Annotated in this window: 68 protein-coding genes and 1 pseudogene (2 of these 69 cut by a window edge); 54 read left to right on the top strand and 15 right to left on the bottom strand. The window is 36.6% G+C overall.

The window, feature by feature from the left end; all coding sequences use genetic code 11:
* The 5 genes from ACOZIR_RS07205 to ACOZIR_RS07225 form a co-directional block, all read left to right on the top strand.
* Positions 1-561, top strand: partial view of a LacI family DNA-binding transcriptional regulator gene (locus ACOZIR_RS07205; RefSeq protein WP_045290891.1) — the 3' portion only. 489 nt of this gene lie to the left of the window's left edge; only the last 561 of its 1,050 coding nucleotides appear in the window; its start codon lies beyond the left edge, outside the window; the stop codon is at positions 559-561.
* Positions 562-688: 127 nt separating this feature from the next.
* Positions 689-994, top strand: coding sequence for a hypothetical protein (locus ACOZIR_RS07210; RefSeq protein ID WP_045290888.1), 306 nt, complete (start codon positions 689-691; stop codon positions 992-994).
* A 119-nt stretch (positions 995-1,113) separates the two neighbouring features.
* A complete protein-coding gene (locus tag ACOZIR_RS07215) occupies positions 1,114-2,013 on the top strand; it encodes an AraC family transcriptional regulator (protein WP_045290887.1) in 900 nt (299 codons plus the stop codon).
* A gap of 244 nt (positions 2,014-2,257) precedes the next feature.
* Positions 2,258-3,199, top strand: coding sequence for a sugar phosphate isomerase/epimerase family protein (locus ACOZIR_RS07220; protein ID WP_421535541.1), 942 nt, complete (start codon positions 2,258-2,260; stop codon positions 3,197-3,199).
* 62 nt (positions 3,200-3,261) lie between these two features.
* Complete coding sequence (locus ACOZIR_RS07225) at positions 3,262-3,978, top strand: nucleotidyltransferase domain-containing protein (RefSeq protein WP_045290884.1); 717 nt, start codon at positions 3,262-3,264, stop codon at positions 3,976-3,978.
* A gap of 84 nt (positions 3,979-4,062) precedes the next feature.
* On the opposite strand, the gene ACOZIR_RS07230 is transcribed toward ACOZIR_RS07225, so the two are convergent.
* Positions 4,063-4,806 (bottom strand): SDR family NAD(P)-dependent oxidoreductase, encoded by a 744-nt coding sequence (locus ACOZIR_RS07230; protein WP_045290882.1) that lies wholly within the window; start codon positions 4,804-4,806, stop codon positions 4,063-4,065.
* Between the two features lie 117 nt (positions 4,807-4,923).
* Here ACOZIR_RS07230 and ACOZIR_RS07235 point away from each other — a divergent pair, with 117 nt between their 5' ends.
* Positions 4,924-5,766, top strand: coding sequence for a LysR family transcriptional regulator (locus ACOZIR_RS07235; RefSeq protein WP_045290879.1), 843 nt, complete (start codon positions 4,924-4,926; stop codon positions 5,764-5,766).
* Between the two features lie 107 nt (positions 5,767-5,873).
* Here ACOZIR_RS07235 and ACOZIR_RS07240 read toward each other — a convergent pair whose 3' ends face one another.
* On the bottom strand, positions 5,874-6,203 hold the full coding sequence (locus ACOZIR_RS07240) for a four-helix bundle copper-binding protein (protein WP_045290877.1): 330 nt from the start codon (positions 6,201-6,203) through the stop codon (positions 5,874-5,876).
* 182 nt (positions 6,204-6,385) lie between these two features.
* Between ACOZIR_RS07240 and ACOZIR_RS07245 the strand changes: the two genes are divergently transcribed.
* The 3 genes from ACOZIR_RS07245 to ACOZIR_RS07255 all read left to right on the top strand — a co-directional run bounded on the left by ACOZIR_RS07245 (position 6,386) and on the right by ACOZIR_RS07255 (position 8,397).
* Complete coding sequence (locus ACOZIR_RS07245) at positions 6,386-7,102, top strand: DUF4396 domain-containing protein (RefSeq protein ID WP_045290875.1); 717 nt, start codon at positions 6,386-6,388, stop codon at positions 7,100-7,102.
* Positions 7,103-7,226: 124 nt separating this feature from the next.
* Positions 7,227-7,610: a DUF302 domain-containing protein gene (locus ACOZIR_RS07250; RefSeq protein WP_028414671.1), complete on the top strand. Its 384-nt coding sequence runs from the start codon at positions 7,227-7,229 to the stop codon at positions 7,608-7,610.
* 175 nt (positions 7,611-7,785) lie between these two features.
* The gene (locus ACOZIR_RS07255) at positions 7,786-8,397 is read left to right on the top strand and encodes a DUF421 domain-containing protein (RefSeq protein WP_045290871.1); all 612 of its coding nucleotides are present in this window, start codon (positions 7,786-7,788) and stop codon (positions 8,395-8,397) included.
* 62 nt (positions 8,398-8,459) lie between these two features.
* On the opposite strand, the gene ACOZIR_RS07260 is transcribed toward ACOZIR_RS07255, so the two are convergent.
* Positions 8,460-9,002 (bottom strand): recombinase family protein, encoded by a 543-nt coding sequence (locus tag ACOZIR_RS07260; protein WP_045290869.1) that lies wholly within the window; start codon positions 9,000-9,002, stop codon positions 8,460-8,462.
* A 666-nt stretch (positions 9,003-9,668) separates the two neighbouring features.
* Here ACOZIR_RS07260 and ACOZIR_RS07265 point away from each other — a divergent pair.
* The 16 genes from ACOZIR_RS07265 (at position 9,669) to ACOZIR_RS07340 (ending at position 21,945) form a co-directional block, all read left to right on the top strand.
* Positions 9,669-11,135, top strand: coding sequence for a SulP family inorganic anion transporter (locus tag ACOZIR_RS07265; protein WP_045290867.1), 1,467 nt, complete (start codon positions 9,669-9,671; stop codon positions 11,133-11,135).
* Between the two features lie 14 nt (positions 11,136-11,149).
* On the top strand, positions 11,150-11,557 hold the full coding sequence (locus ACOZIR_RS07270) for a universal stress protein (RefSeq protein WP_028409472.1): 408 nt from the start codon (positions 11,150-11,152) through the stop codon (positions 11,555-11,557).
* A gap of 197 nt (positions 11,558-11,754) precedes the next feature.
* Positions 11,755-12,174, top strand: a complete 420-nt coding sequence (locus ACOZIR_RS07275; protein ID WP_045290865.1) for a GNAT family N-acetyltransferase — start codon at positions 11,755-11,757, stop codon at positions 12,172-12,174.
* Positions 12,175-12,364: 190 nt separating this feature from the next.
* Positions 12,365-12,922, top strand: coding sequence for a DUF2975 domain-containing protein (locus ACOZIR_RS07280; RefSeq protein WP_301862259.1), 558 nt, complete (start codon positions 12,365-12,367; stop codon positions 12,920-12,922).
* Positions 12,923-12,932: 10 nt separating this feature from the next.
* On the top strand, positions 12,933-13,139 hold the full coding sequence (locus tag ACOZIR_RS07285) for a helix-turn-helix domain-containing protein (RefSeq protein ID WP_045290861.1): 207 nt from the start codon (positions 12,933-12,935) through the stop codon (positions 13,137-13,139).
* 119 nt (positions 13,140-13,258) lie between these two features.
* Positions 13,259-13,570: a hypothetical protein gene (locus ACOZIR_RS07290; protein WP_045290859.1), complete on the top strand. Its 312-nt coding sequence runs from the start codon at positions 13,259-13,261 to the stop codon at positions 13,568-13,570.
* A gap of 149 nt (positions 13,571-13,719) precedes the next feature.
* Positions 13,720-14,247 (top strand): RNA polymerase sigma factor, encoded by a 528-nt coding sequence (locus ACOZIR_RS07295; protein WP_052942373.1) that lies wholly within the window; start codon positions 13,720-13,722, stop codon positions 14,245-14,247.
* Positions 14,231-15,310 (top strand): DUF4030 domain-containing protein, encoded by a 1,080-nt coding sequence (locus tag ACOZIR_RS07300; RefSeq protein ID WP_045290855.1) that lies wholly within the window; start codon positions 14,231-14,233, stop codon positions 15,308-15,310. The genes ACOZIR_RS07295 and ACOZIR_RS07300 overlap by 17 nt, the downstream gene beginning before the upstream one ends.
* A gap of 67 nt (positions 15,311-15,377) precedes the next feature.
* A complete protein-coding gene (locus ACOZIR_RS07305; RefSeq protein ID WP_340141897.1) occupies positions 15,378-15,641 on the top strand; it encodes a hypothetical protein in 264 nt (87 codons plus the stop codon).
* Between the two features lie 63 nt (positions 15,642-15,704).
* Positions 15,705-16,430 (top strand): ATP-binding cassette domain-containing protein, encoded by a 726-nt coding sequence (locus ACOZIR_RS07310; RefSeq protein WP_340141898.1) that lies wholly within the window; start codon positions 15,705-15,707, stop codon positions 16,428-16,430.
* On the top strand, positions 16,427-17,254 hold the full coding sequence (locus ACOZIR_RS07315; RefSeq protein ID WP_221777978.1) for an ABC transporter permease: 828 nt from the start codon (positions 16,427-16,429) through the stop codon (positions 17,252-17,254). The genes ACOZIR_RS07310 and ACOZIR_RS07315 overlap by 4 nt, the downstream gene beginning before the upstream one ends.
* Positions 17,255-17,267: 13 nt before the next feature.
* Positions 17,268-18,041: an ABC transporter permease gene (locus ACOZIR_RS07320; protein WP_045290847.1), complete on the top strand. Its 774-nt coding sequence runs from the start codon at positions 17,268-17,270 to the stop codon at positions 18,039-18,041.
* Positions 18,042-18,048: 7 nt separating this feature from the next.
* Complete coding sequence (locus ACOZIR_RS07325; protein ID WP_340141899.1) at positions 18,049-18,726, top strand: response regulator transcription factor; 678 nt, start codon at positions 18,049-18,051, stop codon at positions 18,724-18,726.
* Positions 18,714-20,177 (top strand): HAMP domain-containing sensor histidine kinase, encoded by a 1,464-nt coding sequence (locus ACOZIR_RS07330; protein ID WP_340141900.1) that lies wholly within the window; start codon positions 18,714-18,716, stop codon positions 20,175-20,177. Before ACOZIR_RS07325 ends, ACOZIR_RS07330 begins: the two co-directional genes overlap by 13 nt.
* A 655-nt stretch (positions 20,178-20,832) precedes the next feature.
* A complete protein-coding gene (locus ACOZIR_RS07335; protein ID WP_045290842.1) occupies positions 20,833-21,555 on the top strand; it encodes an FxLYD domain-containing protein in 723 nt (240 codons plus the stop codon).
* 63 nt (positions 21,556-21,618) lie between these two features.
* A complete protein-coding gene (locus ACOZIR_RS07340) occupies positions 21,619-21,945 on the top strand; it encodes an antibiotic biosynthesis monooxygenase (RefSeq protein WP_310877936.1) in 327 nt (108 codons plus the stop codon).
* 428 nt (positions 21,946-22,373) lie between these two features.
* Here the strand turns inward: ACOZIR_RS07340 and ACOZIR_RS07345 are convergent, their stop codons facing one another.
* Entirely contained in the window at positions 22,374-22,676 is a 303-nt protein-coding gene (locus ACOZIR_RS07345; RefSeq protein ID WP_340141901.1) for a hypothetical protein, read from the bottom strand.
* Between the two features lie 233 nt (positions 22,677-22,909).
* Between ACOZIR_RS07345 and ACOZIR_RS07350 the strand changes: the two genes are divergently transcribed.
* Complete coding sequence (locus tag ACOZIR_RS07350) at positions 22,910-23,968, top strand: hypothetical protein (RefSeq protein ID WP_045290836.1); 1,059 nt, start codon at positions 22,910-22,912, stop codon at positions 23,966-23,968.
* 47 nt (positions 23,969-24,015) lie between these two features.
* Positions 24,016-24,381 (top strand): cupin domain-containing protein, encoded by a 366-nt coding sequence (locus ACOZIR_RS07355; protein ID WP_045290834.1) that lies wholly within the window; start codon positions 24,016-24,018, stop codon positions 24,379-24,381.
* A 25-nt stretch (positions 24,382-24,406) separates the two neighbouring features.
* Here ACOZIR_RS07355 and ACOZIR_RS07360 read toward each other — a convergent pair whose 3' ends face one another.
* Positions 24,407-25,180 carry a Cof-type HAD-IIB family hydrolase gene (locus ACOZIR_RS07360; RefSeq protein ID WP_045290832.1) on the bottom strand — a complete coding sequence of 258 codons (774 nt, stop codon included), beginning with the start codon at positions 25,178-25,180 and terminating at the stop codon, positions 24,407-24,409.
* A gap of 14 nt (positions 25,181-25,194) precedes the next feature.
* A complete protein-coding gene (locus tag ACOZIR_RS07365) occupies positions 25,195-25,365 on the bottom strand; it encodes a hypothetical protein (protein WP_421535542.1) in 171 nt (56 codons plus the stop codon).
* 106 nt (positions 25,366-25,471) lie between these two features.
* Between ACOZIR_RS07365 and ACOZIR_RS07370 the strand changes: the two genes are divergently transcribed.
* On the top strand, positions 25,472-25,969 hold the full coding sequence (locus ACOZIR_RS07370) for a hypothetical protein (protein WP_045291061.1): 498 nt from the start codon (positions 25,472-25,474) through the stop codon (positions 25,967-25,969).
* 62 nt (positions 25,970-26,031) lie between these two features.
* Here ACOZIR_RS07370 and ACOZIR_RS07375 read toward each other — a convergent pair whose 3' ends face one another.
* Positions 26,032-26,232, bottom strand: coding sequence for a hypothetical protein (locus ACOZIR_RS07375; protein WP_045290830.1), 201 nt, complete (start codon positions 26,230-26,232; stop codon positions 26,032-26,034).
* Positions 26,233-26,401: 169 nt separating this feature from the next.
* Between ACOZIR_RS07375 and ACOZIR_RS07380 the strand changes: the two genes are divergently transcribed.
* Both ACOZIR_RS07380 and ACOZIR_RS07385 read left to right on the top strand, forming a co-directional pair.
* Entirely contained in the window at positions 26,402-26,809 is a 408-nt protein-coding gene (locus tag ACOZIR_RS07380; protein WP_045290828.1) for a DUF1878 family protein, read from the top strand.
* 57 nt (positions 26,810-26,866) lie between these two features.
* Positions 26,867-27,124, top strand: a complete 258-nt coding sequence (locus tag ACOZIR_RS07385) for a hypothetical protein (protein ID WP_045290826.1) — start codon at positions 26,867-26,869, stop codon at positions 27,122-27,124.
* Positions 27,125-27,217: 93 nt separating this feature from the next.
* Here the strand turns inward: ACOZIR_RS07385 and ACOZIR_RS07390 are convergent, their stop codons facing one another.
* Positions 27,218-27,403: a hypothetical protein gene (locus ACOZIR_RS07390; RefSeq protein ID WP_045290825.1), complete on the bottom strand. Its 186-nt coding sequence runs from the start codon at positions 27,401-27,403 to the stop codon at positions 27,218-27,220.
* A 507-nt stretch (positions 27,404-27,910) separates the two neighbouring features.
* On the bottom strand, positions 27,911-28,192 hold the full coding sequence (locus ACOZIR_RS07395) for a DUF4190 domain-containing protein (protein ID WP_071272542.1): 282 nt from the start codon (positions 28,190-28,192) through the stop codon (positions 27,911-27,913).
* Positions 28,193-28,484: 292 nt separating this feature from the next.
* On the opposite strand from ACOZIR_RS07395, the gene ACOZIR_RS07400 reads away from it, so the two are divergent.
* The 7 genes and pseudogenes from ACOZIR_RS07400 (at position 28,485) to ACOZIR_RS07430 (ending at position 32,858) form a co-directional block, all read left to right on the top strand.
* On the top strand, positions 28,485-28,775 hold the full coding sequence (locus tag ACOZIR_RS07400) for a hypothetical protein (protein ID WP_340141903.1): 291 nt from the start codon (positions 28,485-28,487) through the stop codon (positions 28,773-28,775).
* Between the two features lie 21 nt (positions 28,776-28,796).
* Positions 28,797-29,561, top strand: coding sequence for a membrane protein insertase YidC (gene yidC / locus ACOZIR_RS07405; RefSeq protein WP_340141904.1), 765 nt, complete (start codon positions 28,797-28,799; stop codon positions 29,559-29,561).
* Between the two features lie 56 nt (positions 29,562-29,617).
* Positions 29,618-29,857 (top strand): hypothetical protein, encoded by a 240-nt coding sequence (locus tag ACOZIR_RS07410; RefSeq protein WP_340141905.1) that lies wholly within the window; start codon positions 29,618-29,620, stop codon positions 29,855-29,857.
* Positions 29,858-30,149: 292 nt separating this feature from the next.
* Entirely contained in the window at positions 30,150-31,001 is an 852-nt protein-coding gene (locus ACOZIR_RS07415; RefSeq protein WP_415382204.1) for an ABC transporter ATP-binding protein, read from the top strand.
* Positions 31,002-31,654: pseudogene (locus ACOZIR_RS07420) on the top strand (ABC-2 transporter permease).
* A gap of 239 nt (positions 31,655-31,893) precedes the next feature.
* The gene (locus ACOZIR_RS07425; protein WP_045290813.1) at positions 31,894-32,199 is read left to right on the top strand and encodes a hypothetical protein; all 306 of its coding nucleotides are present in this window, start codon (positions 31,894-31,896) and stop codon (positions 32,197-32,199) included.
* Between the two features lie 449 nt (positions 32,200-32,648).
* Positions 32,649-32,858 carry a hypothetical protein gene (locus tag ACOZIR_RS07430; RefSeq protein ID WP_045290810.1) on the top strand — a complete coding sequence of 70 codons (210 nt, stop codon included), beginning with the start codon at positions 32,649-32,651 and terminating at the stop codon, positions 32,856-32,858.
* Positions 32,859-33,410: 552 nt separating this feature from the next.
* Here the strand turns inward: ACOZIR_RS07430 and ACOZIR_RS07435 are convergent.
* The gene (locus ACOZIR_RS07435; RefSeq protein WP_045290808.1) at positions 33,411-34,457 is read right to left on the bottom strand and encodes a 2,3-butanediol dehydrogenase; all 1,047 of its coding nucleotides are present in this window, start codon (positions 34,455-34,457) and stop codon (positions 33,411-33,413) included.
* Between the two features lie 127 nt (positions 34,458-34,584).
* On the opposite strand from ACOZIR_RS07435, the gene ACOZIR_RS07440 reads away from it, so the two are divergent.
* The 4 genes from ACOZIR_RS07440 to ACOZIR_RS07455 all read left to right on the top strand — a co-directional run bounded on the left by ACOZIR_RS07440 (position 34,585) and on the right by ACOZIR_RS07455 (position 38,180).
* Positions 34,585-35,484: a LysR family transcriptional regulator gene (locus ACOZIR_RS07440; protein WP_328120564.1), complete on the top strand. Its 900-nt coding sequence runs from the start codon at positions 34,585-34,587 to the stop codon at positions 35,482-35,484.
* A 212-nt stretch (positions 35,485-35,696) separates the two neighbouring features.
* Positions 35,697-35,843, top strand: coding sequence for a hypothetical protein (locus ACOZIR_RS07445; protein ID WP_237758403.1), 147 nt, complete (start codon positions 35,697-35,699; stop codon positions 35,841-35,843).
* A 429-nt stretch (positions 35,844-36,272) separates the two neighbouring features.
* Positions 36,273-36,410 (top strand): hypothetical protein, encoded by a 138-nt coding sequence (locus ACOZIR_RS07450; RefSeq protein ID WP_169746653.1) that lies wholly within the window; start codon positions 36,273-36,275, stop codon positions 36,408-36,410.
* Positions 36,411-36,917: 507 nt separating this feature from the next.
* The gene (locus ACOZIR_RS07455) at positions 36,918-38,180 is read left to right on the top strand and encodes a SulP family inorganic anion transporter (RefSeq protein ID WP_045290806.1); all 1,263 of its coding nucleotides are present in this window, start codon (positions 36,918-36,920) and stop codon (positions 38,178-38,180) included.
* An 89-nt stretch (positions 38,181-38,269) separates the two neighbouring features.
* On the opposite strand, the gene ACOZIR_RS07460 is transcribed toward ACOZIR_RS07455, so the two are convergent.
* A complete protein-coding gene (locus tag ACOZIR_RS07460; protein ID WP_045290803.1) occupies positions 38,270-39,214 on the bottom strand; it encodes a phosphotriesterase family protein in 945 nt (314 codons plus the stop codon).
* A 215-nt stretch (positions 39,215-39,429) separates the two neighbouring features.
* Complete coding sequence (locus ACOZIR_RS07465) at positions 39,430-39,936, bottom strand: CcdC protein domain-containing protein (RefSeq protein WP_045290801.1); 507 nt, start codon at positions 39,934-39,936, stop codon at positions 39,430-39,432.
* Between the two features lie 255 nt (positions 39,937-40,191).
* Between ACOZIR_RS07465 and ACOZIR_RS07470 the strand changes: the two genes are divergently transcribed.
* The 7 genes from ACOZIR_RS07470 to ACOZIR_RS07500 all read left to right on the top strand — a co-directional run bounded on the left by ACOZIR_RS07470 (position 40,192) and on the right by ACOZIR_RS07500 (position 44,476).
* Complete coding sequence (locus tag ACOZIR_RS07470) at positions 40,192-40,638, top strand: helix-turn-helix domain-containing protein (RefSeq protein WP_272946316.1); 447 nt, start codon at positions 40,192-40,194, stop codon at positions 40,636-40,638.
* A 44-nt stretch (positions 40,639-40,682) separates the two neighbouring features.
* Positions 40,683-40,910: a hypothetical protein gene (locus ACOZIR_RS07475; RefSeq protein WP_310877923.1), complete on the top strand. Its 228-nt coding sequence runs from the start codon at positions 40,683-40,685 to the stop codon at positions 40,908-40,910.
* A gap of 158 nt (positions 40,911-41,068) precedes the next feature.
* Positions 41,069-41,809 carry a CPBP family intramembrane glutamic endopeptidase gene (locus tag ACOZIR_RS07480; RefSeq protein ID WP_045290796.1) on the top strand — a complete coding sequence of 247 codons (741 nt, stop codon included), beginning with the start codon at positions 41,069-41,071 and terminating at the stop codon, positions 41,807-41,809.
* A gap of 418 nt (positions 41,810-42,227) precedes the next feature.
* The gene (locus ACOZIR_RS07485; protein ID WP_045290794.1) at positions 42,228-43,004 is read left to right on the top strand and encodes an SDR family NAD(P)-dependent oxidoreductase; all 777 of its coding nucleotides are present in this window, start codon (positions 42,228-42,230) and stop codon (positions 43,002-43,004) included.
* A 172-nt stretch (positions 43,005-43,176) separates the two neighbouring features.
* A complete protein-coding gene (locus ACOZIR_RS07490) occupies positions 43,177-43,806 on the top strand; it encodes an NAD(P)-dependent oxidoreductase (protein WP_152640834.1) in 630 nt (209 codons plus the stop codon).
* A gap of 61 nt (positions 43,807-43,867) precedes the next feature.
* Positions 43,868-44,149, top strand: coding sequence for a hypothetical protein (locus tag ACOZIR_RS07495; RefSeq protein WP_045290792.1), 282 nt, complete (start codon positions 43,868-43,870; stop codon positions 44,147-44,149).
* Positions 44,150-44,185: 36 nt separating this feature from the next.
* Positions 44,186-44,476, top strand: coding sequence for a hypothetical protein (locus ACOZIR_RS07500; RefSeq protein WP_310877920.1), 291 nt, complete (start codon positions 44,186-44,188; stop codon positions 44,474-44,476).
* Between the two features lie 177 nt (positions 44,477-44,653).
* On the opposite strand, the gene ACOZIR_RS07505 is transcribed toward ACOZIR_RS07500, so the two are convergent.
* Together ACOZIR_RS07505 and ACOZIR_RS07510 are read right to left on the bottom strand one after the other, a co-directional pair.
* Positions 44,654-46,183 (bottom strand): MDR family MFS transporter, encoded by a 1,530-nt coding sequence (locus tag ACOZIR_RS07505; protein ID WP_045290788.1) that lies wholly within the window; start codon positions 46,181-46,183, stop codon positions 44,654-44,656.
* 60 nt (positions 46,184-46,243) lie between these two features.
* Entirely contained in the window at positions 46,244-46,915 is a 672-nt protein-coding gene (locus ACOZIR_RS07510; RefSeq protein ID WP_045290786.1) for a MarR family winged helix-turn-helix transcriptional regulator, read from the bottom strand.
* A gap of 539 nt (positions 46,916-47,454) precedes the next feature.
* Between ACOZIR_RS07510 and ACOZIR_RS07515 the strand changes: the two genes are divergently transcribed.
* The 4 genes from ACOZIR_RS07515 (at position 47,455) to ACOZIR_RS07530 (ending at position 51,946) form a co-directional block, all read left to right on the top strand.
* Positions 47,455-48,669: a threonine synthase gene (locus ACOZIR_RS07515; protein WP_045290785.1), complete on the top strand. Its 1,215-nt coding sequence runs from the start codon at positions 47,455-47,457 to the stop codon at positions 48,667-48,669.
* 908 nt (positions 48,670-49,577) lie between these two features.
* Positions 49,578-50,981, top strand: a complete 1,404-nt coding sequence (locus ACOZIR_RS07520) for an MFS transporter (RefSeq protein WP_033580232.1) — start codon at positions 49,578-49,580, stop codon at positions 50,979-50,981.
* Between the two features lie 290 nt (positions 50,982-51,271).
* Complete coding sequence (locus tag ACOZIR_RS07525) at positions 51,272-51,475, top strand: cold-shock protein (RefSeq protein WP_014459099.1); 204 nt, start codon at positions 51,272-51,274, stop codon at positions 51,473-51,475.
* A 297-nt stretch (positions 51,476-51,772) separates the two neighbouring features.
* On the top strand, positions 51,773-51,946 hold the full coding sequence (locus tag ACOZIR_RS07530; protein WP_169746652.1) for a hypothetical protein: 174 nt from the start codon (positions 51,773-51,775) through the stop codon (positions 51,944-51,946).
* A 197-nt stretch (positions 51,947-52,143) separates the two neighbouring features.
* Here the strand turns inward: ACOZIR_RS07530 and ACOZIR_RS07535 are convergent, their stop codons facing one another.
* A complete protein-coding gene (locus tag ACOZIR_RS07535; RefSeq protein WP_025908891.1) occupies positions 52,144-52,344 on the bottom strand; it encodes a cold-shock protein in 201 nt (66 codons plus the stop codon).
* Between the two features lie 290 nt (positions 52,345-52,634).
* On the opposite strand from ACOZIR_RS07535, the gene ACOZIR_RS07540 reads away from it, so the two are divergent.
* Positions 52,635-53,510, top strand: coding sequence for a YitT family protein (locus tag ACOZIR_RS07540; protein WP_013058095.1), 876 nt, complete (start codon positions 52,635-52,637; stop codon positions 53,508-53,510).
* Between the two features lie 916 nt (positions 53,511-54,426).
* Positions 54,427-56,029, top strand: partial view of a fructose-1,6-bisphosphatase gene (gene fbp, locus ACOZIR_RS07545; RefSeq protein ID WP_045290780.1) — the 5' portion only. Its footprint extends 326 nt past the window's final position; only the first 1,603 of its 1,929 coding nucleotides appear in the window; its start codon is at positions 54,427-54,429; its stop codon lies beyond the right edge, outside the window.

Raw genomic sequence — 56,029 nt, forward strand, 5'->3', positions numbered from 1 at the left:
GCGCGAAAAATAACGGAGCATTTAATCAGCCTTGGGCATACCAAAATTGCGCATATCACTGGTCCTATGAATGTTATCTTAAGCCGTGATCGATTAAAAGGGTACCGCCAAGCGATGATTAGTCACGATCTACCCGTGGATTCCGCTTTTATTCAAGAAGGAGATTTTAGCTTAGAGTCCGGTTATCATCAAATGATTCGACTATTATCGTTAGAACAACGCCCAACTTCCGTATTTGTCTTTAACGATGAAATGGCGATTGGAGCGATAAAAGCCGCAAAAGACAGCGGTTTAAAAGTGCCTGAAGATATAGCTGTAGTAGGGTTTGATAACTCAAAAATGTCGGATATCATTGAACCTCATATTACAACGATTGAGCAGCCTAAATATGAAATTGGGAAAAAAGCGATGGAATTATTGCTTGGGTTAATGAGCGGAAAAGCGTTAGAACAAAAAAAGTTTGTATTAAAAGATGAACTAATCGTAAGAGAGTCTTGCGGAAGTAAATCTACAGTGAAAAATTTTATACAACTTGAAGGCCCAGCTAAGAAAATTAACTAGTGCTGTTTAAACGCTTTGCTATGAGGTTTTTTGCTGAGAAGTAAACAAGAGAGACCATCATCTTTGTCTTCTCTTGTTTACAGCAAAGCGGAAGGAATACTCTGATAAAAAAGAGAAGGTGACTTTAGTGAGGATTAAGGGAACAGTATTCAAAAAAAGAACATATCCAAAGCATCACTATAAAAGAATGGATCACCTGTCTTTTTTAGAGGTGAAAGATAACATCTCCTTTGATGGCGATGTGCTGAAAATCATTCCTGTTCTTAGTCAAAAATCAATGGAATGCTGGAATATCGGAGATGAAATTGATGTGGAAGGTGAAATGAAGTACATTCGCATCATTACTTCATTAGGAAAACTCAGCCTTCTGCCCGTCCCTGTGTTTATCGTAAAAACAATTAAAGAAATAAAACCTTCTCCGATAACTAGTTAAGCTGTCAGACATAAAAAGGCTGGTCATCGTCATCAATCATGATCATATTTTAATGGGATTTAAATTCTGAAATTTCTTATAAATTATAGGTTCCTTCAGATAAGAAGGAGGTGGAGCGTGTGGCAGCTAATCTTATCGCGGGGAAAATTTCTTTAAATGAACGTGTCCATCGTACACAAGGAAACGGAATGTCTTTTCATGTTCATTATTGGGGAGTTATGCCCAAGCACTATGATAATGTCCCTCATAAACATTCTTTCTTTGAGGTGTGTTACGTGCTTGAAGGACAAGGAACTTACATAGACAACGGGCGTCCCTATCCGGTAAAAGAAAATACAATATTCCTTTCAAGGCCCGGGATATTACACCACATAAAAAGCGATACGGGTCTTTTTCTTTTGTATGTAGGCTTTGAACTGATTGAATCAGAATCAACTGAAAAATGGATCACACTAATAGAAGAAGCTAAACGATGTTCTGAAGTAGTAGCAGATGTAAAAGAAGATGGAACTGCTCCGTTCATTTGGAAGTCTCTTTTGAATCATGCCGCAAAAGGAGAAGATGCTTTTTTTGAAGAAATACTGATAAATTTAGCTCATTCTCTTCTTCTTTCGCTCATAAATACGTTTGTTTTGCCTTTAAATTATCATCAGAAAGCTGTTCAAAAGACATCTTCTTTAACCCTTAATCTTGCAAAATTATATATTAAAGATAATCTAGCCAATTCTATTAAACTTACGGATACAGCGACTCATTTACATCTATCTAGCCGTCATCTGTCTCGTCTCTTTAAAACTGAATTAGGTGTCAGCTACTCGGAATATGTACAAAATGAAAGAATTCAAAGAGCTGCGATACTGCTCAAAACAACTGATTTGTCGATTAGAGATATTGCTCAAGAAACAGGGTTTCCCGACGTTCACTACTTTACACGTGTTTTTACTGCTTCGATGCGCAGCTCACCAGGACGTTTTCGTTCTCTATATACAAAATTAAAAACAACTGCATATAAAGATTAGTCAACTCTTCTTTGCTTACATGTGTCCCGAGCAGAGGAGAGCTATTTTTATGAAATAAAATTAATGAGGATTCAAACATGTCCTCAAAAGATAAAAAGTAGTCTTTTTAAAACAAAGACGATTAAGATTCAAGATTATATAATAACAGCTATACTTTATTAAAATTAAATAAAAGCGTTTACAATCTCTGTTTTTAGCTTGTTGAGATTAAAAGCTGCAGACGGTATTTTAGGAGGAGAAGACGATGAAATTATCTTATGTAACAGACAGTTTAGGACATTTGCCTTTTGAAGAAATGTTAGATGTAATAAAAGAGATGGGGATTGATACGATCGAAATGACCACAGGGGGTTGGTCGCCAGCACCTCATTTGAGACTAGATGAATTAATAGAAAGTAATGATAAAAGAAGTGAATTTTTACATGCATTAGAAAAGCGTAACGTCAAACTTTGTGCGTTAAACTGTTCTGGGAATCCTTTAGATCCAGGTGAACTGGGAAGAGAACATCGGGAAGTAACGGATAAAACATTTGAACTGGCAAAATTATTAGGTGTAAAGAAAGTGATTATGATGAGCGGATTACCAGCTGGAAGTCCTGAAGACAAGATTCCAAACTGGATTACGTATACAGTAAGCTGGCCACCAGTGTTAAAAGAGATTTTAGATTATCAATGGAATGAAGTAGCCATCCCCTACTGGAAAGAGCTCGTTAAGAAAGCTGAAGCCTGCGGTATCGAAAAAATCGCTCTTGAGAACTTCAGCTCTCAACTAGTCTATAACCCTGAAACGTTATTTAAACTTCGTAATGCGGTAGGACCTATTGTAGGATTAAATTTAGATCCAAGTCACTTAATCTGGATGGGAGCGGATCCTATTTTGTCAGCTAGAGAACTAGGAGCAGCCATTCATCATGTTCATGGAAAAGACGTGCGCCTTGAGAGACATCTATCAGGAGTGAACGGAGTGATGGAAACAAAAGAAGTGACGGATGTAGCAAATAGAGCCTGGAATTACGTGGCCGTAGGCTGTGGTCAAGATTTACAGTGGTGGAAAGAGTTTTTCTCTGTTGTTAAGATGATGGGCTATGATGAAGAAGTTTCTTTAGAAATGGAAGATTTAACAATGTCAGTTGAAGCAGGGGTTCGAACTTCTATTGAGGCATTAAAACAAACGCTTAGCTTTTAATTTAAAGGAATTTCCACGCTCTAACCAGAAAAATAATATATATTGTTTTCTGGAGGAATATGATGAAAGAGCTAAAAAGGTTAGAACCGCTGCAAGCAGCTACACAATTCATTTTTAAACATTACCCTAACTGTCAAGGCGCATTGCTCGCTGGAAGCGTGGTGAGAGGAGAAGCTACGCGCACGTCCGACCTCGATCTTGTTATTTTTGATGAGAGTTTTATTTCTTCTTTTAGGGAGTCCCTCATTGAATTTGGATGGGCAATTGAAGTTTTTGCTCATAATCTGACTTCATACCAAGCCTTTTTTAAAAGCGACTGTAAGAGGGCTAGACCTTCACTGCCAAGAATGATTTCCGAGGGAATTATTTTAGCGGATAAAGGAGTAGTGCAGTCTATAAAAAAAGAAGCTGCACAATTACTTGAAAAAGGCCCTGAAAAATGGTCGGAAGAGACGATTAGATTAAAAAGGTATTTTATAAGCGATGCCTTAGATGATTTAATTGGTTCTTCAAATAAAGGTGAATCACTTTTTATTGCTAACACGATCGCTTACATAACGCACGAATTTGTTTTAAGAACAAACGGTCATTGGATCGGGGATTCTAAATGGATTGTTAGGTCTTTGAATGACTATAATGAACGCTTTAGTAAAGAGTTTGTAGAGGCATTTGATACCTTTTATAAAACAGGAAATAAAGATAAAGTAATTCAACTGGTGGATAAAGTGTTAGAACCACATGGGGGCCGGCTGTTTGAAGGATTTTCACTGGGGAAATAGAGGTTGAATCAGTAGCCTTGTTAGAACCCCGCTACTATTGCTTGCTAGTAGCGGGGTTTGTTTTTTATGAATATTCACGTATGCTTAAAGAGTTTGCCCGTTATCAATCGTAAACACTTGGCCCGTCACAGACTCTTGCTTTAACTGAAACAAAATAGCATCTGCGATATCTTCAGGAGAAGAAATGCGCTGAAGATGTAGATTGCCTGCAAGCTGATACATTTTATCTTCGTTGCCAGCCCACCACCTTGTGTCGACTGCACCAGGAGAGATGCAGTTTACTCGAATATGGGGTGCGAGTGCAATTGCTAACGATTTTGTCATCGTATGAATTGCTGCTTTTGTTGCGGCATAGGGAATAGATGAGCCGATTCCAGTTGTACCGGCGACACTTCCTACATTAACAATCGCCCCTGACTTTTGCTTTTTTATATGTGGAACGGCTGCTTTTACACAGTGAAACATGCCTTTTACGTTTACATCATATAAAGAGTCCCATACGTCATCAGTTGCAGACTCTAAGTCATTCATCGGGATTTGAGCTGTAATACTAGCATTATTCACTAATCCATCTAACCGTCCGAATCGTGTAATGGTTTGATGAATCATTTTATTCACTTCGTGCTCGTTGGCTACGTTCGCTTTAAAAGCAAACGCGATGCCTCCTTTTTCAGTAATCTCTTCCACAACTTTTTTCGCTTCTGTTTCTGAGTTGCTGTAGTTTATTACAAGTTTTGCGCCTTTATCGCCCAGCTTTAAAGCTGTTGCTTTGCCTACACCAGTGCCGCCGCCGGTAATAATAAATACTTTATTTTTAAAATCGTTCATTTCTCTTAACCTTCCTTTCTCTCAACATCTTTTATTATATCTTCGATAGAAAAAAGGATATAATAGGTAATACTAAGAGAGGTATCATTTAAAATGATATCAGCGGAGGAATTGAAATTGGAAAGCCAAGACTTACGAATTTTTAAATGTGTGGCAGAAGAAAAATCATTATCAAAAGCTGCGGAAGTATTAGGGTATGTTCAACCGCATATCAGCCAGCGAATAAAAAATTTAGAGGAAGAGTTAGGTACTAAATTACTGACACGTACAAATAGAGGAGTTGCGTTAACGGATGAAGGAGAAGCTTTGTTTAACTATGCCCAGCGTATTTTACTGTTAATGGAGGAAGCTAAAGCAGAAGTTAATCCGAATAAGTTTAAAAGATCCTTAATCATTGGCGCCTCGCAGACCGTCTCTGCTATTAAAATTCCTTCTTTATTCTCATCTTTTCTGAAAGAGCACCAAAATATTGAAGTTAAAATAAAAACAGACAGAAAGCAAGTCTTACAAGAAATGCTTTCGTACGGGGAAATTGACGGACTTTTTCTTAGCGGTACCTATAACGAGGCTCAGTTTGAAACGGTTTATCACTATGCAGAAAAAATGGTGCTTATCTTACCTAAGGATGAAGATATAGAAGAAAAAGCCCCACCAACGCTACTCCTCAATAGTGATGTAAACTGCATTTATAGAAACAGACTATTAGCGTTTTCAAAAGAATATCATACACATAAAGCCAACATGATGGAATTTGATTCATTAGAAGCTATTTTACAAGGCGTCCGCGATAGACTTGGAATGAGTGTAGTCCCGGCTAGCGTAGTAAATTCTCGTGGCGATATAAAAAGCATTCAATATCAAGAGCTTCCAGAAGACGTTCATATTGATTTTGTAGTAAAGAAAGGGAAGCAGCGCTCACAAAGTCTTAAAAAGTTTAGTCGTTTTTTAGAAAGCCTATAGATTCTGTCTTTAGGAAACGTGATGTCTTCTTTTTTCCAGTACATTAAAAAGAACCCTTAATGCCTGAAATGCGCTTCAAGGGTTCTAGCTTTCTTATATTCCAAAGATTATGCAGCTAATTTTCTACATTCATCCGCGCATTTCAAGCAGGCCTCTGCACATTTTTGACAGTGGTCATGATCGTGTTTCTTACACTCGTTACCGCATTTTTCGCAAATTTCAGCGCAAACTCCCGCTAGTTCAGCAACGAAAGGCGTTCCTCTTTCTAAAGCTTGTTCCAAATATCCGCAGATATCTGCACATTCTCGGTCAAAACGGATACAGTCCACCATCATCCCTACATTTTCTTCCTTTAGGCAAGCATCAAAACATTGGTTGCAGGCACTCATACATTCATGCAGCGTTTGAATAACAGTTTGATAATTTTCGTTAGACATTGTAAAATTCCTCCTTATTTTTTCTTCTCTCTATTACATTAGACTATAGTTTAGTTTAGTAAACATAATAAACATAAGAGTGCTGTAAAACTTATTAAGTAATGAGCAGTCTCTCTTTTTACGTTTAAATATAGGGGTGGAGGGTATGTGGTTGATAGATAAATCTTAAAGGAGTGTAGCACATGAGCTGGCTAGAAATACTTTCTTATATCGCTATTGCAATCGGAATTATTCAATTTTTAGTTATTACAATCGACGTGATTAGGCATCCGCAGATGATGTTTGTGATGAACATTGTGTGGCCTATTACGGGCCTATATTTTCCTGTGGCCGGGATATGGTTTTACTTCAAATTAGGCCGTAAAGATAGAAAAAAACACGATCATGCTCATCATTCCTCTGATCATATGCATGATAACCATGAGGGGCATCATCACGAGCACCATCATAGTAAGAAGCCTTTTTGGCAAAGTGTTTTTGTATCTACGACCCACTGCAGCAGCGGGTGCTCGGTCGGAGATTTAATTGGCGCACCAATCGTATTTTTAACAGGATGGACGATTGCCGGAAGCGTACTTTTTGCAGATTACGTAGTGGAATTTATTCTTGCTTATATAGCGGGAATTGCTTTTCAATACTACGGCATGAGTATGAAAGATAATAGCTCAAAAGAGGAGCTGAAAAACGCGGTAAAAGCAGATACGTGGTCGCTTATTGCCTTTGAAATCGGCATGTTTGGCTGGATGGCTTTATCACATTATGTCTTTTTTACACAGGCACCCAAACCAGACAGCGCGGTCTTTTGGTTTATGATGCAAATCGCCATGATTATTGGCTTTTGTACGAGCTATCCTGCTAACTGGGTACTTGTTAAAAAAGGGGTAAAACATGCGATGTAATTTCACTTGGAGCTGCTGCCATTGATATTCTATAGATTTAAACTTTAAGGATGGGGCAGAATAACATGAACTTCAAGTTTCGTAGAAGAAAGGAATTCATTCTAACTTAACAGGAGGAGATTGGATGTTTGATTACACGGTAAAAACCTCGAAAAGCCTAGAAGAAGCGATTAGTTCTCTAGAAGAAAACTTAAAAAGCGAAGGGTTCGGTGTTTTGTGGAATTTCGATTTAACTGCAAAGCTACAGGAAAAAGGGCAGGACTTTCATACACCGTTTACAGTATTAGAAGTGTGTAATCCGAAAGAAGCTCAGCGTGTTCTTTCGCAAAATCTTTTAGTAGGATACTTTCTCCCTTGTAAAATGGTTGTATATCAAGATGAAAGTGAAACAAAGATTGGCATGCCTAGGCCTACGGCTATGATTAATATGCTTCATAATGAAGAGCTCCAAACACTAGCAGAAGACATCGAAACAAGATTAATACGCTGCATTGATCAATCTGTATAAGTCCTGTGATTCCGAGAAAGAAAATAACAAAACAAAAAGATACCTTTACGTAAGGTATCTTTTTGTTTTCTAACTTTATTAGGGTATGAGGAGTGGAAACGAAATTTTTGATACATGAATAATTTGCTTTCAGATGCCTAATCTAAAAGCAGACTGTAATAAAAAGGATGATATTATGAATTTTATCTGGCAATCTGTAATCTTGATTTTAACGGGAATCTTATTGTTGAGAATAGCGGGAAGAAAATCGATTGCTCAAATGACGCTCGCTCAAACGGTCGTTATGATTTCCTTAGGTACCATCATTGTACAACCTATTGTTGAGAAAAGTATGCTAAAAGCCATTGGCGGGGCAGCAATTTTTGTTCTTGCTATTTTAGTTTTAGAGTACTTACAATTAAAGTTTAATGGGTTTGAAAAATTTCTGACAGGTAAATCTAAAATCGTTATAAATAATGGTCAATTAGATACTAAGCAGCTTAAAAAATTACGTTTAACCGCCGATCAATTAGAAATGAGATTACGAAATGCAGGCATATCAAACATAAAAGATGTTAAAACCGCCACAATTGAACCAAATGGACAGTTAGGATACGAACTTCAAGAAGATGCAAAACCTTTGACTGTAGGTGACTTTAAACAGTTGATGGAATTATATATGTCATCTTTTTCTCAAACCAGCGCGCCTGCGCAAGATTTACATAACAAAGTGTCTTCTAAACCTTCTTCAGATATATTTGAAGAAATTAATCACCATTCTAAACCGAATCCTAAATATCTTCAGTGATATAGCCACTAAAAAAAGACGGCCTTTTTACCGAATGAAAGGACGTCTTTTTCACATGTGCTTTAGTTATCTAAGTAACGGTACAAAGTCGTTTTGCTTATACCTGTAGCTTCTGTGATTTGAGCAATCGTATAGTTTTTACTCCAGTACATATCAAGCGCTCGGTGGACGTTATAGTCAGGTTTTTTTGGCCGGCCGCCGCTTTTTCCTTTTGATTTTGCTTCTTGAAGACCGGCTTTTGTGCGTTCACTGATGACGTCATGTTGAAATTCACCAATACGTTTAATGGTACTGAAAAAGGCTTTTCCTTGTTCGGTGGATGTATCAACGTCATCCAAGATCGATACAAAGTGAACATGATTATCTGAAAGATACTCAATTAATTCAATGAGGTGCCGAGTGGAGTCTGCGATACAGTAAAATTTATACACAACGACTGTATCGCTTGGCTGGAGTGAAGCTACCATCTCATCGAATTCTACTCTTTTTTTTATGGAATTTGTTTTTTCATGATAAATTTTATCGCAATTAAAAGGCTGCAACGCCTGTAACTGTTTGTCCAAGTTTTCATCTTCGCTATATGGACGGGTATAACCAATAATCACTACACCATCTCCTGCATGGATTGTTTATTTATATTTACCTATTGTACCAAATTCCTTCCGCTCATAACATTTCTTTTCAGTATAGAAAGAAGTATAGTTCCAAAAAAGATCGTTTTTGGAACAAAAAATGATAGACATTTTGGTTTAGGTCTGCTAGAGTTTTAGTTGTTCACAACGTCTCGGCTTCTATGAGAGTTGGAAGCCACTTATAAAAGAAAAGCGAGGTGTAATATGGATAAAGAGACTATTAAACAGATTCGAAAAAGCTACAATTTGAATCAGCGGAATTTCGCTGAAAGAGTAAACTGAAGTTTTTCACTCATTGCATTAGTGGAAGTTGGAAAAAGAAGAGTCACACAGGACTTGGAGAATAAAGTGAAAAAAGCGTTTGGGTTAAATGAGGAAAAAATAAAGGAGCTGATTGCTTCAATTTAATAAGAGCGTAGTTAAAAAATGTAACGAAACGTTTCATGTACGTGAATATAATTTTTGAGGAAGATAGGATATGTTGGGCTGTTTTCACTCATTTTTTTATATATTAAAAGTACCATAAACGTTCCATTTAGGTTCTGTTTATTTTCTATTTTACTACTTTTATTGTTCAAAATCTAGAAAAGCGTACAGTAAACGTTTATGACTATAGAGAGAAAGGTGTTTTTTGTTATCATGTTCAATAAATTAAAAGTGGAGTGGTTTGGCAACGTGAAAGGAGATATCCTTTCAGGTATTGTCGTAGCGCTTGCGCTCATTCCTGAAGCCATTGCTTTTTCCATTATTGCCGGGGTAGATCCGATGGTAGGATTACACGCATCTTTTTGTATCGCCGTTGTGATGGCCTTTGTAGGAGGGCGTCCTGCGATGATTTCAGCAGCTACCGGCGCGATGGCCCTGCTGATGGTAACACTAGTAAAAGAACATGGAATGGAGTATTTATGGGCAACGACTATTTTAACGGGTGTGATTCAACTTCTGTTTGGCATTTTTAAGATTGCTCGCTTTATGAAATTTATTCCGAGGTCCGTGATGGTCGGGTTTGTGAATGCACTAGCTATTTTAATTTTTATGGCACAAGTTCCGCACTTCGTAGGAATTTCAACGATGACGTATGTGTTTGTGGCGTTAACTCTTGTCATTATCTACGTGTTACCGCGCTTTACAAAAGCAGTGCCATCTCCATTAGTAGCCATTGTCGTCATGACAATTGTAGCTATTTTCGGAGGATTTAATTTGCGTACAGTAGGAGACTTAGGAGAAATCACAAAGTCACTGCCGATCTTTTCTATTCCTAACGTTCCATGGAATATGGAAACATTGTCCATCATCTTTCCAACAGCGCTAGGGCTGTCTATTGTTGGATTAACGGAATCGCTGCTGACGGCATCGATTGTGGACGATATGACAGATACGTCTAGTAATAAAAACCAGGAAAGCAGAGGGCAAGGAATTGCGAATATCGTCGTTGGTTTCTTTGGCGGCATGGCTGGCTGTGCGATGATCGGTCAAACCGTTATTAATGTAAAATCAGGCGGACGCGGTCGTTTATCAACGTTTGTAGCAGGGATATTTCTTATGTTTCTCATTTTGGTGCTAGGGGACTGGGTTGTCAAAATTCCAATGGCTGCACTAGCAGGCGTCATGATTATGGTATCGATCGGAACATTTGACTGGTCTTCACTTCGTACGCTCACGAAAGTCCCTTTAACAGATACCCTCGTGATGCTTGTGACGGTAATTACGGTTGTAGCAACACATGATTTATCAAAAGGAGTTATTGCGGGTGTTATTTTAAGCGCAGTTTTCTTTGCTGCAAAAATTTCAAAGCTAGACGTATCAGCAAAGAAATCGGAAAATCGAACGGTCTATAAGGTAAAAGGTCAGCTGTTCTTTGCCTCTGTAGAAGACTTTGTTCATTCTTTTACGTTTACAGAAAAACAAGATCAAATTTTGATTGATTTTTCAGAAGCGCATATTTGGGATGACTCAGCCGTAGCGGCTATCGATAAAATTGTACTGAAGCTAAAAGAACAAACGTCTGCTGAGGTGAAGCTGACAGGTTTAAATGATGTAAGTGAAGAATTACTTCAAAGATTAGCGACTTACAACAAGTCAAATGCAAGAGCATCAGCTCATTGATAGGGGGACAATGAATGTATCAAAAAATCTTGTTAGCTGTAGATGGATCAGAACATTCAAAAAGAGCCGCGGAGCATGCGATACAAGTTGCTTCTTTCATACCGCAATCAAAAGTAGAAATTATTTCGGTTATTGACTTATCAAAGGCGAAAACCGAAATTTTACACGGAGAGCTGAAACAAAAAAGACAGCAAGCGCTCGAAGAAATAAAGAGCTGCTTTGAAAAGAAGCAGATAGCGCATCAGCTTAAAATAGAACGCGGCGACCCGGGGCCAACCATTGTAGCCTACGCCAATAAAAACAACTTTGATCTGGTTGTAATAGGAAGCCGAGGCTTAAATTCTCTTCAAGAAATGGTGCTAGGCAGCGTCAGTCATAAAGTAGCTAAACGAGTACACTGTCCGGTTATGATTATTAAGTAAACGAACGTAGTTATTGTAGGTGCAAATCGCAGATAATTTGTACCTTTTTTGCGATGAAATATAGAAGTTAACGTTTATACATCATTACTGACATGCATGATACTTTTTATCGTATACACATACTCGTAATGATCTGCCAAGGACTTTTGCTTTTGAAAAAAGAAATAGTTTATAAAAAAACAAAAGGAGTAGATTCTATGAAAATTTCCTTTTCACATTCTATAGAAAACGTTGAGTGGTCGAGGATGAAAGAAATTTACCGTTCTGTCGGGTGGAAGAACCATGATGAAGAAAAAATCAAAAAAATATTTCAAACAAGCAGCGTAGTAGCGATTGCTTATGATGAAAATAAAATAACAGGGTTTGGCAGAGCTCTTTCAGACGGTGTGTTTAATGCTGCGATTTATGATGTTGTGATTGATAAGGACTATCAAAACAAAGGAATTGGACAGCAAATTACAGAAAACCTGCTGGCTCAGCTTAAGGATATTTCCTGCGTTCATCTTGTTTCCACATCAGGAAATGAAGAGTTTTATAAAAAAGCAGGGTTTCGTAAAATGAAAACCGGTATGGCTCGTTATTTAAATCCTTCTTTAGCGGAAGAATATTTAGAATAAGCTATGGCTAAGACTGCTGTTTATATAAATTAAGTCTATATGTCATTACAATAGCATCTTTCTTTTTATCTAAAACGACTATTATTTATCAAAAAAAACATAAAATTTATTGTTTTTCGATAAAAAATCATTGATTTCCTTATATATACATGGTAAATTAATCCTAACAATAGTTATGGAGGATGTTTACATGAAACGAACAAATGGTTATCGAATTCTTTTTTATCTGGTCAACACTTTATTTTGGTTTAATATTTTTGTAGCAGGTATTATGGGAATAATGGTTATTTACCTTCAGTTTGACGACTCAATCTTACAGAACTCATCTTTTAATTTATCATTAGGAAAAGGATTGTTTGATGTTAAGCTGAACGAAATTCCGGATACAAAATTAGTCCAAATTTGGATTGTAGCCTTATTGATTTCTTGTTTTTTATCGATTGCAATGCTTTGGAATTTTAAAGTATTATTTAAAAATGCAGCTAAAGGAATTATCTTTGTTTCAAGTAACACAAAAGCCATTTTTGCAACAGGTATTATCTTTTTAATAGGATCATTCGCTGCTGGAATTCCTAAATTTTTTATAGCAGCTAAATTAGCTCCTTTGTTAAACCTTAAACATGGAACTATTACTATTTCATACTCAATAGATGGTATTCTGTTTATAGCAGCCGTTTTTATTCTTCTTTTAGGAGCATTCTTCAAAAAAGCAGTTGCAATTGCTCAGGAAAGTGAACTTACTATATAGGAGGTCAGAGATGATTAGAGTCAACTTAGATGTCATGATGGCCAAAAGGAAAATATCTTTAAATGAGCTAGCAGATCGAGTAGGGATTACCAAAAGCAATCTTTCTATCTTAAAAACTGAAAAAGCAAAGGCCATACGCTTCACTACGCTGGAAGCCATTTGTGAAGTGCTAGACTGTCAGCCAGGTGACATTTTAGAGTATGTGCCAGATGAATAAAAAAGAGGGCATAGAGAAAATCTATGTCCTTTTTTCTTTTTGGTGTTGAGACTATGGAATCTGTATATTTCTATTTAATAATATATGGTAGTATTTTCTTTAGTTAGGAGGTATTTGAAATGAGTATATCAAAAGAAAATAAACCGATTTTATTAACTCTTATTTTGCTGGCAGCTGCGTTTGTAGTGTTTTTTGCGAATCGGATATTCCCATCAAATTCAATTTTTCCAAGTAGAAGCGGCGATTTGACTATTCCCCTATGGCTGTTTTTTGCGATAGACGTTGGTTTTATTGTGGCACTAGTTTTAGGAATCCGAACGAAAAAGCCGAGCGTTGTGTGGTTCAGCATTATCGCAAACAGCATCTTTTTTGTTTTGCTTTCTGGCTTAATTTTTTTACTAGCAATTGCAAATGGCATTTCTGAACCGTAAGCCTTTGATTAACTAAAAATTTTATAGATTGCAATAGTAAAAGCTTTCTTAATTAGGAGAGCTTTTTTATTTTTGTAAATAAAAACCACAACTTTTTTTAAAAAATTACGTCTAAGTAACGAATACTAGTTAAAAGGATGGTCAGGACATTGGAAAATACGAAAAAAGAAGAGATTGAGCGTTGGTATGACGAACATAGTGACGCCTTATTAAAATTTATTTTGATGCTTGTAAAAGATTATCAGCAAGCTGAAGATTTGACCCATGAAACATTCGTAAAAGCTTATCTTTCCTATGATTTATTTCAGCAAAACGCCAGTGAAAAGACGTGGTTATTTCGTATTGCCCATAATGTAACGATTGATTATTTTCGAAAACAAAAGCCTACTAGTCTTTTAAAAGATTTTCTTCTTTCGAAAAAGGATCATGCTCGTTTACCTCAAGAAATGATTGAGCTTAAGGAAACTTCTCTAGAACTTTATCAAGCGTTAGGAAAACTCAAAGATTCACATCGTAAAGTTATTTTACTGCGCAAAGTTCAAGGTTTTTCCGTTAAAGATACAGCCACCATTTTAGGCTGGTCTGAAAGCAAAGTAAAATCAGCGCAGTTCAGGACAATTCCTGCTTTAAGAAAGCAGTTAGTAAAGGATGGATACGTATATGAAGAAACCGTTTAATTCTTATATAGATGACAATTCTCTAGAAAAATTGAACGAGGAGTTGATTTGGAAATCAACGAGGAAACAAAAGCATAAACAAAGGCTCTTAGAAACAATTGATCAATTAGAATCTTCACCACCTGTAAAGTCTAAAAGAAATCTATTTTCTATCAAACAAAATCACTTTGTAAGAAATATTGTATATTGTGGTATAGCCCTTTTTCTTTTGAGCGGTGCATTCATTAGTTCAGCATTTGTTTCTCCAGCAATGGCGCAAGTGGCTGCTAAAATCCCTTATTTAGGACAGATTTTTAAGCAAAAGCCTGTAGCCGATGTATTGTATCAAGAGCTTGAGAAAAAGGGATATAAAACGGCTAGTGTCGGACAGACCTATTATGGAGGAAAAAAAGAATTAGTTGTATCGGTAGAAGGGTCGGAGAAGTATTTTAATAAGGTACGAGAAGACATAACTGATATTGCAACCAATATTTTGTCCAAAAGGCAATATGATGCCTATACGTTTAAAATCGAAAGAATGGAGCCGTATGTCTATCCGGAACCGAATGCACAAGAGAAAAAAATTGAAAAGATTCAAACTGATATTTCTACAGAATTGGAGAAGCATCATTATGACTTTTTAATAGCTAACGTTAGTTTTAGCTCTCCGCCAACAGTAGAGCTGGAAATTCCTAATACAGAAAAGAGAGTGGAAGAAATAAAAACCATTATTCGTGCTGTTCTGGCTGAAAATAAAGCAGAGAATGCTTCTATAAAAATAAAGAAAATAAACCTTAAGAAACGTGACCAAGACAATCGATGGGGAACTATTGTTACGGATGTGGGTGAAGACTTATTAGGGAAAGAGAAATATCATGTCAAGATGGTAGGCTATTCTGTTCATCCCGAACCACAATTATTTATCTACACTTCATTAAGCGTTTCCGAAGATAATAAGAAATTTGCCGATGAACTTAAAGGAATTATCGATGAATTTCTTGAAACAAAAGAAATGAAAAATAAAGTGAAAGGTGATTCTTACACAGTTGTGATTTACGGAAAAGGGAATAAAAAACTAAACTAAACACAGCACTTAAATATTTCTCTATACATGCTCCTTAATAACAGATATCTTGAAAGGTTGATAGACGATGATGATAGGCGGTTCTTTACTTATTGCACTGCTGCCAGGTGTACTTATACTCGTGTTAACTTGGCTATTCAGAAAAATGAAATGGAACAAGGTCATTAGAATGAACCCTTCAATACTAACCCTTATGGCTGCGGCTGTTCTTTTTTATATTGGTTATGTAGAAGTAAGAGGCTTTAAAGGTGCGGGCTATTTGTTTTTATCCGTATGCTTACTTTTGTTTGCAACTGCAGCATTTATCATTGCCAAAAAACCTGTACGATAATTTTTATAAACTTTATAAATTCTTTATAAATCCCTCCTATACTACGTGTAGGGGGGATTTAAGATGAAAAATATTATTTTAGAGGTAAAGAGCGTTTCAAAAAAAGTAAGACGACGTCACTTAGTAAAAGAAGTATCGTTTCAAATTAACGAAGGGGAAATATGTGGACTGCTAGGGCCAAACGGAGCAGGTAAAACGACGTTAATTCGTTTATTGACGGGGTTGATTAAACCAACCGGAGGAGAAGTTTTTATTAATAATAAACATATTGTTTCGCAAAGAAAAGAAGCGTTGCAAAACGTTGGTGCAATTGTGGAGTCGCCCATCTTTTTTCCTTATATGACGGGAAAAGAAAACCTGACAAATTTAGCTCGACTGCATTCATTTCATACAAAGCAAGAAAGGCAGCAAAAAGTAAAAGAAGTGCTTGATATTGTGGGATTAACCGGCAGAGAAAACGATAAAGTTCGAACGTATTCTCTTGGGATGAAGCAAAGGCTCGGCATTGCTCAAGCGCTTTTAGGCGACCCGGACTTATTAATACTAGATGAGCCGGCCAACGGCTTAGATCCGATGGGCGTACGTGAACTGCGCGAGCTGATTTTTACGTTAAAACGCGACTATAACAAAACGATTCTGATTTCTAGTCATTTGCTGGATGAATTACAGCGAGTATGTGATCAAATTGTGGTAATGAGAGAAGGAGAGTTAATGTGGGACGGAGCTCTGGACCAGCTAGCATCCGGTAAAAATCTTGAAGATGCGTTTGTAGAGATGGTGTCACAATGAAGGAGCTGTTAGTAGCGGAGTGGGAAAGACTTTGGAAACGAAAAGTGGCGTGGCTGACCTTTCTATTAGTGCCTGTGGTACTGTTAGTTGCTTCTTCCTATCTCCAAAAAGAAAACGGAGCACTCACAGTCAATTTACCACAGTATACGTTTGCCGGAAACTTCCCTGTACTGAGCTTAGTTGAAATGTTATTTACCGTTTTTAATGCCATGTTCTTAGTTTTTATTACGCTCGTCGTTACCGGCGAGTACCGGTCAGGACAGCTGCGAATGGTCATGATACGATCATATTCGTTTAAAGAAATCATCCTAGCAAAAGCCGCAGTGATTCTGCTGTTTAATTTACTGTTTTTTATTACGTATTTTTGTATGAGCTATATGATAGGCTTTTTGCTGTTTGAACACCCGCAAAGCTACTTTGTGTTTTATCACAGTCATGTTTTCAACATAAAAGAAGCGCTAGTATATAATCTTTCATTCTATGGGTATGCCTATTTAACAACTATTGCGATATGCTGTGTGCTGTTTTTTATCTCTGTTATCAGCAAAACAGCCACTACGGCTGTTGGAATGGGGGTTGCTTTTATACTGATTTCCTTTTCATATCCAAATTTATTAACAGGGTTTAGGCAGTGGATGAGTGAAGAGCTTTTTGGACAGCTGTTTTTTACTTCCGTACCGATGATTCAATGGCAGGGGATTACAGTCATGATGGCAGAAAAACCGCAGTTTGTAGGCTGGAATCTGGGTATCTTAGGTTTTTATATTCTATTTTTTAGCGGTTTAACGTATGTAGCTATTCGAAAAAAAGAATCATTTTTATAAAAGGAGAGAAGAGATGATGACAGGACTTTTTATCAGTGAATTAGAGCGAACGTTTAAACGAAAAAAAACAGCGGCTGTATTGGCCGTGTACGTAGGGTTACTTGCTTTTAGTTGGTTCATTTTCTTTCAAAGGGGGGGCATTTCGTTTTTTGATGCGGCTCATGACGTGAAAATTGACTCTTTAAATTCAGCGCCTTTGTTTCTCCGAGACCTATCCTTTGTGATTACGTTTATTGTCATTCCTATGTTTGTGGCAGATAGCTTCAACGGTGAGTACACATCGGGAGCTCTGCGCATGGTACTAATTCGGCCCCACCAGCGTGTGAAGCTGTTTTTTGTAAAGTGGGCGGTTCAATGTTTACTAGTTTTTCTTATTTTGTGTATTACGTGGGTATGGGGGACGTGCCTTGGAAAAATAGCTATGCCTCATGTGAATGAAACGACGTTTTTAGGGGGACATACATTAGGGACTCTAGGGGCGTTGATGTATTCGCTAAAATTTTACGGCATTTGTTTTTGCATCTTTATAGCGGTTATTAGTATCGGGAGTATCCTGAGCGTTCTTATGCCTAATTCTATTTTATCTTACATCTCAACTATTGGTGCTTTAATTGGAAGTGTGTATGTGTCAGATAAACTAAGCTTCTTTTTCTCCGTAACCGATTCTGTTTTTCATGAACTAAGTAAGTCAAACTCTGAATTTTTAGTAAACCTATTATTTCCAATTTTGATTATTAGTCTTATAATAAACCTATTCGTATGGAAAAAGAAAGAATGGGTAGGGTGAGCTGGAGATGAATCAAACAATTTTACTAGTGGACGACGAAAAAGACATTATTTCATTTATGAAAGATGCGCTGCAAGATGAAGGATATGAGGTGGTGTTTGCTTACGAAGGGCAACAAGCGTTAAAAAAGTTAAAAATAAATCCAGATTTAATTGTGCTGGATGTAATGATGCCAGGCATGGATGGCTTTGCACTTTGTGAAATGATTCGAAAAAGCATATCATGCCCCATTATCTTTTTGAGCGCCAAACAAACGGAGCTGGATCGGATAAAAGGACTATTAGTGGGTGGAGATGATTATTTAGTTAAGCCTTTTAGCATGAAAGAACTAAAAGCCCGGATTTACGCCCATCTGCGCCGAGAGCAGAGAATTAGCAATAACTCCTATAACAGGCTTCATTTTGGAGAGTTAACCATTGATTTAAATGGCTATCAAATTTTACATAACAATGAAGTAATTCCGTTTACTTCAAGAGAGTTTGAGATCATTCATTTCCTCGCTCTTCATCCAGGTCAGGTGTTTACACGCGAACAGCTGTATGAAAAAGTGTGGGGCTACGACGCCGAAGGAGATTCGTCTACGATTACAGAACACGTGAAGAAAATTAGAGCCAAACTATTAAAATATGACGAAACACCTTATATCTCGACCGTTTGGGGCATTGGCTACAAATGGGTAAAATAAAAAAATGGATGAACCGGGCGACGTTAAAAGCGCAGTTTGTTTTATCCTTTCATTTGATCTTGCTGTATAGCCTGCTTGCGACGCTTTTAACGTGGGGAATCGTTATTGCAGTAAACTGGTTTCTTATGCCTGGAGCACTGAATCCCGCAAATTATTATGAAAAACAAATTCCCGATATTCTTCAGTTCGTCAAAGAAAAAGAGGATGCGCTTCTTTCGAAAGATGCTAAAAACCAAGTAGAATCGGTTATTCCGCTAAAAGGCATGGATTATCAAATTATAAATAGAGAAGGACAAAACGTGTATGGCTCCATGTCCACTTCATATATTAAGAGCAAACGCGATTTGTATTCTCAGGTCAACACCAATATCCATTCAGGTAAATACATTATAAAAGTCTATCCACTTTTTAATTCAAAAGACGAAGTAAACGGGGCGATTGCGCTAAGATATCAACTAAATATGGCCTCTACTAATCCTAATATTAAATGGATGGTTGCGCTTGTAACATTTGTATCGCTAGCCAGTCCATTTCTTTATTTTTACTTGTTTGCTTATTTGTTTGGAAGACGATTTAGTAAAAAAATTGAACGGCCTTTTAACGAGCTGATGACCGCAGCCAAAAACATTCAGCATAATAATTTAGATTTTTCGCTGTCCCTGACTCAAGACGCAAAAGAATTAAGTCAGCTCTTACATGCCTTTGAAGAAATGCGAAAAGAATTAAAGCAATCGCTATCTAAACAGTGGCAGCTTGAAGAAGACCGTAAAGATATGACGGCTGCGATTGCGCATGATTTACGAACGCCTCTTACAATTATTCACGGTCACACCGAAATTTTAGTAGAAGGAAGCAAAAGAGACCCGGAGAGGCTGAATCGATATTTACATACGATCTACACAAATACACAGCGTTCGATTCAACTATTAAATCAGCTGCAAGAAGTATCTGTGATCGAAAATCCGGGCTTTGCCGTAAAGCGTGAGTCTATTAATATATCCTCATTTGTTCATGAGAAAGCAGGCGAGTTTCAGCTTTTATGTCAAAAAAAAGAGATTACATTTGTAGCCTCAATTAGTCAAGAAGAAGCATCAAACCAATTGTACGGAGATCCTCAGCGGATTTCTCAAGTGTTAGATAATATTCTTACAAACTGTATTCGCTACACGCCTGAACGAGGGGAGATAGCGTGGAATACCGTCATTGATCACAACGAAGTAATCTTTGAAATACATGATACGGGACCTGGCTTTACGCTATCGAACAAAGAGCAGCTGTTTAAAAAGTTTTACCGAGAAGATGCGTCAAGAACAAGCGGCCACGGAAACTTGGGGCTAGGCCTTTATATTGCTCAGTCCATTGTGAAAAACCATGGAGGAAGCATCACAGCCGATAATAAGGAGACGGGAGGGGCATTGTTTAAGATTGTTTTTCCAATGGGAAAAAAGTAAACGCATAAAAAAAGAACCCTCAAAAAAGAGAGTTCCAAAAAGGGTAAGTAAGAAAGAAATGTACATGTTCCTTTGGGGGGACTGCATCTGTACAGTGAAAGTTATACCCGGTATACACTTGTTAAAACGTTGAAAAATAAACCAATAATGTGAAAAATAGATACATTGGCTTTTACCATTCATAAAAAAAGACTGCAAAGCGGCTGTATACCGTATTCTGCAGTCTTTCTTTAGTTTATTTGCGTAAAAAGTCTCCCATAAATTCATTCACTTTTTCTGCCTGCTCATGCTGAGGTGCATCGTTCACACTCGTTTTGCAGGAGTTTCAGCTCTATGGCCATCTCTTTTTTTGCTTCGTTTTCATCTATGCTTTCATTGTTTGAACGTGCGTGACTGCACCCCATTAACCCCAGCGCTAAAACGATTGTAATGGTTCCTATTGTTATCTTTTGTTATCTTGCTTATGCGCCTCATGTTGAAACTCCATTTCTATTTATTTATTACTTGCATATAAAAACTATATCATATAAATGGAATATTTATCTAATTGTAGTTTTAGTAAATTCTAATTAGGTGTGAAATTCCCTTTAGATAAATCCAAAAAAGTATTATAATGGAATTTGTTAAAAAAATAGTATTAAATGGAAGAATCATCATGAAAGTAAGACTGCTTCTAGGAATACTCTTAGCATTCTTGTTCATTCTAGCTGGATGCAACAAGGAAACGGACAATGCCCAGCATAAGAAAGAGAAAACAAAAGATGAAAAAATAAAAATAGTAGAAGAAAAAAGTTATACACTTACAGATTCGATCACTCATAATCACGTACTGAGCTATTCTGCGGTTATAAAAAATGAAAGTGACAAAACGCTTAATGTAAACGATACAACAATAAAATATGTAAACAAAACTGGAAAAGTCCTTGATCCGCATATTATTCCAAGTGACCCCGAAGTTCATCTTGCTCCCTATGTACTAAAGCCGGGCGAGGAAGGGTACATTTCAGCGGAAGGAATTATTAATAAAGAACCAGATACATATAATGTAAAGGTCAAGATTAATCCGATAAAACCTGCAAGTAATGTACAGAGCTTGAAAATTAAAGGCGACGCAATGAGTCAGGAAAAAGAGAATCACATCCTACATATCAAAGGAACAGCTACAAACAATACCAAAGAATCTACTGAATATATTCTGGTTGGTGGAGCCTTATATGGAAAACACAATGAGTTTATAGGAACTACATTTCAATCGGAAGAGGCGCAGCTGACTCCTGGAAAATCTATTTCTTTTGACGCTACTTCATCGCAAATCCCTGATAAAGAACTAGCGAAAGTGAAAACATATAAAGTAGTAGCTTCTACGTATCAAGAGTAAAAGAGTCTTCACATTAGACTCTTTTTGTTATTAATTAGACTTTATTTAAAGGAGGAAATTAAGATGCCTGGAATTGCTAAAACCCCCGAACCGCCTTATTATGCCGTTATTTTCGCTTCTGAAAGAACAGAAGGGGAGAAGGGTTACGGAATAATGGCAGACAAAATGGTGGAGCTTGCATTTAAACAAAAAGGCTTTTTAGGAATAGAAAGTGCCAGAGATCAAGATTTAGGCATTACCGTTTCATACTGGGATTCCTTAGAATCAATAAGAATGTGGAAAGAAAATTCAGCCCACCGCGCAGCGCAGCACAAAGGAAAAAAAGAATGGTATCAAACGTTTTCGCTTAGAGTGTGCAAAGTGGAAAGACATAGTTTTTTTGAGATGTAGGGCGTATATGGTTAATTGTTTTAAAAAGGGGAGAAGTCTTTTATATTTATAGCCACTGTAGGATTTATAGCCGTTTTTATCACTTTGTGTTCATTAGAAGCAAAGCTAAGAACGATCGTCAAACAAAACAATAGAATTATTGAATTACTTAAAAAAAGAATAGAGAATAAGAAAATGCTAATGGGCTCAACGTTTTATAATATTATTTCCTGACTTTAGTTCCGGGAAATGTTTTATTTTAAGAGTGCACAAAAAAAACCTCAGTAGGAGGTCTAGTTATTACTTTTAAAAGCACTTATAACAAGCTCATTTACTGTCGTATGTCATTCAAAGGCTGTGTCAAAAGCTGATTATAAAGGGAAATTATATTTATCGTTTCACCTGGAAAAATTAGCTGAGCTTCGTAATTTCATACTAAGATTTTTCATTTAATCACCGTATTTTTTTCTGTACGTGAGAAACGTTATTAAATATACAACTGAAATCGTCGTTAGAAACACTATCGGGGAAATGCCATTGCCATTATAAGAACTTTTCCCTTGAAAAGTCCGATAAATGGACTCTACAACATCTAAAATTAGTACACCAATAACGATCATAAATGAATACGATTGAGCCTTCGTGCTGATAAACTTCTTTCTTTCGTCACCTTTTCGCGAAGATGATGAAATAAAAATCAAAATTCCGCAAACTAACAGGATGAATGAATACACAATTTTAACCCAATCCATTTTACTCCTCCTTATTAATAAATGTAAAAAGTATTTTACATTTATTATTGTAGCATCAGTTCCAAAAATGTCAAACTCTTTTTACATTGTAAATTATTTGTATAAAATAATTGGTGAAAAAAATGATTTTATAACACAATGTCACGCTACAAAGTGACTTAAATCAACTTCATTGGTAAAATGGAAGTAACAGGAATTTTTGTTTTTCACCAACTAAACGTGAGGTGGGTTGTTTGGTTCTTCATAAAAAAATAGTTTCTTTTGTCGCTCTTTTTTTACTGCTGTTAGTCATAAGTTCAAATTACGTGTTGTATCACTCTTCTTTTGGACTTCAGTCTTTGCCTGCTGATCTCAACGGAGTAGTAGTAGGTTCTATTGTAGACTTAAGCCTTGTGGCTCCGCTCTTGTTTTTAGCTTGGCAGCGTAAGTTCAGTCTAAAGTACTTTATTGTATTAATGGCTACAGGCCTTATTACTGCGCGTTTTATCATTCCGAGTGAATACTTGGCTTCTTTTCAGTCGGTTATGTGGCTAGGTGTTGGAATAGAAGGAGTACTCATTTTATTTGAACTTTCACTGCTGTTTATGCTAATTAAAAACGTACCGCCTATTTTGAAAAGAGTCAAATCAAACTCTTTACCGCTTTTATTTTCCTTTTCGCGGGCTGTAAACGAAAAGTTCCCCAAACACGCTTTTATACACATACTTTGTTCAGAAATGCTAATGCTTTACTATGCGTTTGGAACGTGGAAGAAGCAGCCGAGTACTGAAGGGAATACGTTTACTCTGTATAAACGCTCCAGTTTTATTACGTTTCAAATTATGATTATTCACGCAATTGTCATTGAAACATTAGGGCTTCATTGGCTGCTGCACAATACGTCTATGACTCTTTCAATCGTTTTACTGATCCTTAATATTTATAGCATTGTTTTCTTCATAGGAGACATTCAAGCATTAAGGCTTAACCCTTTACGAGTGGAAGATGATCGTCTATACATTTCTTTTGGCTTAGCCAAGCGTATGGAAATCTCTTTTAAAGATATTGAAGAAATAATAGAAGACACTCACATCCTCCAACAAAAAGTACCTAACACCACGATTGAATTTATGGCACGCGATTTTGAAACTGTTCATCCTGATCTTTTACTAATACTAAAGTCTCCAATTGAAGCAACGCTTTTTATGGGAATCAAAAAGAAATACCAGCAGGTCGTCATTCGCGTAGATGATCCTCATAGGTTTAAAAAGCTAGTCAAAGAGCGTTTAGAGAAAAATAAGCAAAATATGTAATCATGGAGTGAACCCGAATTTAACTAAACAAAAAGAGGTTATGAACATTGAAAATCTATACATGCAGCAAAGAACAAGGCAAAAAAGTAGAAAAATATCAGTCGCATTTAGCTACTTACGTAAAAATGGCACAAACAAATGAAGCAGCTACTATCGGTTATATGTATATAGAAGGAGAAGGAACAGTAGGATATCACGAAGCGCCTATACCTCAGTTATTTATCGTAGTCGAAGGTGAAGGATGGGTAACAGGAAAGAATCAAAAACGAATACCTATTAAACGTGGAGAAGCGGCACTGTGGGGAAAAGGAGAATGGCACAGTTCTGGAAGTGAAGAAGGTATGACTGCCATTGTCATTCAATCGGAGGAGCTAAATCCTGAAGCATTTATGGAAAGAAAAAAGCACGCTTAGATAAGTATCTAGGCATGCTTTTTTTCTATAGGACTTTAAATTTTTTAAGGGCAAACTCAATCCCGTCTTCACCCGATTGCTTCGTGACAAAATCTGCGGATTTTTTTAACTTATCAGATCCGTTGCCCATCGCAATTCCAAGGCCGGCTAACTCTATCATATCGATGTCATTTTCTCCGTCTCCGAATGCGATAGCCTCGGATTGATGGATGTTAAAATAGTCTAAGACCTTCAGGATAGCTACCGATTTTGTGATCTCTTCTTGAAGCACACTTACGACATAAGGGTGCCACCTTTTAAATAGTAACTGAGGAAACCGCTGTGCATACTGCTCGGCGGTTCTGTCATCCCCATACAAGCACATTAAATAAATGTCTTCATCATAAATACGCTCATTCATTTGAGGATAATTACTGAGCGATAATGTTTCCTTTAGTGCTTTTAAAATATTATCATCTTTGACACCGTTCATGCTGAGCTCTTTTGTATAAAATGAAAGACCGTGATTTTGCGAGGCTGCGTATTCAAAGACTTCGCGCGCAACGTGCTTATCCATGGACAGCTTATGAATGACTTCTTCATTATGTACAGTAAACGCGCCGTTTGCGGTAATGAACGTATCTATACCTAATTCTTTAATTTCTTTACAGAGAGATAAAGGCCTTCCCGTAGCGGCTACGATTTTTAATCCTTTGTACTTTAAACTTTCTATAATCTCTCGAGTTTTAGCGGAAACAGTCCCGTTTTCGTGATGAGTAAGGGTTCCATCCACGTCAAAAAATACAATTTTATAGCTCATAGTAATCTCCTTGTTTAAACAGCTCGATCTTTTTTAACATTTACAAATAATAGTGCACAGACTAAAATAGCTGCTGCATATAAAAACGTAGAAACAACCGGTTTATGTAAAAAAACAGTATGATTGTATGAAGAGTCATACAAATAAAGAGCGGCTGAAAATAGAAAAGGCAGTAGTTTCCTCATGTTGTCACTCCCTGGTTTTATTATACATATTTTTCTTGTATTTGTATGTAATCTTAATAAGAGTAATAGTATTTTACATAAGCAAAGAGAAAGCGAAGTGACGAATATGACGATACATCACTATATAGGGTCTCCCTATGAATTGCCTACAGGAAGTTTTGGCACAAAAGAAACGCTGGTGTCTTTACCCGAATTTTCTCCTTTTAATCGAAATCAAAAGAAAGATAAGCTAATTACAATCTATGAAAAAGAAGAAGATGCGTACGGTATTCGTATCAATCGTTTAACTGACGGGTATAGCGAGATAAAGCATGCATTTACCTTGCCATATATCTATGAATTATCTTGTGATGCACATTCTAAATCAATAAGAGAGCTGTTTACTTATATTGAAGAACACCTTATAGAGGGGTGTTACATTGAATTATATTCTTGCTTGGACGGAGATGAAGCGGAAGAAAAAGATTCAAGTCTAGATATGAGTATTAACTTGAAAACGCTATATTTTGGAAAGTATTATAAATTAGACAAAAAGAAGTATATCTATGAATTAGGGGAAATGTTCAAATTTGAAGACAAACAATTTATAGTGGTGTTGAAATGAGTGGGTTAGCCTGTAACTTTTAGGTAAGAGTTATAGGCTAACCAGTTTAAGCAGACTGATATTTATAAAAAAGGCTTAATATACGGAAGACTCAAACCAAAATAAATAATAAACGACATAAGCAAGTAACAGCCAATAACACTTCTTCTAACTGGTTTAGAAGCTTTTTTTAACCAGCCCCAGTGTTTATCATCATAGTCAAAAATAAAGTAGTCCAAGATAACAGATAAAGTGATAATAGCAGCAATTATTAATAAGCCCATATATATCCTCACTTTCAATTTATGAAATTATCCGCATTTACAATAATATACCTCATTATTCCATTAATTACAAAGTCATACTTTTATAAACGGTTTATTAAATCTACTATATTATGGTAAAATTCACAGAGTATAGTAGTATCATTTTTAAAAGAAAGATGGGAAGAAGTTGGATGTCGTAAAAGAAGTAAAGCTATTAAAATATCAAATGAGTCTCATGAAGCACATGATTAACGCAGAGGAACACCCTTTTTTTATGTTTGCGATTGATCATGAATTTGAAGAAAATCAAGTGAAGGCATTCTTAAAAATACTAGGTGTGTTTAGTTGCCGAATAAAAGGTGAAGAAATTTTCGAATGGTATCAAAATGATCAGCTGTTCTCTCAATTTAACCTTTCGTTAGATAAACTATATGCGTCAGAACCACCTACGCTAGAAGAATTAAAAATGTATGTGACTAAAATTTTTTATCAGGAATTTGAACTAGAATATTTATTGTGCAGTTTGAAGAAGCAGTTTATTCAAACCGAAGTTTGCGAAATTTTCCTGCAGCGTTTAAAAACAGATTTGAAATAAATGATTTAAGAGGATTTCAAATCTGCAGAGTTTAAAGGGAAAGGAAGTTTAATTGAAATGGAACGAATTATCAACTTTTGGTCATTTGTGTGTACGTTACTGTGCGTCGTGTTCTTTTTTATCGCTTTTAATCACCCAGCGTTATTTAATATAAATTTTTGTTTGGCAATGATTCTATTTTTCGTCGGCATTGCAGGGTTCTTTGGAATAAACAATTGGGCATCGGCTCTAAGAAGTATTCTAACGGTGGTAATTAGTGCTGGATTAATTCTAGTAACAGGATTTATTATCTTCATCGGCAATCTTTTTTCATAGCAGATACATAAGAGATACTAAAAAAGATTTTCATTTAGAGAACCTTTAGTAAGCACGCTGCAGAAACAATTAAAATAGTAAGCTGACTTAACGTTACTCCTCATCCTTTGGTGTAGCAGCTCCATTCTCGTATATCTTTTCGATAATTTTATACGTAACACCAGTTAAAACAGACAGGATTAGCACCTTTCCTATAAGGTTAAGACCATAGTTATATTTTAGATAGTCTAGTAGTACGGCATATACAAATACGCAGATGCCTAATATGACATGTTTCATAAAAAACTCCTTTGTTATTGACTTAATTTGTCTATATTTTAACGTATAGAAGAGGGCTAAATCGTTAGCCCTCTTTTAAGTAAGCTTGTTAAGTGACCAGTTGTTTTTTAACTCAGTTATTTACATTCAAAAGAATAATCATTAATAATTGGATTATGTATTTCTACTATGGCTTCTCCGCCGTTATCATAACATTTTGAGGTCAAAGTTTTTATCTCTGAACTATTAAAATAGCTATAACAGTTAATCAACACAGAGATTACTAGTAGTAAAGTAAGTAGAACAATTATGATTTCTTTTATTCCAGATTCAACGATAGATTTAATTTTTCATTCTCCTTTGTAAGTTACATTAAAAGCTATAGACGTAGTAACAATGAATCAGAACATTTAAATTTCAAGAGCTTGATTTTCGGATAGTCGAAAATCAAGCTTTTATTCTTTCATATAGAAATTTAAATAATCCTATCTACACCCCGATTTTCTTGCATTTTTTAATTGACCTGTTTTATTCATAGTCAACCGTCGTTCCCGCAAACATAAACGTAATAATCCCTAATACGAAGAACAGCTGAGAAATCACGCCTACTATACTGCAGATCAGACCGGCAATCGCGAGTCCTTTACCGCTTTGATTCGTAGCAGCTATTTGATTTGATGCTTTTTTGTAGAAGATAATTCCAATAATCCCTGTAATAAACCCAATGATTGGAATAAAAATAGATACGATGCCTAGAGTTAGAGAAACAATAGAGTTGGTGTTTACTTGAGGTTTTGTGTTAGTTTCCAACGAATTCACTCCCTATGAATGATATTTTTTGATTATACCATAAAAAGGAATAATATCCTTTTTACTAGTAAAAGTAGAAATTTTTAGAATTATATGAGTGCCAGTATATTTTCTATGCGTCGTTTTATTAAACGTAAGATGATATGTACAAAAAGAAACTTATTCTTTGACGTTCCTATAAGGAAATCGGCTTTGTAGAGTATATTTACTGAGATAGCAGATTCTGCGCCATAAAATCAATTAACCTAAATTAAGGAAAATATGATACAATAATCCATAAGGATGTGAATAAATGGAATTGTTTATACCGGATGCTTTTCTGTATGTATCATTTGCGATTATGACGGCATTCTTTGTACATGCTGCTATTAAACTAGCTACCTTTCAAACGGTACATAAACATGTTTGTCTGCAGCAAAAGGACATGTATCTTATACAAAACGTAAATCTTTTATGCGCTCAGAATCTCATATGCTGCGTGTATTACAAATTTAAATTTATACATTCTGTTCACAGGCAAGAAGCAAAAGGTGAACAAGATGATGAAGGTCCGCATTCGTCAGTATTTTTTTCGTTTGACTAAAAAAATACTGGAGGAATATAAATGTTAAAACATAAAAAGAAGCTTTTCTTTATTGTTGCTTCCATTTTTCTACTTGCCGGCTGTGATTCAGCAAACGTGATTCAAAGTTCGCACACTCACTTTTTTGATCACTATTTTATTTACCCTTTTTCGCTGCTCATTTTGTTTATAGGAAATACGTGGCTTCATCAAAGTGTTGGTTTTTCGATTATGCTTGTGACGGTTGGCGTACGTATGCTGCTGGCTCCTTTAAACGTTCTTCAATATAAAAATCAGCTGAGCAATAAACGTATACAGCCTCAGCTTCAACAGCTGAAAGATAAGTACAAAGATAAAGATCCTGAGAGTCAGCAGCAATATCAGCGTGAAATGATGGAACTGCTTAAAGAAAATGGAGCCAATCCTCTTATGGGCTGCCTTCCTTTACTTGTCCAGCTTCCGGTCTTTTCAATTGTGTACTACGCGATTAGACGAATAGATGAAATTAGCGCATCATCTTTTTTGTGGCTTGACTTAGGACATGCGGATCCGTATTTTATCCTTCCAATCGCCGCGGCATTAGCTACGTATTTGCAGACAAGAGTCATGCAAAAGGATGTAGCAGGAATGAATGGATCGCACGCAGTGTTATCTCAAATTCTTTCGCCTGTCATGGTGCTTTCATTTGGGGTATTTTCACCGTCTGGTCTCGTTTTATACTGGATGACAGGCAGTTTGTTTATGATTTTTCAGTCTCTTGTATTAAAGAAGGTTTTTCAAGAAAAGGCAGTGCTTGAAGCAAAATAAATAAATTAAAAGGTTGCTCTGCTAGGAGCAGCCTTTTATTGAAAGGAGGGGGTACGGTGAAAAAATATATTCTTTCATTCGGCATAACGATTGGCACCATAGCAATTTTATTTTTTATCGGCAATATATTTCATATTTCGTTACTGTCAGTTCAGTGGATTTATGTAAATGAACCGGAAAATTTTCAAATGGAAGCAAAAGGCGGTTTAATACCGGTAGCAGTTGGACTTATTCTTGGTTTTATAACCGACTATGTATTAAGTGAAAAAGAAAAAAAGCAGCGTCATCCATTATAGTGAAGGAAAAGGATCTTTTATGGGAGATCCTTTTTTTATTTGTGATTTGGGTAAAAAGGTAAGTCAAGAATAGTACAGGTAGATGTTGTCATACATATTACGGTCATAAAAACCAAACGAAAGGGCAGCAAACCTTGAGGCTGTCATCGACTTTTTGTAGTTTCCTAGCTATAATTGGTAGTGAATAGTCATTTTTGTAAATAAAAGGTGATTTTGTGCGTTATCAAAGCAACTAAATGAGTTGGATTCTAGGGTTGTGCCTAACTACTAATAGAGAAAGTGAAGTGAGTACATGACAAATCTTTTAGAAGTTAGAAACATGGCAAAAACGTTTGGCCAAAATGAAGTTTTAAAAGATGTTTCCTTTAGTGTACCCCCTGGATCGATTGTTGGATTTATTGGTGATAACGGAGCGGGGAAATCTACGACGTTTAAAGCAGTGTTAGGACTGATTTCGAGAGATAGCGGTACTGTCGAAATATTTGGTGAAGACAATTTAAATAAAGATGCGACGATTAAAGAAGATATTGGAGTCGTGTTTGACGCGATTAATCTGCCGGTTTCTTTAACGATCAAACAGCTAAACAACGTTTTTAAGAAGCTATTTAACTCTTGGGAAGAAGCTGATTTTCACCGATTGATTCATTCTTTTTCGTTACCGGAAGATAAAAAAATACATATGTTTTCACGCGGCATGTCGATGAAATTATCTCTAGCTGTAGCGCTGTCTCACCGTGCTAAAATATTGCTGTTAGATGAAGCAACAGGAGGACTGGATCCCTCGTCTAGAGAGCAAATATTAGATGAATTAAAAGCATTTGTCAGCGATGGCAACAGCGGAATATTGCTTTCGTCGCACATTATGAGCGACGTCGAAAAAATCGCGAGCCACCTTGTTGTGATTAAAAACGGTGAGATTTTATTAAATGAAGAAAAAGAGAAAGTTTTTCAGGAGTATGCAATTGCCGTTATGAATGAAGAACAGCTGAACGTACTTCCGGAAGACATAGTAGTAGCAAAAAGAACGTATGATAAATCTTTCCGTGTACTCGTATCCGATAAGCATCAACTGCCAGAAGGAACTGTAACTGAAGCGATGTCGATGGAAGAACTAAGCGTGCTTTTAACAAGGAGTGAACCGTAAATGAGAGGTCTATTGTTAACGAACTACTACCTCATTCAACGAAGCTTTTTGACGTACACAGCGCTTGCCATAGTTATTTCTGCGGTCATTTTTTATTTTGCGAACCCTTCATTTTACCGTATTATAGCGATGTTAATTATTTTATTGATGGCAATGCCAGCGCTTGAAGTGATCAAACTAGAAAGTAAAACCGGCTATGACAAATACGTGCTTACTCTTCCGATTAGCCGAAAAAATGTGGTGCAAAGTCACTATGTTTTTTACTTTTTAATTGTCGTCAGCGGAACCATCCTATCTTATGCGGTTTTTTCTATGTATTCGATCATTTCCAAAAGTGCAGTAGAGGATATAGTAAATATCGTTTCGTTTGGTACATTTATCGTACTTTTTGCTGGTGCACTTGCTTATCCGCTTCTTTACGTATTCGGAGCAGAGAAATCTGACGCATTGTACTTGGAGGGGGAATGGGTGGCCTTTTCGTTGCCATTGCTTTACAGGGAGCTGTTGGGTACTTAGTCGAGATATTAGTGGCATCAAGCTTACCGATCGCTTCTTCTTTGCATGTTCCTATCTTGTATACCCTCTTTGGAATGGTGATGTATATTACTTCTTACTTTATTGGGCTGTCTATCTACCAAAAGAGAGAATTTTAGTATGAATTGATTTTGAAGTAAAGACTACAAAGCGTTCCTCAAGGCTATTTATCAATAAATAATTCAAACAAAAAAACAGCCACAACATTTGATAAACTAAGCAAACAAGATCTCAAAAATATAAAGGATATCATTGGCGATAAAGCTTAAGTGATGAGCACTTTTAAAAAGTTAATTGTGTCCTCTAAGCACATGTATTATAGTAAAAGATGCAGTTTTAAAATGTGAAAGGAGATTATATGGGGAATTTGTTTAAACGGGCTTCAAACGTATCAAAAACCGCTTTTATTGCTACACTGATTTTGTATATCATTATTGTAGCATCTTTTATTCCGTCAATTGTATTTGCTGGAGCTTTCTTTGCTATAGTAATTAAAATAGCAGCAGCACTTTTAATCTTAGCAACAATCCTAGGAATGATTTATTCGTTCTTCATTAAAGGCGGCCAAAAATTTCTTTTTTTACTGTTACATGCCGCTTCTTTATTGATTGTTTTGTTTAGTATCTCTGCTTTTATGCTTGCTAAAAGCGCTGAGTTGACATAGTGAAGAGAAATTACATATGCAAAAAGGCAGGAGAAATCCTGCCTTTTTTATTTTTGTATGATTTCAAGAGGGCTCGTATATTCTGGAGAGGCGCCGCTCACTATTTGGCTAAACTTGTTTAGCAAGAAGAAAAGAAGGAAAAGTAAGAAAAAAGGAGATGTGATAATTTGGAAAAAATCATAACTATGGCAGCGAGTATGGGTTTTCTTTTCTCTTTTTTATTTTTACCCTGTTATAAGTGAAAGCAAGGGGAAACCTTTGAGTGAAAGCCCAACCTATATGGTGAAAGGGCTAGCCGTAATCGTTCTTTTAGCCAGCGCTATAACGGGAAGTCATTTTACCTAAACAGGATTGTGCTATTACTCGGTGCATCTCTTAATTGCTGACAAATAAATCATATGCTGCCACGATCAAGCTAGGTGGGGTGAAAAAGAGGGGAGGCTAATACAATGAAATGGTATAGGCACGCGCTCATTCCTTTAGCTATAGGCTTTTTGAGCTTCGTCTGTTTTGTCATTTATAGTAAGGCAGCGACAAATCCGAGTCTTCAGATGAATCAGGCGCTGTTTATTTCGATTGGTATATGTATTGGAGCAGTTCCAGTATCCTTTTTTGTAGAGTATCAAAAGAACAAAGACAATAAAAAGTTTTATAGCTAAGTTATTTGCCGAATGCCCCTTAGCTCTTATTTTTATTGAAATGGATGTGATAATCTGTTTATTCTTGTGAGGATTGGTATGTTTGCCTTCGTTATTTTACTGCACATTGCCTTTCGAAAACTGGTTTTGTATGCCCATGAAAAACAAAAAACTTCCCCCAAAAGAAGGACGAAGGATATTAATAGGAGGAGTTTTGGTTATTTTGATTATCCTGTTATCCATCTTAAACTTTTTAAAGTATTACTACGGTGCTTAAAAAGAGCAGACATGTGTATTTTATATCTGTGTGATTCTCATCAATTAACCTATTGGTACGTCAACGCTAAACTAGGCAACTTTTTGTAGTCCATGGGATTCAGGTAACCAAGCGTCTCATGGATTCAAATGTAATTAAATCAATGGGCATCGTTATGTAGTTTACTTGTTAATTCTTCTAAACTGTCAAACTATGTTGGGGAAATTTTACACATATCTCGGCTGGACCCGATTAAAGAAATAAAAAGCCACTAATTGCTATTAGTGGCTTAGAGAAATCCTCATTCTTGATGATTCTTATTGCTGTTCTGATTTAACCAAAATTTTAACTTGGTTTTTTTCTTTAATCAGGCTTTCAAACCCTTCTTCAATTACATCGTCTAGGGCTATCTTTTTCGTTACTAACTTTTCGGCTGAGAAGTAGCCTTTTTGCATAAGAGACAATACTGCTGGGAACACGTTACGATAGCCAATGATTCCTTTAACAGTTCGTTCTTTAATTACAATATCATTCGGCAGAATTTCTGCTCCTTTTTCCCATATGCTAACGATAATAGTTTCTCCGCCAATTCCTGTAGATTGGATTGCTTGACGTAATACAATAGGTACACCTGTTACTTCAAATGATACATCTACGCCACCGTCAGTTAATCTAGCAATTTCGGCTACCGTATCTTCAACTTCAGCAGGATTAATGATGATTGCTCCTAATTCTTCTGCTTTTGCTTGTCTTTCTGGGGATAATTCAACTGCATAAATATCGGTTGCACCTGCTGCTTTCAACGCTTCAATGACAAGAAGTCCAATAGGTCCACATCCAAATACAGCAACTTTGTCTCCTGCTTTTACTTTACTTGAACGTACTGCATAAAGAGCTACTGCCGCTGGTTCTACTAAAGCACCTTGTTCATAAGATAAATCGTCTGGAAGTTTGAATAAAAGTTCTTCATCTACTGCAACATATTCACTAAGACCTCCACCGCCTCCGGCTAAACCTAAGAATCCCATTTGTTCATCTAGGTTATAAGCACCTTGGTGTCCATGTGTAGCAAAGATTGGCTCAACTACCACACGATCACCAACTTTATAATGGGTGACACCTTCTCCAACTTCTACTACTTCACCTGAGAATTCATGTCCAAGCGTTACTGGAGCAACCTCATTAGTGAGAGGGTGCGGTCTATCAACTGGAATAAAGATGGGACCACCTAAGTATTCATGTAAATCACTACCGCAAATTCCACACCATTTAACTTTCATTTTTACCTGACCAGCCTGTACAACCGGTTCATTTATTTCTTCAAGACGAATATCTTTTTGATTATGCCATCTTAGCGCCTTCATATACTACATCTCCTTGTGTCATTTCTTTTACTATACCTATAAGTATACAACTAGATATACTTATGGTAAATTTAGTTAATATTAATGATTGTTAAGCAATACTTAACTAAAAGAAAAAGAGGGCATTATGAATATTGAACAATTAAAATATATGGTGGAAATAGGTAAAACTGGTTCATTAAAAGAAGCAGCTGATAACCTGCATATTACGTTACCTGCACTAAGCCAATCTATAAAAAATTTAGAGAAAGAACTAAATATAATCATTTTTCATCGTTCTAGAAGAGGATCTATTCCAACTGAAGAAGGTCATAGGTTAATTGAAAAGGCCAACTCTGCTTTATTGAAAATTCAAGAATTTATGGATGAAGCAGAAGCGTATACAAATACCATGAATGGTGAAATAAAGATTGCAACCTACCCAGGACCAATGGAGCTCCTCGTTCACTTAATAACAGAAATTAAAAGAGAATATCCGAACATAAAGGCTTCTGTCTATGAAAATAGCACCGAGTACATTATAGATAAAGTTCTAGATGGGGAGGTAGATGTAGGGTTTATTACTTATACAGAAAAAGAAGAAAAAAAGTATCGGAACTTGGTATTTAAAAAGTTATTAGATGGTCATATGGTAGCTGCAGTAAATAAGAAGTCGCCATTAGCCAAACAAACACTCATTACTGAAGAGATGTTAATTAACCAGCCCATTGTTTTATATAACGACAAATATATTCAGGAATTTATGAAAGGTTTTAGCTCACTGCCATGTGATATCTTGTTTACTACCAATAATGTAGATACCATTCGTAATACGTTGGAAAATAATACGGCAATAAATATAGGATTTGACTATGCGTTTAGAACAGATGCCGGCTTATCTAGAAGTGATCAATATGTAGTCGTTAACTTTGCTCCTCCGCATTATAAAACTTATTCTTTTGGGTACTTTTATAATGCCAATAATGGGCTTTCTAGAATAATAAGAGAATTCTTAAAGCGGATTCATAGAACTATAGTAAGTAAATAATGAATTATAAAGAGTGAAGGTTAAAAAAGAATTATTTCAGAAAGAGGGAAATGTGTGAAGCGTCATTTAACCTTGCTTTTATCGTTATGTAGTAGTTTGCTTGTTTTTTTATTGTCACTGTTTCAATGGGATTTAGATAATCGTATAGGGAAATACGTAAGTCCGTATATATGGTTATTCTTTGTCATTCCTTTCTAACGCTGTGGACAGGAATGTATCTGTTTAGCAGTGGAAAGTGGCTGCCTTTGGCTATTCAAGTGATAACCGTTATGCTGTGGTTCTTTATTCCGTTTGAGCAGCTTAATTTAGACATAAACTTTAAACTCCACCAGCAGCTAAAATACAAAGTGGCGCCTTGAAACCCGAATAAGCCAACTACCCATGGCTTATTCCTTTACCCAATGAACCCGACAACTCATCGCTTGTTGATTTACCTAAAGAGTATGCGAGCGTATCTAGAGGTCGAGATGATGTCGCAGTAGAAACCAAAGGAAAGGGGACATCCGTACTTTTCTTTACAAACCTTGGAATCTTAGGTCATTTCTCAGGCTTTGTTTATGACCCAAAAAACCGTAAACCTTCATCAGGCGATTTTGGTCTGAAGTTTGATGAAATAGAAAAGGTACAAAGAAATTGGTATTATATCTCTTATTAGTAAAAAAACGAGCCTGGGACAAACGTATGTTAGCTCAAGTGAAAAACGGACCCTTGATCAACATGTTTGATGGGTGGTTCGTTTTTTTTGTTAGGATGAACGTAGGTTTCACCTGTTTAGATTTTTCTAGCAGTTGATTGAAGAGCAAGGCGAAGACTCCTGCGGGAAGAGCGGGACAGATGAGACCCCGCAGGAGCGCAAGCGACGAGGAGGCTCAGCGCCCGCCCGCGGAAAGCGAAGCCTTGCACGGAAATCAACTGCGGTGTTATAAGCGGTTCAGCTCATGTATTGTATCTCATCTGTTCGTCTTTAGGTTTCCGATAACTTGTTTTATGGTATGTCAACACTAAGCGAAACAATTTTTTTAACGTGTTCAAATTTGTGATTAACGGGACTCATGCAACCGAGCGTCCTGTAAATTCGAATGTAATTAAACCGATGGAGGTAGTCCTGTCGTCTACTTGACCTTAAAAATCTGTGCAGCCGGACCACATAGACTCTATAGTTACGATAGGGTCTAGTTATCCTGCTTTATTTATAAGTAAGAAACGCAGTTTATCTGAAAAATAACTAAAAGAATAAAAAGTAAGAATTTTTAAGGAAATTTTAATAACTGTCTAAGAAACTTCTAATTTCTCCTTTATTTTTTTGTAAGCTGTCTCCTTTAAGATAGAAGTAATCGAGTAGCCCACCTTATTTTGAGAAAGCTCAATAAGGTTGTATGACGAAAATACGAATGGGTAACCTCACTACTTAAAATGGAGGCTGATGTACACTTATGAATCTAGAGGTTTTTCGAAATTACTCCTTACAGCATTTGAAGAAAGATATACTATCGGGTATTGTTGTTGGCATTATAGCTATACCTTTAGGGTTAGGATTTGCGATAGCTTCTGGAATATCGCCTGTTACAGGACTTTATACAACGATTGTAGCGGGCTTGCTAATTGCTATTTTAGGTGGATGTAGGTTTCAAATCGCGGGACCTACGGGTGCGTTTGTTCCTGTTTTATTAGGGATTGTGTTGCAATATGGCTATGAAAATTTATTAATTGCCGGCTTTATGTCCGGAATTCTCCTCATTATCTTTGCGCTCTGTAAAGTAGGAGCTTTAATCAAGTATTTTCCGTCCTCTATTATTGTAGGATTTCAGTCGGGAATTGCGCTGATTATCTTTAGCGGGCAGATTCCAAACTTCCTTGGGCTGCACGCGATTGAAAAATATCAGTATTTTCATTTGAATATAAAAGAGATCTTTGGTAATTTACACTTCATCAACATCTATAGTATTGCTACAGCAGGGTTGTGCTTAGCTACGATTTTAATTGTGCTTTACTTTTCACCTAAGTCACTGGGAATGTCCTATTTACTTGGAATTGTTGTATCCACCGGCTTGGCATCTTTTTTCTTTGCAAATCAGTTTGAAACCATTGGTTCCATTTACGGAGAGATACCTCGTCACTTTCCGGCGCCAGCGTTTCCAGATATAACAGTGGAGAGGGTTGTCACTCTTTTACCTTCTGCATTTGTCATTGCTATACTTGTAGGGTTACAGTCTTTGCTGACAGCTCGCGTTGCGGATGAAATGACAAAATCAAAGCACAGCAGCAAAAAAGAACTGATTGGCCAGGGAATTGTCAACATGGTAACGCCGATGTTTTCAGGTATTCCCGCGGCAGGAGAGATCGCAAGAACCGTTACCAATATTAAAAACGGCGCTTCATCTCCAATTGCAGGAATCACGCATGCTATCTTTGTGTTGATTGTGCTGCTAGTGCTTGCTCCGTATGCTTCATACGTGGCGCTTGCCAGTCTCGCGCCAGTTTTGATGGTCGTAGCGTGGAACATCAGTAAAAAAGAACAGTTTGCAAAGGTAATAAAAGAAAAATCGTTTCATTCATTGGTTTTACTTACGACATTTTCATTAACGGTGTTTACAAACCTGACAATCGGGATCGCCGTTGGATTATGCCTGTCGGGTGCAAACTTTATGGTGAAAAAGAGTCAAGAAAAACAAAAGCTATTAAGAAAAATTGGTTAATATAAGCATATAAAATAATACGCGTAAAAAACCCCCACGGTAGGCTTAGACAGTGGGGGTTTTAGTAGTAATAAAAAAGGATGTCCCAATTACTTTCCTTCAAACCAACAGCGGGCGTTATCAAAAAGCATGTGCTGAATCTGCTGTTCGGTTACGCCTTTTCTTTTTAATTCCGGCACTACTTCTTCTAATACAAAGCTCATTGACCATTTTGGAAAACGTTCTTCAATTACGCCTTCTGGAAACCAGTCCATTGTACAGCAGTAGTCTTGTGATAGAAACATGCGGTTTGAATAGCCTTGTTTAGCCAATTCAATGACCGTTTCATTTCTATTTTCAGTTGAACATTCTCTTGTCAGGCCGTAGCGGTCCATACCGATAAAGGCATCTTGCTTTAATATGTTTGAAATATACTCGAGGTTATCCGTATCTCCCGTATGTCCAATCAGAATTTGATTTGGATTAGCGCCTTCATCGAGTAAGATGTCCAGCTGCTTTAAGCCTGTGCCGCTTGCAGGATGTGAATGAGTCATAATTGGCACGCCCGTTTTTTTATGAGCTCGTGCTACGGCACGCATTACTTTTTCTACATCAGCCGTTACGCCAGGTGCATCCGTGGCGCATTTTAGAAAACCTGCTTTGATTGACGTGTTTTGAATGCCGACTTCAATGTCTCGAACAAACAGGTCTGCCATATAGTCAATGCTACGCGTTTGAAAGTGGGTAGGGATGTAGTTATACGTATAAATTCCTGTGGCTGCGATGATTTGAGTATCCGTTTCACGGGCAATTTTTTCAATGAAACGAATATCTCGCCCTTGTTCCATCACCGTCGGATCACAGATCGTGTTGACTCCGAGCTTCTTCGCACGATTTACTTGTTCTACTGCTTTTGCAACTTCTTGTTCCTCATCATATAAATGAGGAAACTGGGCGTGAACAGATTCAGAACGCACGCGCATATGTTCATGGATTAGTGTTAGCCCTAGTTCGGACGTATCGACTGGGCCTGTTACCGAATTGATAAATGTCATGTTACGATTCCTTTCATCATATACCTGTAAATCAAACAGCGGGTGATTAGGTACAGTTTTACTATAATCTCTTTTTATAGATAGACTTCTGTTATAAAAAACACATATTGCATTATACAATATATATGTTGTCTTACACAACAGGCGTAACTTTTACTCACTATGACAAAAAATCCTTCTTTCCAAACAGGAAGAAGGACTAGTTATATTGATCATTACCCAGCATTTACGCTGTAATTATCACCATTTAGTTTACGGAATTTTAAATAGCTGCCAACTCTCCAAATAACAATATATATAAAGGCTAGCGTCATTGTTAAGACCGCGAAGTCTATCGAGTCTAATCCTTTGAAGTACTGGCTCAAAGCCATTCTTATAAAAATAATGGCGATAATTACATATTTAAAATTTTTGTTTGGCTTTGAATAAATAAAGCCATCTTCTCTTACTTCATAGTCTGTTTGGCTAAGCATAATGAGCCCGAATATCACACCTAATACACCAGCAATCATCATCTCCCAGTAGGGTGGTAAGTGAAATGATTGGCCCGGTATGTGCATCAGTTGACTTAGACTAAGTGAAAATGCAATCAATATGAAAAAAATAGGTGCTAGTATACCAAGTCCATTCTTTTTAATGGGCTTGTTTTTCTTTTTCATCTTTCTCCAAATAATAAATCCGATAAGAGCGACAACAAATAGATAAATAAGCAGCATTTCCATCGTCAGTTTGCCTCCTTTTTCATTTCTATGTTCGTACAATCCACTATTTAGTATAAACACTAAAGGGCTGTAGATAAAAGTGCATTCTTTCATTTTTTACACATGAGAATTCTCACTATTTTTTAGTGGTATCGTTTTATGGTTTATATGTCTCATTACTGTTTCTTTCTTTTTTACCACAATATGTTAGAATTGTAGAAAACGAGAAAACGTAGTGCAAACAAATTTTGTTTACACGCTGCCATAGTTATAGAGGTGAATGAGTTGAGGTTAGGAAATCAATTAAAAAAATTAAGAGAAGAACAAAAGATGTCAGAAGAAGAGGTTGCTGAGCAGCTGAGTGTATCGGTACAGCACATACATAAATGGGAAGATAATCAGAGCTACCCTGATATCCAACAACTTTTAAACTTAAGCGACATCTATGGAACAACTATTAATGAGTTTATTAAAAATGATGTTGCATTACAAAACAGAATAAACATTCAGGAAGAAGAAAAAGAAGACGACGATAAGCTACTTCACCCAGGCTTTTATATCGGAATTGGCCTCATGTTTTTTGGTAATTTTCTGAGTCTCATCATCGGCAATCTTATGATTATGATGGTGACAAACATCGTTGGAATGTTAATTATCTGTTTTTATAAAGAAATATTAAAGCTTTTGAAAGGTGTCAAAAAAGATTTTTATGAACAGAAATAAAAAGCAATGTTATGTAATAACACAAAAACGATGAGGTGTACAAGGTGAAAGAGTTAAATTTAAATTTTATGACCATCTCTTTTTTATGTTTAGTCAGCTATTACTTATTTCGAGTGGGAGCATACGCTTTAGCGAGAAAGTATGTAGCTAAAACGTCCGAGGGAAGTGCTTTGAATTGGGCTGTAAATGTACTTGTGAGAGGCGGTAAAAAAATGAAGTTTGGTGACTACGTCACATGGGTAGGGTTTTGTGCATTTTTGTACCTTGTGTAATCACAGTAAAAAAGGAGGAACGATCTTCTTATTTTAAAAGGAAGAAGCGTTGCCTCACATGATCTTTGAGATCGAATGATAAAAAGGTGAAAACATATAAAATCCTTAAAACGAATATAGGTTATCAATGAAGCCTAAAGCAGAAAGGTAGTGTAGTGATGATCAAGTCAAAGCTTTTATGGAAAGTTATTGGCCTAGAAATCTTAGTTATCTTTTGGTTTGTGGTAAACGGTGCATACGTGAGCATGACGCATCCTACTGCACATTATCTTCAGTTTTTAGGAGTTGTCCCTTTAGCAATAGGAATAGCTTTTTATCTAACAAAAACAAAAAAGTGGCAGCATTTTTTCTCCTTTCAACAAAACATGTCCTTTAGAACAAGAATCCTCGTTCTTTCTCCGCTTCTTTTGTATTTGCTTATTATCCTCATCGGGAACAAAGGTGTATACGGAAGTTCCACTGTTGATCTTGTTCTTATTTTGCTTACCCAAACTCTAGTCATAGCATTTGTAGAAGAGATGGTATTTAGAGGGTTTATGCTGAATTTGCTGTTAGCAAAAAGCTATAAAGTGGCGATTCTTCTATCATCGTTTCTATTTGCCTTTACGCACAGTTTGAATATGCTAAGCGGTCAATCGGTAGCAAATACAATTTTTCAAATTTTATTTGCATTTATTATTGGGTTGGTACTGGCTTTGCTAATCGTTTACGGTCAATCGATTGGAATTACGATTGTATTCCACGGCTTAAATAATTTTCTCCAGTTTACAAGCCCTGTTGAAGCTAACGATTCTTTACTTATTAATTACGCGCTGCTTCTATTTTTAAGCGGATATGCCTTCTATTTATGGAATCGAAAATCTGCTTTATCTGTTTCTCAACATCAGATTAGTAGCTAGTCAAAAGAGACTGCAACAACAGTATTTTAGTTAAAGAAAAATCTGAACGATGAATGGAGATTCTTGATGGAGAATCAAACTTGTTCGGATTTTTTGTTGTTGTGATGAACGTAGGTTTCGTTTATGTGGGTGGGTGCTTCTAGCAGTTGATTGGAGGGCAAGGCGAAGACCCCTGCGGGCTCACCGGCCGCCCGCGGAAAGTGAAGCCTTGCACCGAAATCAACAGCGGGCAAGTGACCTATACTAGCTCCTTTGTCCAATTTGCGCGTCTTTAGATTGAATTGCTTTAGTTGTTTCTCACTATCTTTTTAGTATTTCGAAGCAGGGATTAATTTACCCAAAGCTGAATAACTTCTATGGCTAGTGTGACTAAATTTAATTTGTTGAGATCTTATTAAACGCAAAAGGGGAGAAATAGATGTTTGAAGAAAAAGTAGGGATTATTACGGGTGGAACGTCGGGGATTGGTTTAGCAACAGCGGAATTACTCGCAAAAGAGGGCATGCATGTTGTGATTGCTTCTAGAAATAGTGAAAAAGGAGAAGAAGCTCTTTCTAGATTAAGAAAGTGGTCTCCTCGATCTCTTTTTATCAAAACGGATGTAACAAATAGTCAAGATGTCAAAAACCTTGTTAGCCAAACATACTCTACATTTGGGAAAATTGATGTGGGCTTTAATAATGCGGCTAACACGGAGGCTTCCTCTAGTGCTACGCATGAATTCAAAGAAGAAGACTTTGACCATTTAATAAACGTTACGTTAAAAAGTGTATGGCTTTGTATGAAGTATCAGCTGCAGGTTATGACCAAACAAAACAGCGGGGTCATTGTGAATACATCCTCAATGGACGCTATTTTATGTTCAGCGGGGACTGGCGTGTATGCGGCTGGGAAAAGCGGTGTGATTGCTTTAACAAAGTCAGTTGCTCAGGAATATGGCCATCAAAATATAAGAATTAACTCTCTGTGTCCAGGTGCATTTCGGACGTCTATGCTAGAAGAAAAGTTTTTAGCTCTATCTTCAGAGGAAAAAGAAAAGCTCAATGAATCCTATCAAAAATTAAACGCGCTAGGCAGAATTGGTGATCCGCTTGAAGCGGCAAAAGCAGTAAAATGGCTTCTTTCGGACGACGCATCGTTTGTTACGGGTCAAAATATTATTGTAGACGGCGGGATTGGGTTTAGGTTTGAGTAAGAGTAAGTGATAACAAACAAAAATCTTTTACTCTCTGGAGTTAGGGCTCTTTTTTTAAACGGATCTTAACACATTCTAGCTTCATAGAGTTTATTTCATGCTTAAATACATGAATGGTATAATATGGTTATTAACTAAACTTTGTTGCTATGTATATGGGGGAATGATTGATATGAAAAATACGATTGCGATTATTGGAGGGACCGGAAGAGCAGGTAGATTTTTAGTAAAAACAGCTAAAGAAGAAGGCTATCGCGTTCGTATGCTAGTTAGAACTCCAAAAAAATCGTTACTTGAAGATCCAAACATAACTTTAATTGAAGGAGATGCTAGAGATCCAGATGTCATTCTTTCCTTACTAAGTGGATGCCACGCCGTTATCAATACATTCGGTCAGCCTAACAAAGCTGTACCTTTATATAGCGAAATTACAGCATTAGTTATTCAGACTATGAAAGAGCTTGAAATAAAGAGATATGTTGGAGTAACTGGGGGATCTTTAGATATAGAAGGAGATAAAAAATCAATTCTTAATAAGGTAGGAGCTAGTGTATTTCGTATTCTGTACTCTGAAATGATGGAAGATAAAAGAAAAGAATTGCAGCTTCTTCGAAAAAGCAAACTAGATTGGACGCTTATACGCCTTCCTTTTGTTGAAGAAAACAAAAAATCTCAAGCCATAAAAGAGGATGAATTTGATATGCCAGGGTTTAAAATATCTTCTCGGGATATTGCGAGATTTATGATTGAGCAGATACATAATCCATCTTACATAGGTAAAACTCCGTTCATTGCTAATTAGAGAATAGCTGACAGGTCGAATATGTTCAAACGATATAACAAGATGTTTCAAGGAGGTATGTATGTCTTTCATACTTAATAATTGCATGGCTATTAGTATCATATTTGTGGTAATCCTTTTTGTAAGTATTGTGTTTAACAATAGAATAGCCGCGCTGGTTATTTCCTTCGTTACGGTGTTATTCGGTTCATTTTTACTTCTTTACGCTTTTGCCAAAATAAGCGGATTTGATGCGATAGACATCCAGATAAAAGGGATAATAATTATCGGAGAAGGTTTAATTTTACTCGTTATTACAAGCATATTTATTGCGGTGCAAGAGACAAAAAAGAAAACGGTGTAACGTGAAAACTAAACGGATGCTGGAGGTGGGGATGATATGGCACTTGGAGTTGCATTACTTGTTTTAGTATTAGGTCTGATGTTTGCAAGCGGACTAAGCCAAGGAAAAACAACTAAAAGAAAATATATAGTGTGGGGAACAACAACTATATTAATCATAGCTCCGTTCTTTTCATGGGCCGTTTCAATTTTGTTTGCAATTAGCCAGGAAGAAGGTTTTGCAGGAGCTGCATTAATGATGTTATTGTTTCCGTTTTTCTTTTTAATAGGACTGGTTACGCTGTTAATAGGAGTCTTTAAGAAAGAGAGTGCGAACAAATCTATTTAAGAAAAAAGAAAGAACAATCAAGAGTACAGCTGATGGTAATATGACTCCGAAATAACTAAAGTAAAATCTTTAATCTATTAATAAAAAAAGCCAATTCGAGTTAAATTCGAATTGGCTTTTTCATTTTTTGGAACGATTGTTGTACAAATACACTTTTGACTAAAGTATCAATCTCTTTTATTCCTCTTCTGGTTTTGAAGATAGCACTTCTTTTTTTAGAAAGAAGCATAAAATAAAGGAAATGATTGTAAGCACAAATGCGTAAGTATAGATATGTTGAAATGATTCAATAAATAAAACTTTGATTTTTATAAATAATTCTGGAGTAAGACCGTTTGGAATTCCTCCTGCTGCCAGGCTATTCATATTATCTGCCATGCTTTTTGGCAATTCATCACCTAAACTACTTAGCTTTGAAGTAAGCGTGGAAGATAATAGCGTACCAAACATACTTACTCCCACAGTTGCGCCAATAGACTGAAACAATGGAACGGTTGCTAATGCAATTCCTTTGTGTTCTTTTTCTACAGATTCTTGAACAATTAAGTTATCTCCGCCAAACATGACCCCTAAGCCAAGCCCCGTGATAAAAAAGAAAATGATGACCTGCAAGGTAGTGGTATTAATATTTAATTTAGAAAATAAATAAAAGCCGATAACAGGCATAATGAAAGAAAGTACAAACAATTCGCGGTACCGAACTTTTGTTAATAGAAACCCAGAAACGATTGAAGTTGCAACAGCACCTACCATCATGGGCAAAGTTAAATACCCAGATTCCGTAGGGGTAAGGCCTAATACGTTCTGTGCAAAGTAAGGGAAAGATGAGAATGATCCCATTAATCCACAGCCTACAGTAAAAACAAGCAGTGATAATACTAAAATATTACGATTTTTAAATAGATGCAGCGGTACGATAGGTTCAACCACTTTTGATTCTATCCAAATGAAAAGTCCAATTAAAAGTACGCCTACACATAGTAGCGAAATGATGAATGGAGAGCTCCACGCATATCCTTCGTTCTCGACTAAAACAGGCGTAATTAATAATGAAATGATCGCAGCTACCAGAAGAATGGCTCCAGCCCAATCAATCGTTACTTTTTTTCTTTCATGTGTTTCTTTTAAGCCACTTGCTAAAAAAATGACTGCTATTAATCCTACTGGAATATTTACGAAGAAAATCCAGTGCCAGCTTGCTTGATCTACAAAAAAGCCTCCCATTAACGGTCCTAAAAGCATAGGGATAAACATAACTGGACCCATAAACGCTTGAACTTTTGCTCGTTGTTCAACAGGGAACAAATCACTCGAAATCGTCATGGCTAGCGGCATGAGTCCACCCGCGCCAAGTCCTTGAATTCCTCGTCCGATTAAAAGCATAATCATGGAATGAGAAAGCCCGCATATAATAGAGCCGCCAATAAAGAAGGCCATAGAAGCGAAGTAGACTTTTTTCCGACTGAATAAATCAGCTAATTTTCCTAGTAGAGGCATAAAAGCCGATAGCGCTAGCATATAAATGCCTGCAACCCATCCATACATAGATAGTCCGCCAAGATCACGTATAATCGTTGGCATGGCCGTATTTACAACCGTTTCATCAAGCTCGGAAAAAATGATTCCAATCATCAATCCAGCCATTACCAATACTTTATTGTTTTTATTATTTAAAACTTGTTCTCCAACATTTGAGATGTTTTCCATATTGCATTTCCTCTCATGAAATTAGTAGAAATAGTCACTAAACACTAAACAGCATGTGAATTATTTCTCGTTATTATCTCTATTAGTTTCTCGTGGAGGTCGATTGCTGAATCCTGGTGTTCTAGATTCAGCGCCGTGTCCCCAAGGTCCGCGTCCAAGACCTCTTGGTCCGTGCTCCGGATCACCACCAAAGAATCTATGGTGAGGTTCAAATCCTCGCAGATCATTAGGACGTCGAAATTCTTTGCCTTCATCATCATCTTGTTTTAACATTTCTTCGTCTAAGTAAGTATTTAACTTCTGCATTAAATGTGAAAGAGTATCTTGCTCTTCTTCTGAAAGAACATTAAAGATACCTGAGCTATTGTTTTGTTCCTCCGTAGCCTCGATAGCCTCTAGTCCGGATGCTGTTAACTCAACGGAGAGTACTCGTCGATCTTTCTCGGATGGTGTACGAACAATGTAACCTTTTCTTTCTAACTTACTAAGTAATTCACCTATGGATTGAGGCCTCATGTCCAGTAAGTACGACAGCTCTTTTTGTGTAGTTTTGGGCTGCAATTTTAGTAATTTTAATATCCGTCCTTGCCCTCGGTGCTGATCACCTAATGCTCCAGGATCTCTTCTGCTGACAAAGTAGTATCGCTGATATCTTGCTAGCTGTCTCTGGAACCTGAAAAATTGATCAATTAAATCTTGCTCGTGTAAATATTCGTTATCTCTTTCACCCATGATAAAAGCCTCCTTGCTAATTTAACGTTAGACTTATCTGCACAAAAAAATTTATCCTCTTAATAAGATAGGAAGGACGTGTTTTTTAAAAAAAGATAAGGTACCTTAATAAATAATAAAGGTACCTTACTAAAATGTCAATATCTTATAAAAAAGGTACTTTGACAAAGTTAAACATATGTATAAAAGCTGAATAGTTGAAGAAAGGTCTTGCTAAGTAAATTTTGTTTTGAATAGCAGTAAACGTTTCTGTGGTGAAATTCGAAGAGCAGTTACTACTTCTTAAATGATTATTCCTATAACTAAAGTGTGAATTACATTTCTTTCCGCATTTTTATTTAAATTCAATGATGTTGACTTAAAAAAAAGAATATAAACAAAGTGAGAAAAAGGATAAAAATCCTAATGTAATAGGGATTTATTAATTTTTAATATTCAAAAAATTATGAGTAAATCATACCTTACAATTCTGATAAAAATAATATAAATTATAATGTATATAGGGTAGTATGTTTACAGAATTTAAAGGAGTGTGTATGATGCCGTTTAGTTATGTTTCTCACTTATATTGTCCTAAATGCAAAAAAGAATATAGTCCAAAAGAAAAACATCAATTATGTGAATGTGGATCACCTTTATTAGTAGCGTATGATTTAGAGAGATTGAAAGATAACCTGACTCCAGAAGCTGTTCAAAGCAGAGAACCAAATTTATGGAGATATCATGAGCTGCTTCCAGTAGAAGATCCGGAAAACGTCATTTCCTTAGGCGAAGGGATGACTCCGCTTATAAAAATGTCTAAGCTAGGTAAAGAAATGGATATTCCAAACTTATATATGAAAGATGAAGGTATTATTCCAACGGGATCATTTAAAGCTAGAGGCGCCGCTGTAGGGGTGTCAAAAGCAAAAGAACTGGGCGTTGAACAGTTAGCGATGCCTACAAATGGGAACGCCGGAGCTGCTTGGTCGCTGTATTCGTCACGTGCTGACATAAAAGCAACCGTTGTAATGCCAAAAGATGCGCCTGTTATTACACGAAATGAGTGTGCTGTCGCTGGAGCTGACCTTTACTTAGTAGATGGACTCATCAGCGATGCGGGTAAAATTGTCGGTGAGGCTATTAAAGCCTGGGGACTTTATGACGCTTCTACACTTAAAGAGCCGTACCGAATCGAAGGTAAAAAAACAATGGGTCTAGAACTTGCTGAACAATTTTCTTGGAATCTTCCTGATGTGATTTTATATCCAACAGGAGGAGGCGTTGGTTTAATAGGAATCTACAAAGCGTTAAATGAATTAAAAGAGCTTGGCTGGATTAAAGGTGATCTCCCTCGTTTAGTTGCAGTACAAGCTGAAAACTGTGCGCCTATTGTAAAAGCATGGAATGAAAGAAAACAAGAATCTGAATTTTGGCCGGATTCTTCAACCATTGCCTTTGGTATCAACGTACCAAAAGCGATCGGGGACTTCTTAGTTTTAGAAGGAGTCTACAATACAAATGGATGTGCGATTGCGGTGGACGAAGATAAGATTGTGGAGGAACAAGAAAAGGTTGCACAGCTTGAAGGTGCGTTCATTTGTCCGGAAGGTGCTGCTACATTCTTAGCTGCGCGCCGTTTGCGAGAAGAAGGATGGATCGAAGAAAACGAAACGGTTGTTGCTTTAAATACAGGACTTGGAGTTAAATATCCAAACACGGTAGACATCGAAGTCCCTGTTTTAGAGCGAAATGGCAGCCTTACTAAAAAATAAAGCAAGTAAAAAAATAGATCTTCTTCTAAGCGGAGGTCTATTTTTTTATTTTATCGCAAATAAAACGCTTATCTTATGTAAAAAAATGTAATAAATGTGAATCTTTATATTCAAAACTATACGGGTGTATTTAGGTTTAAAGTTCGTCTTATGGGGTATCTAAGAGAAGAAAGAGAGTATCTTTCTATTTGGAAAAACAGCGTGGTGAGGGAGTGGAGCTGGCATATTACGCAAGTTGAAGAATATGACAAAAGTAGCACTGTAAGCCAGCGTGCTCTTACAGTAGAAAACTTACTCGAAGCCACGAACGATTATACGGAGAAAGGAGTTGAATGTTTATCCCTCGAACCCCAGCCAACTCTTAAAGTTTTATTCTATAGACCGAATCATCCAGTGCTGCACTTGTTAAAACGAGCTTTATATTTATTTTTAAGGCTACATAATTTTTGTAATAGAAACAGTTTATCTATTACAAAATAAAGCTTATATCTAATGGGTTGTAAAATAATTGTCAGATAACCTGAGTGGTAATTTGTACCAATAACATTGTAAACCAGATGCGCTATCTTTAACGACAAGTTGCTATTTCAGCGACTGTAATTCCATCGAAAGCGATCCCTATTTTAGACGGAAATCGTTTTTTAATAGCAACCGATTGTACGTTGAAATAAAAAAAGTTTATTTTGGTTTTAATTCATTTATTTATTAGCGTTCTTTCCTTAGCTTTTTTTGGCTTCAAACCCTTTAGCCATAACCTTTTTAAATATTTAACATCACATGAATAGTTTTCGTTTTTTACTTAAAAATAAGAAGTGTTCCAACACATTTACATGTGAAATACAGTGAGTCAAATTTGACTTTACTACTCAGTCTTGTATAATCGTATACCGCGGAGGTGACGTAATGAAATGAAGTTTAATAAGAAAAAAATTAACGTCGTAGATATTGACAAAGCTAAAAAAAGCGTCTTTGCTACAGGAGTAGGAAACGCGATGGAATGGTTTGACTTTGGCTTGTATTCATATTTAGCCGTGATTATTAGTCAAAACTTTTTTAGCGCAGTTGAAAATGATCAGCTCAAATTAGTGTTCACATTTGCCACATTTGCGATTGCCTTTTTAATGCGTCCATTAGGCGGTGTTATATTCGGTAAAATCGGGGACAAGTTAGGAAGGAAAGTCGTTTTAACCACCACCATTATTTTAATGGCCTTTTCCACATTACTCATTGGGTTGTTACCTACATATGATCAAATCGGTATATGGGCACCCATCCTTTTATTAATTGCACGAATCATCCAAGGTTTTTCAACTGGTGGTGAATATGCTGGTGCGATGGTGTATATTGCAGAATCGTCTCCAGACAATAAGCGAAATGTGCTTGGAAGTGGACTAGAAATCGGTACACTTGTTGGTTATATTCTTGCTTCACTGCTAGCTAGCTTACTGTTTTTTGTTCTTTCGGATAAACAGATGGCCTCATGGGGCTGGAGAATTCCCTTCTTATTAGGATTGCCTTTAGGACTTATTGGTTTTTATTTACGAAGAAGTTTAGGGGAAACACCTATTTTTGAAAATGAACTTTCCAACGAAGACGAAGTTGAAGAAGAAAGCTTCCTCTCTATTTTAAAAAATCACAAAAAAGATGTGTTTGTTTGTTTCGTAGCCGTGGCTTTCTTTAACATTACAAACTATATGCTATTATCGTACATGCCTTCTTATTTAAATGAAATTATTGGTTTATCCAACACAGTTGGTACGGTATTAATTACGGCAGTTATGATTTTAATGGTGCCGCTTGCTCTTATGTTTGGAAAACTGAGCGACAAAATCGGAAACAAGAAAGTTTTCTTAATCGGTTTAGGCGGATTGAGCTTACTGTCAGCCTTTTCGTTCTATTTAATCAACTTAAATGGTTTAGTTTTTATTTCAATCGGTATTCTTATTCTAGGTGTTTTACTTGCTACGTATGAAGGAACAATGCCTGGAACGCTGCCAACGATGTTCTACACAGATATTCGCTACCGAACATTAGCGATTACGTTCAATGTTTCAGTTTCTATCTTTGGTGGAACGACGCCATTAGTTGCGACATGGTTAGTTCACGCAACGGGCAATCACTTGGCTCCAGCGTTCTATTTAACGATTGTGAGCATCATCGGATTTTTCGTAATCTTGTTCCTGTTCGCGAACACGGCAGGAAAATCACTGAAAGGTTCATACCCTACAGTTGCTTCTAAGTCTGAGTACAATGAAGCGGTTGAAAATCCAAAAGACTCATTATGGTGGCACACGGAGCAAACAGAAAAATAAAGCAAATAAAAAGCAGCTGCTCCATTAACTGCTGTGCAAAATATGAACACGTAAAAAGAGCCTTCTCTTTGTATAGCATAGAGAAGGCTCTTTTTACCATTCAAAGACTTATTTCATTCCCTGTATTTGCTATCTGCGGTTCCGTATGTTACGATTAAGTTAATTATTTTTGTTCGGTATAAGATTGAGAGAAGAGAAATCTCTTCTATAGAATTTTTTATCTTAAGATAGTATGGTTGGACAAGGGTAGTAATACAAGCGTGGAGTATTCCACACCAGGAGGCACTATTATGGAACAAGGTACAGTGAAATGGTTTAATGCAGACAAAGGCTTCGGCTTTATCGAAGTTGAAGGCGGAGACGATGTATTCGTACATTTCAGCTCTATTCAAGGTGAAGGCTTTAAATCGTTAGAAGAAGGTCAAAAAGTAACGTTTGACATTGAACAAGGTCAACGCGGAGCACAAGCTGCTAACGTTCATAAAGTAGCGTAATTAATCCAAAGTAAAAAAGACTCCACACAGGGGTCTTTTTACTTTGAATTTTAATAATTTAAAAAGAAATGATTTTAAAAAGGTTACTTTAAACATAAGTATAGACATTGGAGACAGAAAGCTAGTAAAGATAGGTATACGTAAGGTATCAAAAAACTAACTTTCGCTGGAGTAGCCGTTGGAAAAGGTTGCTGACTATCAGAATGCTCATAAAGTAAAATATAAAATGCACATTATATTTCCCGATAAATAAAGTTAAAAATTTAATTGTTTTTGATATGAGAGAGGATGAAGGATATGAGTATAAGCTTATTTGCTAATGGAGAAACAGTAAGTATAAAAGCATCTAATGAAATAGTGATCATTGTAAAAAGTCATTACGTGAAAAACATGAAAAGATATTCTTATACAGTTGATAAATATCCAAGTACATTTTTCTTTGAAGAAGAGTTAATGAAACACGAATCATAATTATTCATGAAGAAATATTGATTTATAGTTTGGATTACGCCAATACTATGCTATACTGAGTTTACCATTTGTATTACCGATTACTATTTTTGTATTAATAAGCCCTATTCCTCAAGGAGTAGGGTTTTATTATTGTATTTTCAAAGTAATGAAAAAGACAGACTCCATGGAGTCTGTCTTTTTATATTTATGATGGATTACGCTTTTTGAACGTTAGTAGCTTGAGGGCCGCGTTGACCTTGTTCTACTTCAAATGTAACTGCTTGACCTTCGTCTAAAGATTTGAAGCCTTCGCTTTGGATTGCTGAGAAATGTACAAATACATCGTCTCCGTTTTCGCGTTCGATGAATCCAAAACCTTTTTCTGCGTTAAACCATTTTACTTTACCTTGTTCCATAATTGTTGCCTCCTAGTGTGACACGCACACATTGTGTTACTATCCTTGCCCAAATCTATAGACGAAAGTTATTTAACTTATCAATCTTTACCGAACAAAAATAATTCTTCTTAAACTTAACAGAAATGAGGACTTATTGCAAGGGTAGAGTCTGTACAGCTAGAAGTTCTCCTTTGTCTATGTTTGCACTATGTGAGCTAAAAAACGATACGTAAGCCTCCTCAGTTCAAATAAAGAGAATGTTTGTGGTACACTTAAATAGTAAAAAACATTTAAAAGCGGGGAATTATATGAACACAACTAAAAAACACCACAGGCCTAAGCGGCTAAAAATTGCTTTCCGAGCACTAATGGTCATTATCGGAGGAATTATTGCAGCTTACGGCCTAGAAACTGTCTTAATTCCAAACCACGTTTCAGATGGAGGAGTAACAGGCATTAGTATCGTTGCTTCGAACCTATTTGGCTTACCACTTGGAGTTCTCATTGCCGTTATTAACATTCCTTTTGTATGGTTAGGGTATCAACAAATCGGGAAAAGTTTTGCTATATTTTCCATCCTCGGAATCGTCTCACTAGCTGTCGGGACAAGCCTCATGCATCACACCCCAGCGATTATTGAAGGAGATACACTACTCGTAACCGTTGTCGGCGGTATTATCCTTGGTTTTGGAATGGGAATCGCACTGCGTAATGGCGGCGCGCTAGATGGAATCGATATGCTAGCTGTACTGCTTTCTCGAAAACTGCCGTTTGGAACAAGTGATCTTATTTTGTTCTTAAATGCATTTGTATTTATTTTTGTTTCATTAGTATTTGGTTTGCAAGGCGCGATTCTTTCTGCAATTGCATACTTTATTGCATCCAAAGTTATTCACATCGTAGAGGTAGGGTTAAGCGGATCGAAAACCTTCCAAATTATCACTTCTCAGCCTGCGTTAATGGTAGAAACAATACGTGATCGTTTAGGTCGAAGCGCTACATATAAAGAAGCTTACGGCGGATACTCCCATGAGAAATTCAAGGAAATCACATGTGTAATCAACCGTTTGGAAGAAAGCAAAATGAAAGAAATTATCAATGAAATTGACCCGACGGCTTTTGTTACGGTATATGACGTAGCCGAAGTTAAAGGCGGTAATTTCCGAAAGAATAATATCCACTAAGTACACCAATCACTACATTTGTACAAACACTCTACCATATCCTCTTTTACTGAGGTGTGTAGAGTTAAGAAAAGCAGCGTGATGTCTTGCATCCGCTGCTTTTTTTGTATCGTAACATCCACTTGCGAGAAGCCGCCTGTTGGATAGCTAATTTGCTTAGCCGAGGTTTTTAAAAACCACATACTTTGAAAAAGTGAAACGGTCAGAATGAAGCCGGATAGGGTACCTGCAGACATTAGCGTAATGATTTTTCCTTTATGTTTCTTCTTTAAAGATTTGACAACAGCGCTTCATATTATAATAGAAGCAATTGTTACTGAAAAAAGCCACATACAACTTCTTCCTTCGTTAAACAGCAGACTCAGGTAGCCTACGTGTCCCATATGTATTTGTATGAACTTTCTTCTCGTGCTTTATCTAACAAAGCCAATAGAAAAAATCTCTGAACGTAGAAGAACAGAGATTCAACAGAATGATGATTCTTATATAATACAAAGGATGACTTTTCCTGTCTCAGAAAGAAAGGTCATCTTTATCGTACCATCACCAAGGATTTGACGCTGTGCGTTTTCTCACAGCGAGGGAAGAAAAAATCTGTTATTGTTTAGAGGTCGGAGTAAACTTTCTTAATTATGTGCGCTTCTTTCATATGTATCGAACCTGCTGATCTTAGTCAGCAGGTTTTTTTATGTTATCAGCTAGCTGTCATCTTCAAGGGGACAAGAGCTGTTAATCTTTATAGACAAATAGACTTTATACCATTTTACCCATACGTAAAATAGGTTAAAATAAAGAGGTGAGGCATGGAGAGAAAAGAGTTAAATAAGAGGTGCGTAACATTATAATCACCATTTATCTTATAGGGTTATAGCGGTGATTATACTAAATGGTGAACGTTGAAAGGGGATACATAGTTTTGAACACAAAATATCTAGATTTACTTGCACAAAAGTATGATACGGAAGAAAAAGTGGTAACCGAAATTATTAACCTTGAAGCTATTCTTCATCTGCCAAAGGGGACCGAACATTTTGTCAGTGATTTACACGGCGAGTACCAAGCTTTTCAGCACGTGCTGCGAAATGGTTCAGGGAATGTAAAAGAGAAAATCAAAGATCTTTTTAAAAATGTATTATCTGACCAAGAAATCAATGAATTTGCGACATTAGTGTATTATCCTGAAGAGAAATTGCCGTTGATTAAAGCGCAGTTTCGAAACAAAAAAGAACTGTATGAATGGTATAAAGAAATCATTGATCGTATGCTGAATCTCATTTCATACGCTTCTTCTAAATATACGCGTTCTAAACTGCGTAAAGCATTGCCGGAGCAATTTGTGTACATTATTGAAGAGCTGCTATATAAAACGGATGAATTTACAAATAAAGAACAGTACTATACAAAAATTGTTCAGCAGATTATTTCTCTTGGGCAAGCCGATAAGCTTATTATAGGGCTTGCTTATACGACGCAAAGATTGGTTGTGGACCATCTGCACGTAGTAGGAGATATTTATGATCGTGGACCTGAACCGGATAAAATTATGGATACGCTGATTAACTATCACTCCGTTGATATTCAGTGGGGAAATCACGATGTACTATGGCTAGGCGCTTTTGCGGGTTCGAAAGTTTGTCTTGCCAATATTATTCGTATCTGCGCGAGATACGACAATCTAGATATTATTGAAGACGTATATGGCATTAACCTGAGACCGCTGCTTAACTTGGCGGAGAAATACTATGATGATAATCCTGCTTTTAGACCAAAAGTAAGCTCGAGTGACAAACTATCGGATCATGAACGACTACAAATTACGAAAATTCATCAGGCTATTGCGATGATTCAGTTCAAGCTTGAAAGTCCGATTATAAAAAGACGTCCTTTCTTTAATATGTCGGAAAGGCTGCTGCTTGAAAAAATTGATTATGATAAAAATGAAATTACGATATACGGAAACACGTATCAGCTAGAAAACAGCTGCTTTGCAACGGTGGATCCGGCGCAGCCTGATCAGCTATTAGAAGAAGAAGAGCAGGTAATGGAAAGACTGCTGCTTTCCGTGCAGCATTCGGAAAAGCTGGCGAGACATATGAAGTTTCTTATGAAAAAAGGCAGCCTTTATTTGAAATACAACGGAAACTTATTAATACACGGCTGCATTCCTTTAGATGAAGAAGGAAACATGGAAAAAATGACGATAGAAGATAAAACGTATGCAGGCCGTAACTTGCTTGATGTTTTTGAACATTATTTACAAGAGGCTTTTGCACATCCTGAAGAAACGGATGATTTGGCCACAGATATGGTCTGGTACCTATGGACAGGAGAATATTCATCACTCTTTGGGAAACGCGCAATGACGACGTTTGAACGATATTTTATCAGTGATAAAACAACGCATAAAGAGAAGAAGAATCCATACTACTATTTACGGGAAAATGAGGAAGTCTGCCAAAACATCCTCGCAGAATTTAATCTGAATCCTGATCACGGTCATATTATTAATGGTCATACGC

This window comes from Priestia sp. D3YE.R1 (genome assembly GCF_049199565.1).
GTDB lineage: Bacteria > Bacillota > Bacilli > Bacillales > Bacillaceae_H > Priestia > Priestia aryabhattai.

Coding starts and splice junctions, on each gene's coding strand:
- ACOZIR_RS07220 (WP_421535541.1), top strand. CDS start 2,258: ATGAAATTATCTTATGTAACAGACAGTTTAGGACATTTGCCTTTTGAA.
- ACOZIR_RS07225 (WP_045290884.1), top strand. CDS start 3,262: ATGAAAGAGCTAAAAAGGTTAGAACCGCTGCAAGCAGCTACACAATTC.
- ACOZIR_RS07230 (WP_045290882.1), bottom strand. CDS start 4,806: ATGAACGATTTTAAAAATAAAGTATTTATTATTACCGGCGGCGGCACT.
- ACOZIR_RS07240 (WP_045290877.1), bottom strand. CDS start 6,203: ATGTCTAACGAAAATTATCAAACTGTTATTCAAACGCTGCATGAATGT.
- ACOZIR_RS07245 (WP_045290875.1), top strand. CDS start 6,386: ATGAGCTGGCTAGAAATACTTTCTTATATCGCTATTGCAATCGGAATT.
- ACOZIR_RS07250 (WP_028414671.1), top strand. CDS start 7,227: ATGTTTGATTACACGGTAAAAACCTCGAAAAGCCTAGAAGAAGCGATT.
- ACOZIR_RS07255 (WP_045290871.1), top strand. CDS start 7,786: ATGAATTTTATCTGGCAATCTGTAATCTTGATTTTAACGGGAATCTTA.
- ACOZIR_RS07265 (WP_045290867.1), top strand. CDS start 9,669: ATGTTCAATAAATTAAAAGTGGAGTGGTTTGGCAACGTGAAAGGAGAT.
- ACOZIR_RS07270 (WP_028409472.1), top strand. CDS start 11,150: ATGTATCAAAAAATCTTGTTAGCTGTAGATGGATCAGAACATTCAAAA.
- ACOZIR_RS07275 (WP_045290865.1), top strand. CDS start 11,755: ATGAAAATTTCCTTTTCACATTCTATAGAAAACGTTGAGTGGTCGAGG.
- ACOZIR_RS07280 (WP_301862259.1), top strand. CDS start 12,365: ATGAAACGAACAAATGGTTATCGAATTCTTTTTTATCTGGTCAACACT.
- ACOZIR_RS07285 (WP_045290861.1), top strand. CDS start 12,933: ATGATTAGAGTCAACTTAGATGTCATGATGGCCAAAAGGAAAATATCT.
- ACOZIR_RS07290 (WP_045290859.1), top strand. CDS start 13,259: ATGAGTATATCAAAAGAAAATAAACCGATTTTATTAACTCTTATTTTG.
- ACOZIR_RS07300 (WP_045290855.1), top strand. CDS start 14,231: ATGAAGAAACCGTTTAATTCTTATATAGATGACAATTCTCTAGAAAAA.
- ACOZIR_RS07305 (WP_340141897.1), top strand. CDS start 15,378: ATGATGATAGGCGGTTCTTTACTTATTGCACTGCTGCCAGGTGTACTT.
- ACOZIR_RS07310 (WP_340141898.1), top strand. CDS start 15,705: ATGAAAAATATTATTTTAGAGGTAAAGAGCGTTTCAAAAAAAGTAAGA.
- ACOZIR_RS07315 (WP_221777978.1), top strand. CDS start 16,427: ATGAAGGAGCTGTTAGTAGCGGAGTGGGAAAGACTTTGGAAACGAAAA.
- ACOZIR_RS07320 (WP_045290847.1), top strand. CDS start 17,268: ATGATGACAGGACTTTTTATCAGTGAATTAGAGCGAACGTTTAAACGA.
- ACOZIR_RS07325 (WP_340141899.1), top strand. CDS start 18,049: ATGAATCAAACAATTTTACTAGTGGACGACGAAAAAGACATTATTTCA.
- ACOZIR_RS07330 (WP_340141900.1), top strand. CDS start 18,714: ATGGGTAAAATAAAAAAATGGATGAACCGGGCGACGTTAAAAGCGCAG.
- ACOZIR_RS07335 (WP_045290842.1), top strand. CDS start 20,833: ATGAAAGTAAGACTGCTTCTAGGAATACTCTTAGCATTCTTGTTCATT.
- ACOZIR_RS07340 (WP_310877936.1), top strand. CDS start 21,619: ATGCCTGGAATTGCTAAAACCCCCGAACCGCCTTATTATGCCGTTATT.
- ACOZIR_RS07345 (WP_340141901.1), bottom strand. CDS start 22,676: ATGGATTGGGTTAAAATTGTGTATTCATTCATCCTGTTAGTTTGCGGA.
- ACOZIR_RS07360 (WP_045290832.1), bottom strand. CDS start 25,180: ATGAGCTATAAAATTGTATTTTTTGACGTGGATGGAACCCTTACTCAT.
- ACOZIR_RS07365 (WP_421535542.1), bottom strand. CDS start 25,365: ATGAGGAAACTACTGCCTTTTCTATTTTCAGCCGCTCTTTATTTGTAT.
- ACOZIR_RS07370 (WP_045291061.1), top strand. CDS start 25,472: ATGACGATACATCACTATATAGGGTCTCCCTATGAATTGCCTACAGGA.
- ACOZIR_RS07375 (WP_045290830.1), bottom strand. CDS start 26,232: ATGGGCTTATTAATAATTGCTGCTATTATCACTTTATCTGTTATCTTG.
- ACOZIR_RS07385 (WP_045290826.1), top strand. CDS start 26,867: ATGGAACGAATTATCAACTTTTGGTCATTTGTGTGTACGTTACTGTGC.
- ACOZIR_RS07390 (WP_045290825.1), bottom strand. CDS start 27,403: ATGAAACATGTCATATTAGGCATCTGCGTATTTGTATATGCCGTACTA.
- ACOZIR_RS07400 (WP_340141903.1), top strand. CDS start 28,485: ATGGAATTGTTTATACCGGATGCTTTTCTGTATGTATCATTTGCGATT.
- yidC (WP_340141904.1), top strand. CDS start 28,797: ATGTTAAAACATAAAAAGAAGCTTTTCTTTATTGTTGCTTCCATTTTT.
- ACOZIR_RS07415 (WP_415382204.1), top strand. CDS start 30,150: ATGACAAATCTTTTAGAAGTTAGAAACATGGCAAAAACGTTTGGCCAA.
- ACOZIR_RS07425 (WP_045290813.1), top strand. CDS start 31,894: ATGGGGAATTTGTTTAAACGGGCTTCAAACGTATCAAAAACCGCTTTT.
- ACOZIR_RS07430 (WP_045290810.1), top strand. CDS start 32,649: ATGAAATGGTATAGGCACGCGCTCATTCCTTTAGCTATAGGCTTTTTG.
- ACOZIR_RS07435 (WP_045290808.1), bottom strand. CDS start 34,457: ATGAAGGCGCTAAGATGGCATAATCAAAAAGATATTCGTCTTGAAGAA.
- ACOZIR_RS07440 (WP_328120564.1), top strand. CDS start 34,585: ATGAATATTGAACAATTAAAATATATGGTGGAAATAGGTAAAACTGGT.
- ACOZIR_RS07445 (WP_237758403.1), top strand. CDS start 35,697: ATGTATCTGTTTAGCAGTGGAAAGTGGCTGCCTTTGGCTATTCAAGTG.
- ACOZIR_RS07455 (WP_045290806.1), top strand. CDS start 36,918: ATGAATCTAGAGGTTTTTCGAAATTACTCCTTACAGCATTTGAAGAAA.
- ACOZIR_RS07460 (WP_045290803.1), bottom strand. CDS start 39,214: ATGACATTTATCAATTCGGTAACAGGCCCAGTCGATACGTCCGAACTA.
- ACOZIR_RS07465 (WP_045290801.1), bottom strand. CDS start 39,936: ATGGAAATGCTGCTTATTTATCTATTTGTTGTCGCTCTTATCGGATTT.
- ACOZIR_RS07480 (WP_045290796.1), top strand. CDS start 41,069: ATGATCAAGTCAAAGCTTTTATGGAAAGTTATTGGCCTAGAAATCTTA.
- ACOZIR_RS07485 (WP_045290794.1), top strand. CDS start 42,228: ATGTTTGAAGAAAAAGTAGGGATTATTACGGGTGGAACGTCGGGGATT.
- ACOZIR_RS07490 (WP_152640834.1), top strand. CDS start 43,177: ATGAAAAATACGATTGCGATTATTGGAGGGACCGGAAGAGCAGGTAGA.
- ACOZIR_RS07495 (WP_045290792.1), top strand. CDS start 43,868: ATGTCTTTCATACTTAATAATTGCATGGCTATTAGTATCATATTTGTG.
- ACOZIR_RS07500 (WP_310877920.1), top strand. CDS start 44,186: ATGGCACTTGGAGTTGCATTACTTGTTTTAGTATTAGGTCTGATGTTT.
- ACOZIR_RS07505 (WP_045290788.1), bottom strand. CDS start 46,183: ATGGAAAACATCTCAAATGTTGGAGAACAAGTTTTAAATAATAAAAAC.
- ACOZIR_RS07510 (WP_045290786.1), bottom strand. CDS start 46,915: ATGGGTGAAAGAGATAACGAATATTTACACGAGCAAGATTTAATTGAT.
- ACOZIR_RS07515 (WP_045290785.1), top strand. CDS start 47,455: ATGCCGTTTAGTTATGTTTCTCACTTATATTGTCCTAAATGCAAAAAA.
- ACOZIR_RS07520 (WP_033580232.1), top strand. CDS start 49,578: ATGAAGTTTAATAAGAAAAAAATTAACGTCGTAGATATTGACAAAGCT.
- ACOZIR_RS07525 (WP_014459099.1), top strand. CDS start 51,272: ATGGAACAAGGTACAGTGAAATGGTTTAATGCAGACAAAGGCTTCGGC.
- ACOZIR_RS07530 (WP_169746652.1), top strand. CDS start 51,773: ATGAGTATAAGCTTATTTGCTAATGGAGAAACAGTAAGTATAAAAGCA.
- ACOZIR_RS07535 (WP_025908891.1), bottom strand. CDS start 52,344: ATGGAACAAGGTAAAGTAAAATGGTTTAACGCAGAAAAAGGTTTTGGA.
- ACOZIR_RS07540 (WP_013058095.1), top strand. CDS start 52,635: ATGAACACAACTAAAAAACACCACAGGCCTAAGCGGCTAAAAATTGCT.